The sequence below is a fragment of the Moraxella sp. TY6 genome (genome assembly GCF_048551375.1).
GTDB lineage: Bacteria > Pseudomonadota > Gammaproteobacteria > Pseudomonadales > Moraxellaceae > Faucicola.
Window position 1 is genome coordinate 1 of record NZ_JBLYZJ010000011.1, and the last position, 57,671, is coordinate 57,671.

Annotated in this window: 46 protein-coding genes (1 of these 46 running past the window's edge); 31 read left to right on the plus strand and 15 right to left on the minus strand. The window is 44.0% G+C overall.

The window, feature by feature from the left end; all coding sequences use genetic code 11:
• Positions 1 to 94 precede the first annotated feature (94 nt).
• Positions 95 to 1,036, minus strand: a complete 942-nt coding sequence (locus tag ACK1U4_RS08940; protein ID WP_419401292.1) for a hypothetical protein — start codon at positions 1,034 to 1,036, stop codon at positions 95 to 97.
• Positions 1,037 to 1,221: 185 nt separating this feature from the next.
• Here ACK1U4_RS08940 and ACK1U4_RS08945 point away from each other — a divergent pair, with 185 nt between their 5' ends.
• A complete protein-coding gene (locus ACK1U4_RS08945) occupies positions 1,222 to 2,457 on the plus strand; it encodes a lipoprotein-releasing ABC transporter permease subunit (protein ID WP_419401291.1) in 1,236 nt (411 codons plus the stop codon).
• A 26-nt stretch (positions 2,458 to 2,483) separates the two neighbouring features.
• Complete coding sequence (lolD, locus tag ACK1U4_RS08950) at positions 2,484 to 3,164, plus strand: lipoprotein-releasing ABC transporter ATP-binding protein LolD (protein ID WP_419401290.1); 681 nt, start codon at positions 2,484 to 2,486, stop codon at positions 3,162 to 3,164.
• Here the strand turns inward: lolD and ACK1U4_RS08955 are convergent.
• A complete protein-coding gene (locus ACK1U4_RS08955) occupies positions 3,161 to 3,937 on the minus strand; it encodes a YdcF family protein (RefSeq protein WP_419401289.1) in 777 nt (258 codons plus the stop codon). The two genes, lolD and ACK1U4_RS08955, sit on opposite strands and share 4 nt — an antisense overlap.
• Before the next feature lie 71 nt (positions 3,938 to 4,008).
• Here ACK1U4_RS08955 and ACK1U4_RS08960 point away from each other — a divergent pair, with 71 nt between their 5' ends.
• The 4 genes from ACK1U4_RS08960 (at position 4,009) to ACK1U4_RS08975 (ending at position 11,423) form a co-directional block, all read left to right on the plus strand.
• Positions 4,009 to 6,960: a ComEC/Rec2 family competence protein gene (locus tag ACK1U4_RS08960; protein WP_419401288.1), complete on the plus strand. Its 2,952-nt coding sequence runs from the start codon at positions 4,009 to 4,011 to the stop codon at positions 6,958 to 6,960.
• A 151-nt stretch (positions 6,961 to 7,111) separates the two neighbouring features.
• Entirely contained in the window at positions 7,112 to 8,218 is a 1,107-nt protein-coding gene (sppA, locus tag ACK1U4_RS08965; protein ID WP_419401287.1) for a signal peptide peptidase SppA, read from the plus strand.
• A 214-nt stretch (positions 8,219 to 8,432) separates the two neighbouring features.
• Positions 8,433 to 9,728 carry a histidinol dehydrogenase gene (gene hisD, locus ACK1U4_RS08970; RefSeq protein WP_419401286.1) on the plus strand — a complete coding sequence of 432 codons (1,296 nt, stop codon included), beginning with the start codon at positions 8,433 to 8,435 and terminating at the stop codon, positions 9,726 to 9,728.
• 114 nt (positions 9,729 to 9,842) lie between these two features.
• The gene (locus ACK1U4_RS08975; protein WP_419401285.1) at positions 9,843 to 11,423 is read left to right on the plus strand and encodes a TerC family protein; all 1,581 of its coding nucleotides are present in this window, start codon (positions 9,843 to 9,845) and stop codon (positions 11,421 to 11,423) included.
• A gap of 234 nt (positions 11,424 to 11,657) precedes the next feature.
• Here the strand turns inward: ACK1U4_RS08975 and ACK1U4_RS08980 are convergent, their stop codons facing one another.
• Positions 11,658 to 12,380 (minus strand): pantothenate kinase, encoded by a 723-nt coding sequence (locus ACK1U4_RS08980; RefSeq protein ID WP_419401284.1) that lies wholly within the window; start codon positions 12,378 to 12,380, stop codon positions 11,658 to 11,660.
• A gap of 17 nt (positions 12,381 to 12,397) precedes the next feature.
• Positions 12,398 to 13,363 carry a biotin--[acetyl-CoA-carboxylase] ligase gene (locus ACK1U4_RS08985; protein ID WP_419401283.1) on the minus strand — a complete coding sequence of 322 codons (966 nt, stop codon included), beginning with the start codon at positions 13,361 to 13,363 and terminating at the stop codon, positions 12,398 to 12,400.
• A 206-nt stretch (positions 13,364 to 13,569) separates the two neighbouring features.
• Between ACK1U4_RS08985 and ACK1U4_RS08990 the strand changes: the two genes are divergently transcribed.
• The 3 genes from ACK1U4_RS08990 (at position 13,570) to ACK1U4_RS09000 (ending at position 15,052) form a co-directional block, all read left to right on the plus strand.
• Positions 13,570 to 14,385, plus strand: a complete 816-nt coding sequence (locus ACK1U4_RS08990; protein ID WP_419401282.1) for a sulfite exporter TauE/SafE family protein — start codon at positions 13,570 to 13,572, stop codon at positions 14,383 to 14,385.
• Positions 14,386 to 14,457: 72 nt separating this feature from the next.
• Positions 14,458 to 14,676 (plus strand): hypothetical protein, encoded by a 219-nt coding sequence (locus ACK1U4_RS08995; protein WP_419401281.1) that lies wholly within the window; start codon positions 14,458 to 14,460, stop codon positions 14,674 to 14,676.
• Entirely contained in the window at positions 14,666 to 15,052 is a 387-nt protein-coding gene (locus ACK1U4_RS09000) for a hypothetical protein (RefSeq protein WP_419401280.1), read from the plus strand. The genes ACK1U4_RS08995 and ACK1U4_RS09000 overlap by 11 nt, the downstream gene beginning before the upstream one ends.
• A 69-nt stretch (positions 15,053 to 15,121) precedes the next feature.
• Here ACK1U4_RS09000 and ribA read toward each other — a convergent pair whose 3' ends face one another.
• Positions 15,122 to 15,742, minus strand: coding sequence for a GTP cyclohydrolase II (gene ribA, locus ACK1U4_RS09005; RefSeq protein WP_419401279.1), 621 nt, complete (start codon positions 15,740 to 15,742; stop codon positions 15,122 to 15,124).
• A gap of 259 nt (positions 15,743 to 16,001) precedes the next feature.
• Here ribA and ACK1U4_RS09010 point away from each other — a divergent pair, with 259 nt between their 5' ends.
• From ACK1U4_RS09010 to ACK1U4_RS09020, 3 genes are all read left to right on the plus strand, one after another.
• Positions 16,002 to 18,164: a 1-deoxy-D-xylulose-5-phosphate synthase gene (locus tag ACK1U4_RS09010; RefSeq protein WP_419401278.1), complete on the plus strand. Its 2,163-nt coding sequence runs from the start codon at positions 16,002 to 16,004 to the stop codon at positions 18,162 to 18,164.
• Between the two features lie 245 nt (positions 18,165 to 18,409).
• Entirely contained in the window at positions 18,410 to 19,243 is an 834-nt protein-coding gene (locus tag ACK1U4_RS09015) for an inositol monophosphatase family protein (protein ID WP_419401277.1), read from the plus strand.
• A gap of 85 nt (positions 19,244 to 19,328) precedes the next feature.
• Positions 19,329 to 20,798 (plus strand): KAP family P-loop NTPase fold protein, encoded by a 1,470-nt coding sequence (locus tag ACK1U4_RS09020; protein ID WP_419401276.1) that lies wholly within the window; start codon positions 19,329 to 19,331, stop codon positions 20,796 to 20,798.
• 39 nt (positions 20,799 to 20,837) lie between these two features.
• Here the strand turns inward: ACK1U4_RS09020 and fdxA are convergent, their stop codons facing one another.
• The 3 genes from fdxA to ACK1U4_RS09035 form a co-directional block, all read right to left on the minus strand.
• A complete protein-coding gene (fdxA, locus tag ACK1U4_RS09025) occupies positions 20,838 to 21,161 on the minus strand; it encodes a ferredoxin FdxA (RefSeq protein ID WP_419401275.1) in 324 nt (107 codons plus the stop codon).
• 150 nt (positions 21,162 to 21,311) lie between these two features.
• Complete coding sequence (mutS, locus tag ACK1U4_RS09030) at positions 21,312 to 24,188, minus strand: DNA mismatch repair protein MutS (RefSeq protein ID WP_419401274.1); 2,877 nt, start codon at positions 24,186 to 24,188, stop codon at positions 21,312 to 21,314.
• A gap of 166 nt (positions 24,189 to 24,354) precedes the next feature.
• Positions 24,355 to 25,359: an adenosine deaminase gene (locus ACK1U4_RS09035; protein ID WP_419401273.1), complete on the minus strand. Its 1,005-nt coding sequence runs from the start codon at positions 25,357 to 25,359 to the stop codon at positions 24,355 to 24,357.
• A 161-nt stretch (positions 25,360 to 25,520) separates the two neighbouring features.
• Here ACK1U4_RS09035 and secA point away from each other — a divergent pair, with 161 nt between their 5' ends.
• From secA to ACK1U4_RS09070, 7 genes are all read left to right on the plus strand, one after another.
• Positions 25,521 to 28,337 carry a preprotein translocase subunit SecA gene (secA, locus tag ACK1U4_RS09040; protein WP_419401272.1) on the plus strand — a complete coding sequence of 939 codons (2,817 nt, stop codon included), beginning with the start codon at positions 25,521 to 25,523 and terminating at the stop codon, positions 28,335 to 28,337.
• A gap of 16 nt (positions 28,338 to 28,353) precedes the next feature.
• Positions 28,354 to 28,818: a hypothetical protein gene (locus tag ACK1U4_RS09045; RefSeq protein ID WP_419401271.1), complete on the plus strand. Its 465-nt coding sequence runs from the start codon at positions 28,354 to 28,356 to the stop codon at positions 28,816 to 28,818.
• Positions 28,819 to 28,848: 30 nt separating this feature from the next.
• Positions 28,849 to 30,381, plus strand: coding sequence for a sensor histidine kinase (locus ACK1U4_RS09050; protein ID WP_419401270.1), 1,533 nt, complete (start codon positions 28,849 to 28,851; stop codon positions 30,379 to 30,381).
• 6 nt (positions 30,382 to 30,387) lie between these two features.
• Positions 30,388 to 30,921, plus strand: coding sequence for a response regulator transcription factor (locus tag ACK1U4_RS09055; RefSeq protein ID WP_419401269.1), 534 nt, complete (start codon positions 30,388 to 30,390; stop codon positions 30,919 to 30,921).
• A gap of 328 nt (positions 30,922 to 31,249) precedes the next feature.
• Entirely contained in the window at positions 31,250 to 32,236 is a 987-nt protein-coding gene (locus tag ACK1U4_RS09060) for an MbnP family copper-binding protein (RefSeq protein WP_419401268.1), read from the plus strand.
• Positions 32,237 to 32,258: 22 nt separating this feature from the next.
• Positions 32,259 to 33,539, plus strand: a complete 1,281-nt coding sequence (locus ACK1U4_RS09065) for an MbnH family di-heme enzyme (protein ID WP_419401267.1) — start codon at positions 32,259 to 32,261, stop codon at positions 33,537 to 33,539.
• A 133-nt stretch (positions 33,540 to 33,672) separates the two neighbouring features.
• Positions 33,673 to 33,816, plus strand: a complete 144-nt coding sequence (locus ACK1U4_RS09070) for a hypothetical protein (protein ID WP_419401266.1) — start codon at positions 33,673 to 33,675, stop codon at positions 33,814 to 33,816.
• Between the two features lie 83 nt (positions 33,817 to 33,899).
• On the opposite strand, the gene ACK1U4_RS09075 is transcribed toward ACK1U4_RS09070, so the two are convergent.
• From ACK1U4_RS09075 to ACK1U4_RS09090, 4 genes are all read right to left on the minus strand, one after another.
• Positions 33,900 to 37,691, minus strand: a complete 3,792-nt coding sequence (locus ACK1U4_RS09075; protein WP_419401265.1) for an AAA family ATPase — start codon at positions 37,689 to 37,691, stop codon at positions 33,900 to 33,902.
• Positions 37,692 to 38,492, minus strand: coding sequence for a DKNYY domain-containing protein (locus ACK1U4_RS09080; RefSeq protein ID WP_419401264.1), 801 nt, complete (start codon positions 38,490 to 38,492; stop codon positions 37,692 to 37,694).
• Between the two features lie 3 nt (positions 38,493 to 38,495).
• The gene (locus ACK1U4_RS09085; protein ID WP_419401263.1) at positions 38,496 to 40,034 is read right to left on the minus strand and encodes an exonuclease SbcCD subunit D C-terminal domain-containing protein; all 1,539 of its coding nucleotides are present in this window, start codon (positions 40,032 to 40,034) and stop codon (positions 38,496 to 38,498) included.
• A gap of 63 nt (positions 40,035 to 40,097) precedes the next feature.
• Entirely contained in the window at positions 40,098 to 40,997 is a 900-nt protein-coding gene (locus ACK1U4_RS09090) for a hydrogen peroxide-inducible genes activator (RefSeq protein WP_419401262.1), read from the minus strand.
• Positions 40,998 to 41,407: 410 nt separating this feature from the next.
• Here ACK1U4_RS09090 and ahpC point away from each other — a divergent pair, with 410 nt between their 5' ends.
• Positions 41,408 to 41,974, plus strand: coding sequence for an alkyl hydroperoxide reductase subunit C (ahpC, locus tag ACK1U4_RS09095; RefSeq protein ID WP_419401261.1), 567 nt, complete (start codon positions 41,408 to 41,410; stop codon positions 41,972 to 41,974).
• Between the two features lie 304 nt (positions 41,975 to 42,278).
• Here the strand turns inward: ahpC and ACK1U4_RS09100 are convergent, their stop codons facing one another.
• Positions 42,279 to 42,503: a YdcH family protein gene (locus ACK1U4_RS09100; protein ID WP_419401260.1), complete on the minus strand. Its 225-nt coding sequence runs from the start codon at positions 42,501 to 42,503 to the stop codon at positions 42,279 to 42,281.
• A 516-nt stretch (positions 42,504 to 43,019) separates the two neighbouring features.
• Between ACK1U4_RS09100 and ahpF the strand changes: the two genes are divergently transcribed.
• The 3 genes from ahpF (at position 43,020) to ACK1U4_RS09115 (ending at position 49,090) form a co-directional block, all read left to right on the plus strand.
• The gene (gene ahpF / locus ACK1U4_RS09105; RefSeq protein WP_419401834.1) at positions 43,020 to 44,582 is read left to right on the plus strand and encodes an alkyl hydroperoxide reductase subunit F; all 1,563 of its coding nucleotides are present in this window, start codon (positions 43,020 to 43,022) and stop codon (positions 44,580 to 44,582) included.
• A gap of 222 nt (positions 44,583 to 44,804) precedes the next feature.
• Entirely contained in the window at positions 44,805 to 45,746 is a 942-nt protein-coding gene (locus ACK1U4_RS09110; protein WP_419401835.1) for a 3-hydroxyacyl-CoA dehydrogenase, read from the plus strand.
• Positions 45,747 to 45,958: 212 nt separating this feature from the next.
• Entirely contained in the window at positions 45,959 to 49,090 is a 3,132-nt protein-coding gene (locus ACK1U4_RS09115) for a hypothetical protein (protein ID WP_419401836.1), read from the plus strand.
• Between the two features lie 97 nt (positions 49,091 to 49,187).
• Here ACK1U4_RS09115 and ACK1U4_RS09120 read toward each other — a convergent pair whose 3' ends face one another.
• Positions 49,188 to 50,468 (minus strand): sodium/glutamate symporter, encoded by a 1,281-nt coding sequence (locus ACK1U4_RS09120; RefSeq protein ID WP_419401837.1) that lies wholly within the window; start codon positions 50,466 to 50,468, stop codon positions 49,188 to 49,190.
• 234 nt (positions 50,469 to 50,702) lie between these two features.
• Between ACK1U4_RS09120 and ACK1U4_RS09125 the strand changes: the two genes are divergently transcribed.
• The 7 genes from ACK1U4_RS09125 to ACK1U4_RS09155 all read left to right on the plus strand — a co-directional run bounded on the left by ACK1U4_RS09125 (position 50,703) and on the right by ACK1U4_RS09155 (position 56,418).
• A complete protein-coding gene (locus ACK1U4_RS09125; RefSeq protein ID WP_419401838.1) occupies positions 50,703 to 51,806 on the plus strand; it encodes a 4-phosphoerythronate dehydrogenase in 1,104 nt (367 codons plus the stop codon).
• Positions 51,807 to 51,982: 176 nt separating this feature from the next.
• Entirely contained in the window at positions 51,983 to 52,195 is a 213-nt protein-coding gene (locus tag ACK1U4_RS09130) for a hypothetical protein (RefSeq protein WP_419401839.1), read from the plus strand.
• Positions 52,196 to 52,341: 146 nt separating this feature from the next.
• The gene (locus ACK1U4_RS09135) at positions 52,342 to 52,491 is read left to right on the plus strand and encodes a hypothetical protein (protein ID WP_419401840.1); all 150 of its coding nucleotides are present in this window, start codon (positions 52,342 to 52,344) and stop codon (positions 52,489 to 52,491) included.
• Between the two features lie 98 nt (positions 52,492 to 52,589).
• Positions 52,590 to 52,901, plus strand: coding sequence for a hypothetical protein (locus tag ACK1U4_RS09140; RefSeq protein WP_419401841.1), 312 nt, complete (start codon positions 52,590 to 52,592; stop codon positions 52,899 to 52,901).
• A complete protein-coding gene (locus ACK1U4_RS09145) occupies positions 52,901 to 53,776 on the plus strand; it encodes a TatD family hydrolase (RefSeq protein ID WP_419401842.1) in 876 nt (291 codons plus the stop codon). The genes ACK1U4_RS09140 and ACK1U4_RS09145 overlap by 1 nt, the downstream gene beginning before the upstream one ends.
• Position 53,777: 1 nt before the next feature.
• Entirely contained in the window at positions 53,778 to 54,548 is a 771-nt protein-coding gene (locus ACK1U4_RS09150) for a tRNA threonylcarbamoyladenosine dehydratase (RefSeq protein ID WP_419401843.1), read from the plus strand.
• Between the two features lie 94 nt (positions 54,549 to 54,642).
• Positions 54,643 to 56,418: an ATP-binding protein gene (locus ACK1U4_RS09155; protein ID WP_419401844.1), complete on the plus strand. Its 1,776-nt coding sequence runs from the start codon at positions 54,643 to 54,645 to the stop codon at positions 56,416 to 56,418.
• Here ACK1U4_RS09155 and ACK1U4_RS09160 read toward each other — a convergent pair.
• Positions 56,415 to 57,326, minus strand: coding sequence for a lysine exporter LysO family protein (locus ACK1U4_RS09160; protein WP_419401845.1), 912 nt, complete (start codon positions 57,324 to 57,326; stop codon positions 56,415 to 56,417). The two genes, ACK1U4_RS09155 and ACK1U4_RS09160, sit on opposite strands and share 4 nt — an antisense overlap.
• 298 nt (positions 57,327 to 57,624) lie before the next feature.
• Between ACK1U4_RS09160 and ACK1U4_RS09165 the strand changes: the two genes are divergently transcribed.
• Positions 57,625 to 57,671: the 5' portion of a DUF475 domain-containing protein gene (locus tag ACK1U4_RS09165; protein ID WP_419401846.1), read on the plus strand. Its footprint extends 1,030 nt past the window's final position; the window shows 47 of its 1,077 coding nt (coding positions 1–47); it begins with the start codon at positions 57,625 to 57,627; its stop codon lies off the right edge, out of view.

The following is a 57,671-nucleotide window of genomic DNA, read 5'->3' on the forward strand; positions in this document are numbered from 1 at the left end:
GAAGAATGACACCCAACATAAACCATTCAAATTGTTGGGTATCGCAAGCTCTACCCAACCTACGATTTGGTTAAATGGGTAAGTCCTAAACAAGTCAAACGTTTTGATTTTCTTGAAAAATCGTTCCTTGTAGCCAAATATTGGCTTGAATATAGTCACCGACAACAATGTCTTCTGGAATGGCGGTACTGTTGACAGCCATCCGTACGACCACAGGATTATCAAGGCTTTCACGTAAAATCACCACGTCCAATAGCACAAATTCTATCCCATTAAAGGTGGTGGTTTGTTTACCCAATACTTCGCCTTGACACCACGCTTCGTCTTGCTGACCGATGGTGTCGCCAAATAAATAGGCACACATATGCCCCACATTGATTTCGATGGGTTCAAGTGGTAGGTCTTCAGCGTTGGGTTGCCATTGGGCGATTTGGGCTTGCAGGTCGGCTGGGGCGACATTGTTGTTTTTCATCAAGATGTCATTAAAGGCTCGGTGATAGCGGATGGCTTCTGGCTCGGTGACGACAATGACTTCTGAGGTATTGCTAAGGTTGACGCTGTAGGCAAAGGCACTTAGATTGATGCGATAGCGTTTATTTTTTTCGTAGTGAGGGGCATTGACGGCATAATATTGGTCAAAGGCGTACAAAATCGTACCATCGTCATTTTTGAGGCGTAAAATGGCTTCAACTTGGTCATGGCATTGGTAGATGCCTTCAATGGTTGCCCATTGTCCGTAGGGACTATTGACGCAAGGAAAGGCGTTGATAAAGCGTTCTGGTTTACCATTGTCACCCAATTTGACAATTTGGTTGAGGTGAATGGGTTGGTTGCCAGACAATAATAGGTGTTCGCTTGGGCTGTCAGCTAGCGGTTTGGGTAGGGTCGCTGTGTCAATGTGACTTTGTAGCCAGTTGGGGACATCGTTGGCAATGTCTTGGGTAAAGCATGACCAGTGGTCAGCGTGTCCAACAGCTTGTTCGCAGTTGAGCGAAATGCAGTCAGGGGCATTGCTTGCTTGGGTGGTTAAGGTCATGGTTACCTCCTGTTTAAATGTTGCTTTATTTATGGGGGCGGTGTTTTATTTTTCACCTGTTTTTTGCTGAATTATGTGTATTTAAAGTTATTTTTAGCAAAAATGCAAAGAAACTGGGGTGGTTTTTTGGCAAAAATGTGTCAGACTATTAGTTTATCGTTTTTATTAACAAAGTGGAATGTGCGATGTTTCGACCATTAGCCTTGTTCGTGGGGTTGCGTTATACCCGTGCCGAACGTAGTAACCGTTTTATTTCTTTTATTTCCTTGATTTCGATGATTGGGCTAACCCTTGGTGTGGCGGTGCTGATTACCGTGTTATCAGTGATGAATGGGTTTGATAGAGAGCTGAAAAACCGCATTTTGGGCATGGTGCCTCAAGCGACTGTCACCGCCAATGAAATTATTCCCAATTGGCAAACGCTGTCCCAAGATATTAGCAAAAATCCCAAAGTCGAGGCGGTTGCCCCTTTTATCCAATTACAAGGGATGTTGACGGCAAATGGGCAAGTGGCTGGCATTATGGTGACAGGCATTGAGCCGAATTATGAGAAAAAAGTGTCGATTATTCATCAACATATGGATGCAGGTAGTGTTGATAGTCTGACCGCAGGGACTTTTAATATTGTTATTGGGAAAAATTTATCGGATTCTTTGGGCGTGACGGTGGGTGATAAAGTCACTTTGGTGCTACCAGAGGCTTCGCCTTCGCCTGCTGGGGTAATTCCACGCTTTAAGCGGTTTACCGTGTCTGGGGTGTACGATATCAGCCCAGAGGTCAATAATGTGATGGCATTTATTCCGATGAGTGATGCAGGTAAATTGCTACGTTTGCCAGATGGGGCTCAAGGGATTCGCATGAAACTCAAAGACTTGTTTTCTGCCCCACAAGTGGCTCAGGAGTCGGCACGGCTTCAGCCAAAATTATTGATACCAAATGATTGGACGAGTACGCATGGTAATCTATTTGGGGCGATTCAGATGGAAAAAGCCATGGTTGGGTTATTGCTATTTTTGATTATTTTAGTGGCTGCCTTTAATATCGTGTCGTCATTGGTGATGCTGGTAACGGATAAAAAAGCAGATATCGCTATCCTCAAGACCTTTGGGGCATCGCCTAAGCTGATTACCCAAATCTTTATGGTGCAAGGTCTGTTTATTGGGGTAATTGGCACGTTGGCAGGCACGGTGCTAGGTGTGGTGATGGCGTTGTCCGTCAGTCAAGTGGTCGGCTGGGTGAATAAAGCCTTTGGCTTACATTTGTTTGATGCGTATTTTGTCAATTATTTGCCGTCACAGCTTGAGTGGCAAGACGTGGTGATTATCGTGGGAGCGTCATTGGTGATTAGCTTTTTGGCAACGATTTATCCTGCGAAACGAGCCGCCAATATCCAACCTGCTCAAACATTACGTTATGAATAACCGTTAATTTTTAATAAGAAGCAATGATGAAAGAAATTTTAAAAGCCAAAAATATTACCAAAGTCTATCAAGATGGCAAAACCACCACCACGGTGCTAAATGGGCTGGATATCAGTGTCAATCAAGGCGAGCGTATTGCCATCGTGGGAACGAGTGGCTCTGGCAAAAGTACCTTATTGCATATTTTGGGCGGGCTGGATGTGCCGACCTTAGGTGAAGTGTGGCTTCATGGGCAACTGCTAAATAGTTTAAACGAAACCCAACGAGGCAATCTGCGAAATCAACATTTGGGGTTTATTTATCAATTTCACCATTTGTTGGCAGAATTTACCGCTATCGAAAACGTGGCAATGCCATTGCTAATGCGAAACGAAGTCCCCATCAGTGAGGCACATGACCAAGCGGTTGATTTGCTGAAAAAAGTCGGTTTGTCACACCGTTTGACTCATCGCCCCGGAGAATTATCGGGTGGTGAGCGTCAGCGTGTGGCGATTGCACGAGCGTTGGTGACTAAGCCGTCATTGATTCTGGCAGATGAGCCGACAGGTAATTTGGATTTTGCCAATGCCAATGCGGTGTTTGAAATTTTATCTGAGCTTCAATCAGATTTTAATACTGCTTTATTGATGGTGACACATGACCGCCAATTGGCTCAAATGGCGGATAAGCAGATGGCATTACAAAATGGCAATTGGGTGACGGTTTAATATTCCCCCAATACCCACCCACTGACAAAGGCAAAATATTCTCGTAACCAAGCGTTATAGCGAGTGGATAAAGGCGTTTCACTGCCAATCGCATAAACCTGCTGATAGCCCTGTTTTTTGGCAATTGCATTGGCTCGCAAGGTGTGAAAATCACTGGTGACAATCGCAATGGGTGCGGATAGGGCGATGCCGTGCTGTGCCAATAGTGGTTGGCTATTTTTTAGATTCAATTCCGTACTGGTGCTTTTATCTTCCAAAACCAGTTGTGATGGTGATAAATAATGGATTTTTATCAAATAATTTTGCATTGCTTGGGCTTCGCTATCAGTTTCCCCCACATCCACGCCACCGCTTAAAATCACAGGGGCGGTGGGGTTTGCTTTGGCGATAGGGACGCTTGCGTCCAAGCGTTTGGCTAGGGTGGGTGTGGGCTGTCCATCTCTTGAGCCTGACCCCAACACAATAATGGCGTTTACTGCAGGGATATGTTCAGTGTTTAACAAATGCGTTCGCAGATACCCCACAAACACCACCAAACTAATCAGCCATCCGACAAAACCAAGCATGCCGAATCGCCATAGCTGTTTTAGTTTGGGATGGCGTTGCAAAAATTGTTGTAGCGACTGCCATTGTAAGGTATGCCAAAGCATTGCCAAACCAATCAATAACGGTAAAATTGTCCCCACATTGACTTTTCTCATTGCCAATAACACCACGCTATCAATCAGCAAAATCCCTGCAATCAGCAACAGCATACCCTTAAAAATCCGCATAAACTCATGTTCCTAATAATTAATGATTGCCTAATGATAAGCGATTGGCTAAAATTTTGTGTGAAAAAATAATGGATTTATCACAAGGAAGTCAGATGGCATTGTGGCTATGGGTTTTGGCAAGTTTGTTGGGATTTTTAGCCGTTATGCCATTGGTAAGCCATGCCCCAACATTCGCCCAATTACCTACCGACCCTATGCTATGGCAAACGTTGAGTGGGGGCAGTGGTGGTATTGCAATAATTGTCACCTTACTTACCTATATTTATCGTCATAAGTTTGTTAAAAACACCTCGCTTATCAATTATCATAGTTTAGCCATATCCCTATTGTATGGCGTGATGACGCTTGCGGTATTGGTCAGCAGTAGTAGCTATGGCTTGGCGGATTATTTTGCCTATCAACAACGTTTGTTAATATCGCCCATCACCGCCACTGCAACAGTGCGTGTGGGGCAAATCAGTGATAGTATTAGTGATAGTATCGTGTTGCCTCAACGCCATGATAACGCACCGCTAACCATTGGCACATTGACCCCTCGCCATGTTTGGCAAGTTCAAGCCTTACACTTTGATAATCCAGATAGCGTTAACCTTGCCGAAGCTGATGGTAATGACGATGAGGAAATGCTTGATTCGGCTGATATGGCAACTACCAAACCCAATACCATACCTTTACCATTAACCGTGTTGGTAACTGCTAATTTAGAAAAGCACCCAGATTGGCAAGCTTTGCTGAATCAGCTTTCCCCTAACCAAACTATAAAAGTCAAACTCGCCCTACGACTGATTACCCAACCACAAAACGCCCCATTACCCAATCATGCCAAACGAGTGAATCTCGGCTTTGATGAGGCGATGTGGCTACGTCAACGAGGGGTGCAAGCCACCGCTGAATTATTGAGCGTTGATAAAAACAGCTTCAAAAATAGCCTAAGCAATTCCACGCAAAATACTGATTTAACACGCACTAGCCAATCTAATTCTACCCTTGCCAACCCATTGACCACTATCAAAACAACAGCAGAGCAGTGGCGGTGGCAATTTCGGCAAAAGTTATTGGCTCATTTAAAGCAAGCGATTGCGAAACAAACCATTGCGGAAAGTTCGAGTCAGTCCGCTCAATTGGTTGCTACCTTGACAGATAGCCATGCGATTTTATTGGGATTATTGACAGGTGATAGGGGGCTGATGACCGCTTCCCTCAAAAATCAATATCAACTAACAGGGATTAGTCATTTGCTAGCAATTTCTGGGCCTCATGTGCTGATGCTTGCCAGTGTGCTGTCGGTGTGGGTGCTGTGGTTGGTGAAACTGGTTTGCCCTCGGCGGTTGCGAGTGATGCCAAGTAGTCTGCTGATGCTGTGGGTCAGTGTGGTGGTGGCGGGTTTTTATGCGATGTTGGTGGGCTTTGAAATCCCTGCCCAACGCACGTTTTGGCTATTATTGGCGGTGACATTGGCGACTCAATGGCTGATGGGGCAACGTCCGTTTCGAGTGTTGGCAGGCGTGGGGCTTGGTATGATGTGGTTTGACCCCACGGCTGTGCTACAGGCAGGGTTTTGGTTGTCATTTGTGGCGGTGGGGTTGTTGATGAAATTTAGCGAAACGTTTAATCAACAGTATCGCACCCTAGTATGGCGGGATAACGACCAAGTTTTTGCTGAAAATTGTCGATTGTTTGTCAGTGCGTTTAGCCATCAACTATGGGCATTGCTAAGTTTGCAGTTATGGCTGTTTGTGTTGATGATGCCGATTGTGCTGTGGTTTTTTGGCAAAGTATCTTTGCTCAGTGTATTGGTCAATTTGGTGGCTGTGCCGTTGTTGGGGCTGATAGTCGTGCCGTTGGATATGTTGGCAGGCGTGTTGTCATGTGTGCCAGTGGTGGGCGGTTGGCTGAGTTCACCGATTTGGACAGCTTTATCCATGCTATTGCAGGCGTTTCATCATGGGCTAGAAGCCTTTATACAAGCAGGATGGGCAAAGCAATGGTATGTGAGTTTGACCCAAGGGCAATTGGTGCTGTGTGGGTTGGCGATTTTGCTGTTAGGGCTAAAAAATGCTGTGCCGAAGCTGTTGGCTGTGCCTTTATTGATGGCGGTGGTGGTGATGCGTGTGGAAATTGTCAAACACACCGCACCGCAACTCATCGTGCTAAACGATAAACAACTGACCATCAGTCTGTTGGTATCACCACAGCAAACATGGCTCATTTTGGCGGATAATTCAACCCATCATGGCGTGGGTAATGATAAACAAAAATTTTATTATAACAAACTTTCTCAAAATCCTTTGGCGAGCCAATCCTCAAATAAGGATTCGACCAATTATTTATTAACCAATCGCATTTATCCGTTATTGGCAAAATATCAAGTCAGTAAACTCACTGGCGTGATTAGCCAAACGCCAAGTGAATCGGTCAATCAGCTAATACAGCAATTGGCATTAGGCGTGCCGATTCAGCAGTATTGGCTGGCAGGGATGAATCCCCTTAAGCCCTTGAAGGATGATAAAGGTAAAGCATGGGCATTTGAACAAATTACCCCCAAAGCCTGTCAACACGGCATGACGTGGCAAAAGGATGGCGTCAGTGTGCAAGCGGTGACAGGGTGGCAATTAGATTTAACTAACGCTGACATTAGCGAAGCGGATAGGCAAGCCACGCAAAGTTGCTTTATCAAAATTACTGCTTCTCATGCTTCAATCGCACAAGATACGCAAATACCTTCTAATTCTGCCCCATTTTCTGCACTTCTAACCGCAGGGCGTAGCCCACTGCCTATGCAAATGCAAATCGCCATGTGTCAGACTTCGCCCAGTGCTTTACTGATTCATGCCAGTGCTACGCCACTTGATACAGCGTGGATTGGGGAAATTCAGCCGAAACAGGCATATTTTCTCACCTCGCCATTTGCTCGTGATCGCTTGAGTGAGTCACAGTTATTCGCATTGGCAAGTCGAGATAAAACCTTGAGTTTTTACCAATCTCATCAAATTGGCGTGGTAGCGTTTGAAATGCGGTGATAAATTGGGGATTGGTGAGCAAGAATAGCGTAACAGCTTGTTAACAGGCGAGTTATTGTAATTTTTTTTGAAAGCCCCTATCATGGCAAATTGATGGTGATTTTTCACATAATTATCAAAATACAATGATTAAGTAAATTAAGGAAACCTCATGTCAGACAACTGGCCACCAGACCCAAACCGTGATAATTCACAAACTCAGCCACAGCCCAACTCTCAGTCACCCAATCCACCTTACATGGGCGAGCAGTATGTAGGGCAACCATATTCAGGGCAAGAGTGGCGATTGCTCGAAAAAACCTTGATGGCAAGCATTGTCGAACAACGCCGTGCCAGACGTTGGAGCATCTTTTTTAAGCTACTGACTTTTGGTTATATCATTTTGGTCGGTGTGTTGATGGCAAAAGGCTGTAGCCCCACCGCCACCAAAAAAGGCATGGCGGATATTGACATGGCAAGCCCTCACCTTGCGGTGATTGATGTCAATGGCGTGATTAGTGCCAAAGACGAAGCCAATAGTGAATCTATCAATGAGGCATTGACCGAAGCCTTTGACAATGAGCAAGCCAAAGCCGTGGCATTACGCATTAATTCTCCGGGTGGCTCGCCTGTACAGTCCGATGAAGTATGGCAAACCATGACCGAACTGCGAAAAGCCCACCCCAATAAAAAACTGTATGCCGTTATTGAGGATATGGGGGCATCTGGGGCGTATTATATCGCTTCAGGGGCGGACGAAATTTGGGTCAATCCATCGAGTTTGGTCGGTTCAATCGGTGTCATCATGCCAAGCTACAACATCGAAGGCTTGATGAATAAATACGGTGTCAAAGACGGCACGATGACCGCAGGTGAGCATAAAGACATCTTGAGCATGAGCCGTGATTTGACCGAGTTTGAACGCACCCACGTGCAAGGCGTGTTGGATAATACGCATAGCCACTTTATCAATGCTGTCAAACAAGGGCGTGGCAACAAACTCAAAGACCCAGAAGGTAATCAGCTATTTTCTGGGTTGTTTTGGAGTGGTGAGCAAGCGATTAACTTGGGATTGGCTGATAAAAAGGGCAGTATTGCCAGTCTTGAAAAACAGCTAAAACTGGATAATGCAGTGGTGTATAACGAAGAAGACCCAATGAAAAAAGTGTTTGGTAAATTTGCTAGCCAAATCGGTCATGGGATGGGTGAAACTTTTTCTAAAAGCTTTGCCAATCAAATGACCAGTGGTGCAAATGCCAATGATAAAGGCATGCAATAAATTGGACTTCTTTGGCGTATTTGAATAAAGCCCAGCCGAAGTTAGAAGCTTTTTTGCGTAACTTCAGTTATTCATAGGATTTACGTAAATGTTGAAGGTATGTTGTGTTTTGCGTAATTCCTAATGAATGTGAGATAAAACCCCTTTATGGTGCAAAATCTTGGTAAAATACCTTATACTTAGGTATATTTTATCAAGAATTAAGGGCAACACCATGCGTATTTTATCCACCCAAGACAGCGGTTTTCAGCAACAACTTAGCGAACTTCTCGCCTTTGAAACCGTCAACGACCCCCAATTACTCGCCACAGTCGATGACATCATCGCCCAAGTCCGCCAAGGCGGTGATGAAGTCGTGCTAAAACTCACCCAACAATTTGACCGCCACCCAGCGACCAGTTTTAGCGAACTCATCATCACTCAAGAGCAACTCAAAACCGCCTTTGACAACCTCACAAGCGAGGTCAAAACCGCCCTAGAGCTATCTGCCGAGCGTGTCCGCACTTTTCACGAGCGACAAGTGCAGACCAGTTGGACATTTACCGACACCCTTGGTAACATGCTTGGGCAACAAGTCACGCCCCTTGATAAAGTCGGTATTTATGTACCGGGGGGATTGGCAAGCTACCCCTCAAGCGTGCTGATGAACGCCATTCCTGCCAAAGTCGCAGGGGTGGGTGAGATTATCATGGTCGTGCCTGCTCCTAATGGCGAACTCAATCCGTTGGTGTTGGCGGCGGCATATTTGGCAGGCGTAGATAGAGTCTTTACCATTGGTGGGGCTCAAGCGGTGGCAGGGCTGGCTTATGGTACGGCAAGCATTCCACAGGTCGATAAAATCACAGGGCCAGGTAACAAATATGTGGCGGCTGCCAAACGTGCAGTATTCGGGCAAGTCGGTATTGATATGATTGCAGGGCCGTCCGAAGTGTTGGTATATGCCGAAGGTTCACCCAATGACAGAGCAGACTGGTTGGCGATGGATTTGCTGTCGCAAGCCGAGCATGACACGGTGGCTCAGGCGATTTTTGTGACGACTAGCGAAACCCAACTTCAAGCGGTGCAAGCCGAGATTGACAAAGCCTTAGCGATTTTGCCAAAAGCCGAGATTGCCAAAACTGCGATTGCTAATCGTGGGGCGTTGATTTTGGTCAAAAACCGTGCCGAGGGCATGGCGGTGATTAACCAAATTGCCCCAGAGCATTTGGAATTATCGGTGGATAATCCTAATGAGCTACTAGGCGACATTCGTCATGCAGGGGCGATTTTTATGGGGCGTTATACCCCAGAGGCGATTGGTGATTATTGTGCGGGTCCAAACCACGTATTGCCAACGTCTGGCACGGCTCGGTTTAGCTCACCGCTTGGGGTTTATGATTTCCAAAAGAAATCGTCATTGATTTATTGTACCCAAGAAGGTAGTCAACAGTTGGCAAAAACGGCGGATATTTTGGCAATGGAAGAAAACCTTGAGGCTCATGCAAGGTCAGCACGCTATCGTTTGCAATAGCACTCACAAAATAACATTGATTTTTTGCATGGATTTGTTAAAGTAGTGCTTTAATTTTGTTTTGAGCGAAAAATCCTTTTCCATTATTGTAAAATCACAGAATAATTCACCTATATGATAGAACTTCTTACCGACCCATCCGCTTGGTTGGGTCTAGCCACCTTAGTGGTACTCGAAATTGTCCTCGGCATTGACAACCTTGTGTTTATTGCCATTTTAGCCAACAAACTTCCCCCTCACCAACGTGCCAAAGCTCGCAATATGGGACTGGGGCTTGCACTGCTCATGCGTCTGATTTTGCTGTCAATGATGTCGTGGCTGATTACCTTGACTGACCCGATTGTGACGATTGGCAGTTTTGGGCTGTCCGTGCGAGATTTGATTTTGATAGTCGGTGGGGTGTTTTTGCTGTTTAAAGCCACCCACGAGCTACATGGACGGCTTGAGGGTAAGCCTGAGCATACTGGCGAAAGCAAGGTACACGCAGGGTTTGTCGCTGTCGTTGCTCAAATTGTTATCCTCGATGCGGTGTTCTCGTTTGATGCCGTGATAACTGCTGTCGGTATGGCAAAACACCTTGAAATTATGATGGCGGCGGTGGTCATTGCGATGGCGGTGATGATTTTGGCGGCCAAATCGTTGACCGAATTTGTTGGTCGTCATCCCACCGTGGTGATTTTATGTCTTAGCTTTTTATTGATGATTGGCTTTAGCTTGATTGTTGAGGGCTTGGGCTTTCATATTCCAAAAGGTTATCTGTATGCAGCGATTGGTTTCTCGATTCTTATTGAGGCGTTTAACCAGTTTGCCATTCGCAATCGCACCAAATACGAAAGTCAAATCCCAATTCGTGACCGTACTGCCGATGCGATTTTGAAATTAATGGGCGGTAAAACCCAGTCACAATCGCAAGAGAGCGGTATCACCCCAGAGAATAATGCCGAAGCTTTTGATTTTGACAGTATGCCATTCGCCCAAGAAGAACGCTATATGATTAGCGGTGTGTTGGCGTTAAATGAACGAGATGTGCAGACCATTATGACCCCTCGTAGCGAGATTTCATGGGTCAATCTGAATAGTAGCCGTGACGAAATGCGTCAACAATTATTGGACACACCGCACAGCTTATTCCCTGTGTGCCGTGATACCATTGATAAAGTGCTGGGCGTGGTGCGTGCCAAAGATTTGCTCGATTTGCTTGATAGCGAAGTCGTGGATATTAACAGTGCCATCAAACCACTGCTTGCCAAACAACAGCCTGTGTTTGTGTCCGAAACCATTGATAACTTAAAGTTATTAAATATGCTAAAAACTGCCAAAGGTAACTTGGCATTGGTGATTGATGAATATGGGCAAGTGGCAGGCTTGGTGACACCACTGGACGTGCTAGAGGCGATTGCAGGTGAGTTCCCAGATGAAGACGAAACGCTTGAGATTGTCAAACATGAGGATTATTGGCTGGTTGAGGGAACGGCAAGTTTGCACCAATTGCGTCTTGAACTTAACGACCCAGATTTCTTGATTGATGCTGACCAGTTTACCATTGGGGGCTATTTGATTTCGCAGTTGTCGGACTTACCACAAGTCAATGATACCTTGAGTATGGAAGGCTATGTGTTTACTATTTTGGAAACGGCAAACTCTCGGATTTTATCGGTTAAAGTCGAACAAGAAACCAATCATACGCCGTTATAATATCAAATGTTATCATTATTGATAAATCTATGATTTTTAAAATAATTTACCTTCGTAAGGTGCGTTCCACGCACCCTTCAAAATCAATATACTCAATAGGTGCGTTAGTTTAATTTATGGCGGTATAGCCCCCTCTTTCGTAAAGAGGGGGTTGGGGGAGATTCAAAATCTTAAACAGAGGGCGTATTCAATACGCCCCTACAAACATTCATTTTAAAGCTGACATTGAATTGCTTATCTGTCAAAAAAACGTTGTAATCCAACTAGCAATAAATCCTGTTTTATCATGGGTTTAGTAATTAAATATGGCTCAAAAATCGGCGCATCACCGCCTGTCATCACGAGGGTAAAGTTGGGGTGTTGTTTGAGCACTTCATTAATCGCCCCAACAATCGACAGTAAAATCCCTCGATGTACGGCATCTTGCGTGGTCGTGCCTGCCTGTATGCTGTCAAACGTGCCTTCGATAATGCTAATTTGCCGAGTGCCTGAAAATAACGCTTCACGTTGCAGATAAATACTGGGAAAAATATAACCACCTAAATGTTTGCCTTTATCAATCAAATCAATGGTCAATGCCGTGCCACAGCCGACCACGCAGAGTTGTTGGTCTTTATCTACCGCCCCTAACATCTGAAGCCAACGGTCGACCCCCAACTGACTGGGGTTGTAATCACTGCTCATCACTGGATGTCTAGCACTGACTTGGGCAAACTCAAAGGGTGTGTTGAGCCGTGTCAAACTTTCCGCCACTTGATGATTGACCGCTTGCCCCAATACCGAGGACACGCCGATAAAGTCAGGGTTTAGCCGTTCAAAGCGAAAGGTCAAGCCTTTAAGCAGTTCGGCAGGGGCTTGTAGGTGTTGTTCTGCGGACTGGTCGAGTACCGTGCCTGTGTTATCGGTGAGCCAATATTTTAAGCGAGTATTTCCCAAATCTAGCCATAATTTTGTCATGTGTTTTCCTAAACAATCTAAAGCACCTGTATCGTGCCTGTCCAGATAGGCATTATTGTGCCGTCATCTTGTAAAATTTGCAAACTACCATTGCTATCAATGCCGTGAGCCGTACCGATAATGGGGGCTTTGTCGGTCATGGGTAAGTTGATTTGGAGTTTTTTACCTGTTAAAACATCGGCTTTAGCAAAATCTTGGATAAACTGAGTGACGTTACTCGGCTCGCTAAAACCATTGAATTGGGTGATGGCATGGCAAATCGCTTGTTCAATTGGGGTATAAAAATCATGGATTGCTAAGGGTTCTGCCACAAAGTCCTGTACGCCAATCGCTTGATAATTCAGTCCTTCTTGGGTGGTAGCGGTCAAAGTCGGTGGATGGCTAATATTCACCCCAATGCCTACCACCACGCCCAGCATTTTGCCTTGTACGCTGACTGGCTCAATCAAAATCCCTGCGAGTTTTTGAAATTGCGGTTGTGAGTTATTTTGTTGGTAAAACCCCACATCATTGACCCATTTTACCCCAATTTTTGGTAGGTTTTGTTGTTCTTGGGTTTGGTTAAGTTGCTCAATCACTGGCATTTTAGCAAGTTGATAGCCCACACATAGCGATAACCTACCATCTAGGCTTTTATCTAAAAAAACAGCGTTTGAATCATCGTAGGGTGTGTTATCCGTACCATTTAACATGGTCGCAGATTGGTCGGTAGAACTCACCCTACGATTCGGTATATATAGCGAAAGATATACATTTCCCAAAGGCGATTGCCAACTACGACCGTGTTGACCTCGTCCACCAGTTTGGGTGTCTGCGGTGAGGCGATGGGGGCGAGTGTAGTGGGGGCGTTGGTGGGAGAGCGGAGATTGCTCTTGATAGCTTAGGGCTATCCAGTCTATCAGTTGGCTGTTGGTCGAGTGGGTGCTAGCGAGGTGGGTATGGGGAAGTTGAGGTAAAGTTAACTCGGTTTTACAAACTTTCATGGTGCGATTTGCCTAAATCCTTGGGTAACTTGCTATAATAGCCAACGGTTTTATCCAGTTCAACGGTGTTTTGGCAAATTGTTATCGTCATTCCTGCGGATGCAGGAATCCAGTGTCTTTTGTGTTAATCCGAATGTTGAAAGCATGGCATAAAATAAGGGTCTAATCTCAATGTACCATCATGGTACAAAAATAGTGAGCAAATCATGTTAATGTACGTTTGGTTTTTATTGGCAGGGGCATTTGCAGGCACGTGTGCTGGCTTGTTTGGCGTGGGCGGTGGCTTGATTATCGTGCCTGTGTTGATGGCGATTTTCTCGGCGTATGGCTATTCGCCAGAGGTCATCACCCATCTTGCGGTTGGGACATCACTTGCCACCATCATTATCACCTCCATCAGCTCGATACAATCGCACCACAAGCGTGGTGGCGTGCGTTGGGATGTATGGAAAAATATGTCGATTGGCTTGGTTATCGGTAGTCTGTTCGGGGCGTATGTGGCAGATATGCTTAAAGGACAAGTGTTGGCGTTTTTGATTGCAGGCATGGCGTTGTTTATGGGTGTGCAAATGCTGAGGGCAAAAAAATCCGATGCTCCCACGCAAGGTCAGTTACCATCTGCTTATGTGCAAGGCGGTGTCGGTGGCTTGATTGGTTTGGCTTCGGCAGTGTTTGGCATTGGTGGGGGTAGCTTTACTGTGCCGTTTTTAAGCCGTTTTGGGCTAGAGATGAAGCAAGCAGTCGGCACGTCATCAGCCTGTGGCTTGCCAATTGCGGCAGCTGGGGCGTTGGGTTTTATGTTTTTTGGGCGTGATGTACAGGGCTTGCCGTCTGAGGCGGTGGGATTTGTGCATGTATCAGCGTTTATTTGTATTTCGGTGATGAGTTATATTTTTGCTAAGTTTGGGGCAAAGTTAGCTCATCAGTTGCCAGCCAGTACGCTAAAAAGGGCGTTTGGGGGATTGTTGCTGATTGTTGGTACAAAAATGATGTTAGGGGCGTTGGGCGTGAGTTTATTTTAGAAATCTATTATTTTTATGAACCGTCAATCAATATCTGTTAAAATAATTAGCAAAACTTGTATGGAGTAACAAATGGCTTTAACAACATTTTCTACACCAGTATCTGAGAGCAGTAATCAAGATTTTGCAACAAAAGCAGTTAAAGTTGATGATTATGTATTATTAGTTGATAAAGAACGCCTAAAAAAAGCATTGGACTCAGGTTTCGTTGATTTACCAAAAGAAGTAAGCGGTTCACAGCAAATTCACGAATTTTTATTGGCTAAAGGTAAGCAACTCAATGTCATTTGATGTGTCTTTTTCGGTAAAATTTCTCAAAGAATATCCTAATTTTCCAAATGAGCAACAACAAGCCATTAGCAATTTTGTAGATACTTTTTTGCAGTTTGGTTTAGATTTTAGCAAGTATAAAGGGAAGATTGCCCCATCTTATCGAATGCAAGACAAATTAAGTGATAACTATGATTTTGTTTTTAAAAACAAATTATGGCATTATCATTTAGGCTTGCCACGTTATGTTGCCAGTAATTACGGTACTTATCATACTTCAGATATGATTTTACACTTTCAAAACCTATCAGCTACAACCATTAAAATTGTTGATGTCACTAGCCATTATAAAGTGACAGGTGAGTTTTGGTTACCAACTGACGATTATCTAGATTAAACACTTGCATCAGGTATTCAAAAAAATTCGGGATATTTTATGCAATTTTTTCTTTTTTATGTAAAACACTCATTCAATTAGATGCCCCATTTTATCTTTTTTGGTTTGTAAATAATCTTGATTGTGTTCATTTACCCCAACTAGCAGTGGCACACGCTCCACCACCTCAATGCCTAAATCGGTCAAATAATTGATTTTATTTGGGTTGTTAGTCAAGACTTTTACCTTATCTACCCCAACGTGCTGTAACATCGGCAAACACATCTCATACGTCCGCCCATCTGCAGGTAAGCCGAGCAACAAATTCGCCTCAAGCGTATCATGCCCTTGGTCTTGCAAGGCATACGCACGGATTTTATTGGTCAAGCCAATCCCTCGACCTTCTTGACGGAGGTACAAAATCGCCCCACAGCCATAGTCTTGAATCATCTGCATGGTGGCATTGAGCTGAGGACCACAGTCGCATTTGAGTGAGCTAAACGCATCACCTGTTAAGCATTCGCTATGAATACGAATCAGTGGGATTTTATCTTTATCATTATTGGGTAAGCCCACGGTCAGCATGACGTGTTCGGGTTTTGGTTTGCCTTGCAAATCGACAGCGGTAGCGTCATCGTCTTCAAACACATGAATGTCAAACAGTCCATGAGCAGTCGGTAGTTTAGCTTGACTAATAAATTGATAGGACACACACAGCTCCAATGACAAGGAATTTATACAAAAACAATAATACTAAGACTTACGCAAACATGTCATTTTATTGGTTGGGTCGACATATAAGACCCAACATAAATGATTGACAATATGGCTAAAATGGGGTGAGTTTTGGCAAATACCATCATTTTTTCACCAATTTTGCACATATCGACCACGTGACAAAGGTGTTTCAACCCCAAAAAAATGCTATTATGCCACATAATTTATCACATTTACCATTTTAGCCGATATCATGCCAACATCTTTGACCTCTATTATTCATAGCCAAATCAATACCAACACTCATCCATGTCGTCAGTTTGAGCAGTTGCCGATGTTACGCCCATCAACGCCCTTACTTGATACGGTGGATAGTCCTGCCGATATTCGAGGCTTTAACACGGCACAGCTTGCCCAATTAGCGGACGAGCTTCGAGAGTTTTTGCTATATTCCACAGGTGTGAGCGGTGGGCATTTTGGCTCAAATTTGGGCGTGGTCGAGCTTACCATCGCCTTGCACCATGTTTTTAATACCCCCCAAGACCAGTTGGTGTGGGATGTCGGTCATCAAGCCTATCCGCACAAGATTTTGACAGGCAGACGAGATCGCCTCACCAGTATCCGTAGCAAAGATGGTTTGACCGCCTTTCCAGAGCGTCACGAGTCCGAGTTTGATACCTTTGGCGTGGGGCATTCATCGACAGCGATTTCGGCAGGGCTAGGGATGTCGCTTGCCATGCGTCATCGAGGCTTGAACCATAAAGTCATCAGCGTGGTCGGTGATGGGGCGATGACTGGCGGTATGGCGTTTGAGGCGATGAACGATGCAGTGCAACAAAACGCTGATTTGATTGTGGTGCTAAATGACAATGATATGTCGATTTCGCAAGCCACAGGCGGTTTTTCAAAGCATTTGGCGACCCTTTGGCAACGAGAATTGGCGGTTGATATTGATAAAAACGGCAATGCGATTCTCACCAAACGCATGATTTCAAGCGAAGATAGACGTATTCGCCATTATTTGCACATGGCAAATGAGGCAATTAGCGACTGGACGATGCGGATTCCCAATAAAATCAGCGAGAAACTTGCTGAAAAAGGCATTCCCACCCCATCCCAACTGGAAACCTTGCCTGAAAAACTTGCCAATAAGTTTCTTGAGGAAGTGTCACCACAAAATCTATTTAAAGCCATTGGCTTTCAATATTTTGGGCCATTTGATGGGCATGATGTGGCAAAATTGGTCAAGGTATTTGAGCGTGTCAAACAGCTTAAAGGGGCAGTGCTAGTCCATGTGCATACCGTAAAAGGTAAAGGCTTTTTACCTGCTGAGGGCGACCCCATTACTTACCATGCGATTGGTAAATTGCCTAAGCCATCTGCTGATAATACTCAACAAAATACTGATAATACAGCCAAAGTTTCACCCAAAAAATATTCCGATGTTTTTGGTGAATTTATCACTGATAAGGCCGAAACCGACCACAATCTTATGGCAATCACCCCTGCGATGGCAGAAGGCTCTGGTATGGTGGGGTTTGCCAAAAAATTTCCCAAACAATTTTTTGATGTGGCGATTGCCGAACAGCACGCTGTCACCCTAGCAGGCGGTATGGCGACCCAAGGCGTTAAGCCGATTGTGGCGATTTATTCGACCTTTTTGCAACGTGGCTATGACCAACTTATCCATGATGTGGCTCTGCAAAACCTTGATGTGACCTTTGCCATTGACCGTGCAGGGCTTGTGGGTGAGGATGGAGCGACTCATGCAGGGGTGTTTGACATTGCCTTTATGCGGACTGTGCCGAACATGGTCATCGCCACGCCAAAGGATGAAAACGAATGTTATAACTTGCTAAATACTTGTTATGAATATCAAGGCTCAACGGCGGTGCGTTATCCTCGTGGCACAGGGGTGGGCGTGGCGATTGATAAAACGGCTAAACCGTATCCGATTGGCAAAGCCGTGCTAGAAAAAGCCTTTAACCAAACGGATAAAGCCCAAGCCGATAAAAATGCAACGACAAATCCCAAAATTGCATTACTGGTGTTTGGTACGATGACCCATACTGCCATCCAAGCGTGTGAAATTTTATCCAAGCCGTATGCAAACGTGGGCTTTTCGGTTTATAATATGCGGTTCGTTAAACCATTAGATACCGAACTGCTTGATAGTTTGCTCACCGAGGGTTATCAGTTTGTCACTCTTGAGGAACACCAAATCATGGGCGGTGCAGGCAGTGCGGTGAATGAGTATTTACTTGCCAAAGCGGTGCAAAGCGGTGTCAACTCACCCAACATTGTCAATATTGGCATTAGCGATGCCTTTATTCCGCATGGTAGCCATGCACAACAGTTGGCATATTGCGGACTGGATGTGGATGGGGTGGTGGAAAAAATTAAACAACTATTATAGGAATTACGCAAATATCTTCTGTAGGTTGGGTGGAAATATGACACCCAACACAAATGATTGATAATGTTGGGTTTCGCAGGCTCAACCCAACCTACTATAAATTGATTCTGACTGGTGCGTGTGACGCACCTTACATTTCGGTTGTAGGGGCGTATCACACGCCCATCGCAACAATGATATAGGGCGTATGCAATACGCCCCTACGCAACCAAATTTTATTTTATCTAAATTATGAAAGGTCAATTATGGAACCAATGGTCGTCATGGCAGCCAAAGCTGCTCAAAGAGTAGGTCAAGAAATCTTAAAAGCCCACCAAAACCGCCACACCCTAGAACTCAAAATCGAGAGCAAAGGGTTGGATGGTCTAGTCACCCAAATCGACCGCTATAGCGAAGAGTTGCTGATTGCGTTGCTCAAAGAAAGCTACCCCAATCATTCGTTTTTGGGTGAAGAATTTGGATTACAAGAGGGCAAAGGCAACGACAAAGATTGGTGTTGGGTGATTGACCCATTGGACGGTACACATAACTTTATTCATGGCTTACCGCATTTTTGTGTATCCATCGGTATTCAGCATAAAGGCGTGACCCAACATGGCGTGATTTATGACCCAGTGCGTGATGAGATGTTTTCTGCCAGTCGTGGCAAAGGGGCAAGACTCAACCAACGCCGTATCAGCGTCAGCGAACAAAAAACCATTGATGGTGGATTTTTTACCACAGGGCATCCGATTGAGCGTTTGCGTGGTGAGAGTAAGCATTCGTATGCCAAAGAGCATTTTGCCACGTTACAAGCTATCTGCGAGCAGGGTGGTCAAGTACGCCGTCTAGGCTCGGCAGCGTTGGACTTGGCGTATGTGGCAAGTGGGCGTTTTGATGGTTATTTTGAGATGTCGATTAAGCCTTGGGATATCTGTGCAGGTGAGTTGATTGTGAGTGAGGCTCGTGGCGTGGTTGTTGATGCCAATGGCTCGCACAATGCGATGGATACAGGGTCGGTGTTTGCGTGTAATGTGAAATTGTTAAAACCGCTGATGCAAACCGTTGTGCCATTGTGGGGTGAGGCGGTTAAAAGTTAATTTAAAGAACATTATTTAATAATACCCTGTTATAATTCATAGCAGGGTTTTTTGCATTTTAGCGTTACATAAAGGAAAAATAATAATGCAGATAAAAATTGAAGATGAGATTCTAATTGATAAAAGCGATAAATATAAATATGACTTGTTAAATCGGAAAGAAGAAGTAGAGAATATTACTAAGTTAATTCAAACAATTACAGACCCTTTTACACTTGTGATTGATGGTTCTTGGGGGACTGGTAAAACTAGCTTTGTAAAGCTCCTCGAAGCTGAGTTAAATGAGAAAAATATTCGTACTAGTTATTTTAATGCTTGGGAGAGAGATTATGAAAGAGAGCCTTTCATTTTAATACTTCAGAAGATGATTATTGCGTTGCAAGGAGATGATAAGTTAAAAAATGAAATTAAAGACACAGCCATTAAGATTTTGAAATCTCTGACTATAAATGGTTCAAAAGCATTAGTTAGTTTGGTAATACCACAGGGGACTACAAAAGCTTTAGAAGATTTTGCTACTGATGTGACATCTGATACAACACAAAGTATTTTTGAAAGTTTAGATAAAGAACAAGAAAATATTGAAAAACTAAGCAATTTACTAAAAGAGTTAATTGAGGAAAATCGAGGAAAATATGTCTTCATTATTGATGAGTTAGATAGATGTCGTCCAAACTTTAGTATTGCTTTACTAGAGCGATTGAAGCATATTTTCAATACACCAAACTTAATCTTTGTTATAGCAACTGATTTAAAGCAATTAGCAAATGCTGTCTCAGGTACTTACGGAGAAAAATTTGAGGGGGATAAATATTTAGATAAATTTATTGATTTTGAATATACCTTAATAGAACCAAATTTTGATGATTACTGGCGTAAACTTGTCTCACTAGTGAAGGGTAAGCCCGATATAGAAAATATGAATTTGCAAAGTATTTTGGAGAAATATTCAATTTGGCTTATAAAGAATTTACAATTAAATGCAAGAGATATTAAAAGAATTTTTATTCATTTATATGCCTCTTTAATTTCACAATCAAAAGAAGATAATTCACTTTTGATAATAAGTTTAGTATTTATCAAATATGTAGATAAAGACTTATTTAGAGCTTTGAATCAAAATTTGAGCGATGGGAAATATTTGTTTAGCTTATTTAAGCTAGATTATTATCTTTCAAATAGAGCAAAGTTCCTAAGTGAATTAGACTATGAATTTATTGCATTTGCTATTTATCTACTCGCATTTGTCATAGATAGATATAATAACTCAAAAATCATTGAAAGTTTTGGTGTTAGCCAAAGAGAAGCCATTAAAGATTTTATCAAAAGTGTGAGTGATGATGTAAAAGATATCGATGTTTTTTCAAGTCGAATTTATTTTGAGTTGTATGAGAAAAAGAATTTTTCGGCTAAATTAATATTCACTTCTGAACAATTTGAGAATGCCTTAAAAATAGTGAATATGCAAAGAGCAATAGATTTTAAAAATTACATTTCCTTATCAAGTGGTATTACATCGAGCTTTGGAAATGCTACATTCATAAGCTCTTCATAAAAAATACCGCTTAATGGCGGTATTTTTCTATCAGAGAAATTACTTTTGCAAATATTGCAATTTATTGGGTTTGCCGTCCCACTCTTTGTGGTCTGGCAAGGCATCTTTCATTTCAGTGATGTTCGGCCATACTTCCGCCAACTCCGCATTCAACTGAATAAAATTCTCTTGCCCTTTTGGCACTTCGTCCTCGCTAAAAATCGCATTGGCAGGACACTCAGGCTCACACAACGCACAGTCGATACACTCGTCTGGGTGAATCACCAAAAAGTTCGGGCCTTCATAAAAGCAGTCCACAGGACAGACTTCCACACAGTCAGTATATTTACATTGGATACAGTTATCAGTAACAACAAAAGTCATGGCGATGGCTACCTTTTTGATGTGAATATTCGTAGAGAGTTTTGCTAAAACCGTTCGCCCTGAGCTTGTCGAAGGGTGACGGTTTTCCTATGGTTCGATAGTTCGACAAGCTCACTACTCACCATGAATGGAAAGCTATATTTTACCCCCTTAGTCATCATTTAACAATTCTTTTAGTGAATAAATAAATTCTAACGCCTGTTTTGGGGTTAATTCATCGGGGTTTAACCTAACCACTTCTCGATATAGCGAAGAATCCTTCAAGGATGGCTGATGAATGGTAGGCTGTTCAAGCAGTTGCTGGGTCATCGGTAGCTTGGGCATTTGTTGTCGCAAATATTGTTGGGCTTGGTCGAGTAAGGTTTGCGGTACGCCTGCCATTTTGGCAACGTGTAGCCCAAAACTGCGGTGGGTCGAGCCTTTGGCGATTTTATGCAGTAGCAACAGCTGTCCGTCAATCTCTTGGGTGACAAGGTGCTGATTAAACATTTTGGGATGGGTATCGGCAAGTTCTGTCAGTTCAAAATAGTGCGTGGCAAATAGGGTCAAACAGCCAATCGTATCCGCCAAATAATTGACACAGGCATGAGCAATCGCCAAGCCGTCTTGGGTGCTTGTGCCTCGTCCGACTTCGTCCATCAGTACCAATGAGTTGGCATTGGCTTGGTTCATGATATTGGCGGTTTCTATCATCTCGACCATAAAGGTGGATTTGCCACTGGCGAGGTCGTCTGCCGAGCCAATCCGAGTAAAAATCCGCTCAATCCGCCCCAGTTCAGCCGACTTGGCAGGGACGAACGCCCCACAGCACGCCAACAGTACAATCAGGGCGGTTTGTCGCATATAGGTGGATTTGCCACCCATGTTGGGCCCTGTGATGAGCATGAGGCGTTCGGGTTGTTCTGCCGTACCGATTTGGCAGTCATTGGCGACAAAGGGTTCGGTGGCTTTGCTTTGATTGGTTTGGCTCATTGAAAGGTTAGGTGAGTGGTTTAGGGAATGACCGAAACCGTTGCGTTGCTGTCCTGCCTCGACCACGATATGCCGTCCGCCAATGATGTTTAGACTGGCGGTTTGATGGTTGGTAAACACAGGGCGACACCAGTCACCGCCATGCGTGGCGACCAGTCGCACCCAGTTGGCAAGTACGTCCAAATAGCCGACCGCTTTGGCAAGACGTTGTAGGCTCGCCAGTTGTGATTTGAGTTGGGTCAACAAGTTGTCATACAGGCGTTTTTCAAGGCTCACCGCTTGCCCTTGTGCCGACAGGTAGGATTCCTCAAGGGTTTTGAGGGCTGGCGTGATATAGCGTTCGGCATTTTTGAGGGTTTGGCGACGGCTAAAATAGTCTGGGGCATTTTTGGCTTGCAGGCTACTGAGTTCAAAATAAAAACCGCTGACTTTGTTAAAACCGACCTTTAACTGGGGTAAGTTATTTTTTTCACGTTCCTCAGTTGCCAAGTCTTCAAGGGTTTGCTCAATGTTGCTATGTAAGTGTTGCAATTCGTCAAGCTGTGGGTCGTAGCCCCGTTTTATCATGCCACCGTCACGGATATGGGCGGGCGGTTCATCAATAATGGCTTGCTCAAGTAGGGCATGAATGTCGGCAAAGCTATCGTTTTCTGCCACCGTTGGCAACTGACTGGCAAGCATGGCAAGTAGCGGTGTGTCAGCGTTGAGCGTGGTAATTTGGCTAAAGTCAAAGTGCTGTTGGAGTTGTTTTGACAATAGTAACGTATTTTCAAGGCTAAATTTTAGTTTGATTAAATCGGTGGGTTTTGCCGACCCCAAGCCAATCCGTCCGCCAATGCGTTCGATATCGGCAATTTCGCTTAGGGTTTGATTGATATTGGCAAATACTTCGGTTGGCAATGCCTGTAACTGCTCAACTGCATCTAGCCTGCGATTTATCATGTTGATATTGAGCAATGGGCGGTGCAAATGATGGACTAACGCTCGCTTACCCATTGGGGTTTGGCAACGGTCAATCACCGACAACAACGAAATACCGCTGGCTAAAACAGGCTTAAAAATTTCTAAATTATGTTGGCTAATGCTGTCAAGTTGTAAAAAGTCGCCATGATTTTCGACATGGATTTGGCGGATATGATTGAGCGAAGTTTGTTGGGTTTGTTTGCCATAATGTAGCACCACCGAGGCACTGATGGTGGCGTAGGGCTTGTCGTCTAGCCCAAACCCTGCCAAGGTGCTGACGGCAAAATGCTGGGTCAAATGCTGGTGGGCGTTGGCGGTCAAAAAGTAGCTGTTCGCCTGTGGCATGATGGGCGTGGGGCGGTCGCTTGTGAGGCTGTCTTGCAAAAAATGTTGCCATGCCTCGCTTAAGTTTTCATCAATCAAAATTTCACTCGGCTCAAAACGTGCCAAGGTGTTGATAAGCTCACTTTGTAGGCTAGCGTGGCTGTCGCAGTTGAGTTCGGTGACACGGATTTGCCCTTGTGCAAGGTCAAGCTGTGCCAAGCCGACTGCCATTTGGTTTTTGGCAAAACTTAACGCCACCACGGTAGGGGTTTGCCCTTGGGTGATGAGGTTATCATCAGTCAGTGTCCCTGCGGTGAGGGTGCGGACGACTTTTCGTTGCATGAGTGTTGGTTTTGACGTGGTTTTTGGAATGGGCTTTGAAGCGGTTTTGGTTTTGACGGTTGATGATTTTTTTGTTAAATCGGCTTCGGTTGGTTGCGTTTCATCTACCGATTTTTCGTCTTCGACTTGTTCGCAAATCACCACGGTTTGCCCTGCATTAATTAGCCGTGCAATGTAGCTATCTGCCGAATGAAACGGCACACCTGCCATGGGGATGTTATTGCCCTGTTTGTCATTGCCACGGCGTGTTAGGGTAATGCCCAAAATATCGCTGGCAAGTTTGGCATCGTCAAAAAATAATTCGTAAAAATCGCCCATGCGGTACAGTAGCAAGGCGTGCGGATAGTTCGCCTTGAGTTGTAGGTACTGTTGCATCATGGGGGTGTGGTTGTCGAGATTGGGTAAAGTGGGGATGGTTTGGGGCATAGTTTTTTAAATGAATAGTCGTGTAGTTTAGGTCGTATTTGTAGGGTGGGTTAGCGAAGGCGTAACCCACCATTGATAATAAGACTTATCAATTATGTTTGTTGGGTCTCATGCTTCGACCCAACCTACCATTGGTATTTTTGCGTAAGTCCTAAATGTGTCATTTTTAAAGCGATTGAATGTTATCAATCCATTGCTGTTTTTTGGCATCATCCATAAAAGAAGCCTCAAACCCATTGATGGCGAGTTGCTTTAAGTCTTGCTCATTTAATGCTAATGCCTCGCTAATCGCCACAAAGTTGGCATTCATATAACCGCCAAAATACGCAGGGTCATCGGAATTGACCGTCACGCACACGCCTTTATCCAATAGGCGTTTGATATTATGTTCGCTCATGTCTTGCACGACTTTAAGCTTCAAATTACTGAGCGGACAGACGGTCAAAGGCATTTTTTCGGCAATCAAACGAGCCATTAACTGTGGGTCTTCCTCAGAGCGGACACCGTGGTCGATACGGTTGACTTTTAACAAATCCAACGCTTGCCACACATAGTCTGGGTCACCTTCTTCACCTGCATGAGCTACGGTCAAAAAGCCCAATTCACGGGCTTTGGCAAATACTCGCTCGAATTTTTCGGGTGGATTGCCGACTTCGCTCGAGTCTAGCCCCACGCCGATAATTTTATCTTGGAATGGCAAGGCTTGCTCAAGCGTGGTGAACGCAATGTCTTCGCTTAAATGACGTAAAAAACACAATATCCAATGTGAGGTGATGCCGAGTTTTTCTTTGGCATCAACACTGGCTTGGTATAAACCATTAAAACACGTGGCAAAGCTTACGCCACGCTCGGTATGGGTCTGTGGGTCAAAGAAAATCTCGGTATGCACCACGTTGTCTTGGTGGCATTTTTCAAAATACGCCCATGCCAAATCATAAAAATCCTGCTCATAAATCAGCACATTCGCCCCTGCATAATAAATATCCAAAAACGATTGTAAGTTATGGAAATTATAGGCGTTTTTTACCGCTTCCACCGAATCATAAGGGATGTCAATGGCATTGCGTTTGGCAATCGCAAACATCAATTCTGGCTCGAATGTTCCCTCGATATGGACGTGGAGTTCGGTTTTTGGTAGTTGTTGGATTAGGTCAAGATGGGGAGTGGTCATCAGTGTTTCCTGTTTTATTATCAAATCTATTATCCTCGCTATTATACGCTTTATCGCACAGGTAATGTGATTTGCTTGTATTAAAAAAAGCTGAACCCATATATAATAGCAAAATTTAATCTTTCAATTATTTTAGCAAAGCTATTTTTAGGATTGTTACCATGTTAGGCAAAATGTTAGGCAAAGTCATTGGCACAAAAAATGACCGTGAACTGAAGCGTATGCAAAAGTTGGTCGAGAAAATTAATGCCCTTGAGCCAAAAATCCAACCCCTTAGCGATGACGAATTAAAACAAAAAACTGCCGAATTTAAAGAGCGTCTTAACAGTGGTAAAACACTCGATGACATCCTGCCAGAAGCCTTTGCCGTGTGTCGTGAAGCCTCTAGCCGTGTGCTAGGCATGCGTCATTATGACGTACAGCTGATTGGTGGTATCACCCTGCATGAGGGCAAAATTGCCGAGATGCGGACAGGTGAGGGTAAAACTCTAATGGGAACATTGGCGATTTATCTCAATGCGTTAAGTGGCAAAGGCGTGCATGTCGTCACCGTCAATGATTATTTGGCGAGTCGTGATGCCGAATTAAACCGTCCGTTATTTGAGTTTTTGGGTTTGACCGTGGGGGTAATTTATGCCCAACAAGACCCAATGGAAAAATTCGGTGCGTATGGGGCGGACATCACCTACGGTACGAATAACGAATATGGCTTTGACTACTTACGTGACAACATGGTGTTTCGCCTCGATGAGAAAAAACAACGAGGCTTAAACTACTGTATCATTGACGAAATTGACTCGATTTTGATTGACGAAGCTCGTACACCGCTGATTATTTCTGGGCAAGCCGAAGATTCATCCGAAACCTATACCATTGTTAATAATATCATTCCATTGCTCAAAGCCTCAAAAACCGAAGAGGGCAACCGAGAAAACCGTGAAAAAGATTTTTGGATTGATGAAAAAAATCGCCAGCTTGAAATTAGCGAAAAAGGCTACGAAAAAATCGAAAAATTCTTGACCGAAAACGGCTTATTGGGCGAAAAAGAAAGCCTGTATAGCCCAGCCCGTTTGCCATTGCTTGCCCACGTGCAGGCCGCCATGCGAGCCCATCATTTATTTGTCAAAAATATCCATTATATTATCCAAGACGGCGAAATCATCATTGTTGACGAAAACACAGGGCGTACCATGCCAGGTAGACGTTGGTCAGAGGGCTTACACCAAGCGGTCGAAGCCAAAGAAGGCGTAGAAATTCAAGCCGAAAACCAAACGCTAGCGACCACCACGTTCCAAAATTATTTCCGTCTATACAATAAGTTATCTGGTATGACAGGGACAGCGGATACCGAGGCATCAGAATTTAAACAAACCTATGACCTTGACGTGGTGATTATTCCGACCCATAAGCCGATTCAGCGTGTGGACTTAGATGACCAAATTTTCTTGTCAAAATTAGGCAAATACCACGGCATTATCCGTGAAATCAAACGTATTCAACAAAAACATGCCCCTATTTTGGTCGGTACTGCCACCATCGAAGCCAGTGAAGTGCTATCCGAGCTATTGACCGCTGAAGGCATCGCCCATAACGTGCTAAATGCCAAACAGCACGAACGTGAAGCCGATATCATCGCCCAAGCAGGTAGCCCGAATGCCGTCACCATCGCCACCAACATGGCAGGTCGTGGTACGGATATTATCTTGGGTGGTAACTGGCAGGCCGAACTCGCCAAATATGACGAAGTCACGCCAGAAATGCGAGAGCAAGCCCGTGCCGAATGGCAAATTCGCAATAAACAAGTGCTAGAAGCAGGCGGTTTGCATATCATTGGCTCAGAACGTCACGAATCACGCCGTATTGACAATCAGCTACGTGGTCGTGCAGGGCGACAAGGTGACCCTGGGGAATCACGCTTTTTCTTGTCACTCGAAGATGACTTGATGCGAATTTTTGCAGGCGACCGAGTGGTCAATATGATGAAAGCGATGGGCTTAAAAGAAGACGAAGCCATCGAGCATAAAATGGTATCACGCTCCATCGAAAATGCCCAAAGCAAAGTTGAAAACCGTGACTTTGATGCCCGTAAAAACTTGCTCAAATACGATGACGTTGCCAACGAACAGCGTAAAGTTATCTACAAACAACGGGATGAACTGCTTGCCGAAAGCAACCTGCAAGCCCCCATCGAAGCCATGCACCATGATGTGTATAACGCCTTGATTGACCAATTTATCCCAGCAGGGTCGATTGATGACCAATGGGACGTGGATGGGCTAGAGGACGAACTCGAAGACGAATTCCGTATCAGTATGCCAATCAATGACTGGCTGGATGCTGACCGCCGTCTTGATGAAGAAGGCTTGCGTGACAAAATTATTCAAGCAGCGATTCTTAATTATCGAGCAAGACGTGAGCAAATGGGTGATGAGCAAGCGGCCGCCCTTGAACGTCACTTTATGCTTCAAAGCCTTGATAAACACTGGAAAGAACACCTTAACCAAATGGATCAACTGCGTAAAGGTATCCATTTGCGTGGCTATGCCCAAAAAAATCCAGAGCAAGAATATAAATCCGAATCATTTAGCCTATTCCAAAGTATGTTAGGGGCAATCAAATCCGAAACGGTGCAAGATTTGACACGTATGCACATACCGACCGCAGAGGAAATGGCAGAGCTAGAACGTCAACAACGTGAACAAGCCGAAATGATGCAGTTGCACTTTGAACATCAAGAAATGAACGGCATCACAGGTGAGATGAGTGAAGACCCTGATATGCAGGCTCGCAACCAACGCCGAGGCGGACAAATGCATTATCAATTTACCGCACCGACTATCATCAATAATGCCACCGATGAAACGGCAAGTGTTGATAATTCGACCGAAAACCCTTATGCTAATCTCAATATTAGCCGTAATGCCCTTTGCCCTTGTGGTTCTGGACTTAAATACAAACAATGCCACGGTAAAATTTAAAACTTGAGGAAATATCATGTCTAATCCCCTGCAAAAGGTCACTCACCGTGCGGTCAAGACGACCGTGGTTACATTCGTCAGTTTACTGATGATGGGTATGGTCGGTTGTGGCAACAAAGAAACGGCAACCGAAAACACCGCCAATCCTGCGTCAGTCGCTGAAGCCCAAGCCGTACCGATGTCGGCCGCCCCTGCAGATGACAAAGGTACGCCTGTACTGGTCAATGAAACTAATGCCACAGTCGATGCAGGGCCTGATGCCAGTCTGCCTGCTTCGACTGCCGTTGCGATGGATATGCCCCCTGCCAGTGGTGCAGAAGTTATGGAAGGTGGTGCGGACAACTCTGCCATGGATAAAATCAGCGAACATGACCAAGTTATCGACAATGAACCTGCCTCTCCCAATGCCCCCAAAGCCCCAGAAGCAGGGGAAGCCACCCAAGGGGTAGGCAATGGTAAAGTAGGACAAAAAGCCCAATAACCCCTTTTTTAGCTGATGGGGCATTCACAAATGCTGTCTAATTTTGGACAACATTCCTTATCTAATGCTGGGCAAGATACTTTGATACTGTGGCTCGCTCGCTATGTGTGGCTCGGTATCATGCTGATGGTGGTATTATTCACCGCCCAATTTCCGCTCACGACCCCTGACTCACCCCCCAACATCGCATGGCTGACCGCTGTGGTGGGGGGCTATGCGTTGTTTATCACCTTGGGGCATTTATTGCCAAAGCATTGGTTAGAGCGATATTTGCTGTGGCAGTTGATAGCGGATTTGTTGATTTGGACAGGGTTTTTATATGGGTTGGGTGGGGCAAGTCACCCTTTGATTACCCTATTACTGACCGTGGTCGCTGTGGGGGCGGTACTGTTACCCCCTCGACAGATTGTGGTGTTATCGGTCGTGGCGATTGGTTTGTATGGGCTGTTGTGGTGGTGCGGATTGTCCAGTGATTTATTGGCATCGTCACAGCCATCACCGCCATTGTCACCCAATTCATCGAGCAATATCGCCAGTCCTTCGAACGATAGCCTACATTTGCTGGGTATGTTTGCGGTGTTTGTGCTATCGCTCACCATGTTAACGGCATTGACGGTATATTTTAAGTATGCCATGAGCCAAAGCTATCATCAGCTAGACCATGCCCAACAAGCCTTGCACCAACAGGGGCGGTTATTGGCGGTGAGTTCATTGGCCGCCAATATTGCCCACGAACTTAGCACACCGATTGCTTCGATTCAGATGCTAGCTGATAGCATGGCAGAAAGCCTTGCCGAGGCCGATGGCAAAATATCCTCAACAATATTCCAAGACATGATATCCCAAGACACGGCTTCAGAGCTTGCGTCAGATATTGTGTTATTGCAATCACAAATTGCCTTATGCCGAGCCAGTTTGACACGCCTTAAAACCCAAATTCATACCCTGACCCCCACGGCTGATAAGCATACCTCGATACTACCAACACAAGTGCAGGCGATAGCACCCAATCATTATGATGACCCTAACAATGAGCCTCAAACCTCAGCGATGACTGACATTCAGGGCTGTGAGTTGTCGCAAGCTTTACCCCAATGGGTGCAAGATTGGCGGTTTTTATACCCCCATATTCAAGTGAGTATTGAGCCAATCGCCCATGCCATGACCGTGAGTTTGGCAAGTGAGCATTTGCAACAACTGGTGGTGAGTTTGCTTAACAACGCCATGCAAGCCCACGCCAGTCATATTAATATACTGCTGACCGATGATAGGCAACAAATCACCCCATTGATACAGCGTCATCAAAGTCTAAATCACCACTCAAGGGCGACAACCTTGGTATTATTGACGCTGAGGGATAATGGGCAGGGCGTAACGGCGACCACACTTGAGCAAATTAACCAGTATCAGCCGATTGACTCGCCAAAAGGTTGGGGGGTTGGGTTGTTATTGACCAAAACCTTATTGGATTATGCAGGGGGTGGTTTGGTACTTGAGGCTGTTAATGCCAAAGATTTGGGGGCAGGCACACAAGTGCAAGTGTTATTGCCATTGATGGAATAAATTCGTATGATTAAGCTATTGTTAATTGATGATGATGTGGTATTTTGCCAATTACTTGCCAAATCACTCGGCAAAAAGGGCTTTGAATGCCAAGTCGCCCATGAGCCAATGACCGCCTTGAGCATTTGCCAAACCTTTGCTCCACAGGTGATTTTATTGGATTTAAACCTTGGTGACACCAACGGTATGCAGTTAATTGAGCCGTTATTGGGCATTGTCCCCACTGCCAAAATCGTGATATTGACAGGCTATGCCAGTATTGCCACTGCTGTTTCGGCAGTCAAACTGGGGGCGTATCATTATTTACCCAAGCCGTGCCGAGTGGAAGAAATTCTACAACTATTAAACGATGCCCCACCCACGATTGAGCCTGTGCCCACCCCAGAACGGCTATCGCTTGACCATTTGGAATGGGAATATATTCATCAAGTGCTGGCTGATTGTGAAGGCAATATCAGCGAGGCAGCGAGGGTGCTGAAAATGCACCGCCGTACCCTACAACGTAAACTACAAAAAAAACGTAAAGTGAATTTGGAATAATTTAATATGACTTATGCAAAAGACACTGGATTCCTGCATTCGCAGGAATGACGACCAAATTTAAATTACTCGTCACCCCTGCGTAGGCAGGGGTCTAGCGTCTTTGTAAAGAAATGACATTTTAAAATTGCGTAAGTCCTATTTAAGAAATATGTAGGGGCTTATTGCATATGCCCAGCAGATTATGCCCCTGTTTTTGATTTAACTCACAATAATACCCTTATATCCACTGCGACAATATGCCACAGCATCATTTCCCTAGTGAGTTGTTATAATTTTGGTATTCACCAAGATGACTAACTGACTTTGAACTGACTAGGAAACCGCCATGCCATATTTCAATTCGCTAAATGCCTTAGCTTTTGCTGTGATGACTGCCACCTTACTAACGGCTTGCGGTGGTTCAAGTGATAACACGCCAATGCCATCGACCCCATCAAAGAATCCCACCCCAGTCCCCACCCCCAATTCACAAACCATGACGTTAAACTTTAAAGCCTTGGCAGGAGCAACGCCGATTGCTTGTGATGGGGACATTGCCAATTTGGGAACGAAAGCCACTACCGCAAAATTGGCAGATTTACATTTTTATGTGTCAAATATTCAACTGCTAAAATCCGATGGCTCAAGCGTACCTTTGACATTGACCAGTGATGGCAAATATTTTTATCATCAAGATGGGGTAGTGCCTGTCAATGTGGCGATGATTGATTTGGAAAATAATTACGGCAGTTGCAATAATTCCGCCAACGACAAAGACATGAATAGCAAAATCACAGGCACTGTGCCAACAGGCAACTATGTGGGACTTAGCTATGACATTGGCGTGCCAGAAAGCGTCAATCATATCGACACCAGTAAAGCCCCTGCACCGCTCGACCATGCAGGGCTGTCATGGAACTGGCAAGCAGGTAAAAAATTCCTTAAAGTCGAACTCAAACCTGCCACAGGGGTCAACCGCCCTGCCACCGCTACCAGCCCTGCGACCACCGCTACCACTTATATGTTACACCTTGGCTCGACAGGCTGTGTCGGCAACCCAGTCACAGGCGAAGCCACCATTTGTAGCAACCCTAACCGAATGCCTGTCAAATTCGCCAATTTTAACCCCAACACCCAAAGTATTGGCGTGGACATCCTTGGTTTATTCAAAAATAGTGATATTAGCCTTGATAATGGCGGTGCGATGGGCTGTATGTCAGGCATGAACGACCCAGAATGTGGTGGATTATTTGACGCAATGGGCTTGCAACTTAGCACAGGATTACCTGCGACCAATGCGAATCAAAGTGTGTTTAGTCCAGTTAATAATTGATTATTATGATTAAGGGAAACTAATGCACCCTATTACCCACACCACCAACCGCCATCTACTCAGCATGGTGGTGGGCGTGACTTTGTTAAGTTTGGGGTTATTTGCTTGTGGTGGCAGTCAGCATGACGTTGATAATGGTAAAAATGCCCATGACAGCCATCACCCCAGTTCGCCAGTGATACCTGCGTCTAGCCCATCCACCAATTTACCAAATACAGGCTTACCAAATGCGAGCGATTGGCAATGGCAATTACCTGCCAACTTCCCCCTGCCTGTCGTGCCTAACGACAATCCGATGAGCGTAGCAAAAGTCGAATTGGGTCGGCATTTATTTTATGATAAACGCCTATCTGGCAATGCAACTCAGTCATGTGTCAGTTGCCACCAGCAGGATAAAGCCTTTACCGATGGCTTGCCCACGGCGATAGGCAGTACAGGCGAAAAGCACCCACGCAATAGCCAAACCTTGGTCAATGTGGCGTATTCGCCGACTTTGACATGGGCAAATCCTGCCTTGACCAGTTTAGAAAAGCAAATGCAAAGCCCTATTTTTGGTGAACACCCCATCGAATTGGGTATCAATGACAATAACAAAGCCGATATTGTGCAACGTTTTGCCCAAGACAGTCGCTATCAACGCTTATTTGCCAATGCGTTTCCAGACCTAGCCAATCAGCCTGACAAGCTGTTTAATTTTGAGCATATCGTGCAAGCGATTGCCAGTTTTGAGCGTTCGATTGTATCGGCAGATAGCCGTTATGACCGCTATTTACAAGGCAAAGCCGAGTTGACCGCTCAAGAGGTGCGAGGGATGAATTTGTTTAATGGGGACAAAGCCGAGTGTTCGCATTGTCACACCAGTTTTAATTTTACCGACCAAGTCCGCTATGCAGGGCAACGCCAAGTGGATACCCCATTTCACAATACAGGGCTATATAATTTAGACCAAAAGGGCAGTTATCCCAATGGCAATGGTGGGGTGTTTGAATTGTCTGGTAACTACAGTGATATGGGGAAGTTTCGTACGCCAAGCCTACGAAACATTGCGGTCACTGCCCCTTATAATCACGATGGCAGTACCCCAACGCTCGAAGCGGTGCTACAAAATTATGCCAATGGCGGACGCAACCTCACCACAGGGCAGTTTGTCGGTGATGGACGTACTAACCCAAACAAAGATGATTTAATCGTCAGTATTAATTTAAGTCCCAGTGAACAGGCGGATATTGTGGCGTTTTTACGCACCTTGACTGATGAAACCTTGCTCACAAACCCTCGGTTTGCTGACCCTTTTGTGCATTAATTTAATCGAGAAATGTGTGGGTTACGCCTTGTTGAATGTTTTAGATATTGGGCGTATGCAATACGTCCCTACAATGATATTTTATTGGCAATGACTCTAATAAGCCATTGCCAAAATCTGATAAGGAGTTATGATGAAAATTTTATTAACCACGTTCGTTGCGACTAGTCTATTATTATCGGTGAATGCGGTTGCCTGTAGTGGGCATAAACATCGCCAAAATGCTACCCCCACTAAGCCAGTGGTAAAAACGGTGGTGAAGAGTAAGGTAGGTTAGCAATGGCTATTTAAATTTGAAATAAGACCCGTTTTATAGGGGCGTATTGCATACGCCCAAAATTTTGCAGGATTGTTTGTGATTTAACGCACTATATTACCCTGCTTCACCCCCATCCCCACAATTTGACTAACCCCACCATTCATCGGTACGACTTGAATTTGGCTACTAATCCTGTCTTTGAGTGCTTGAATGTGTGAAATCACCCCAATCAACTTGCCAGACTGTTGAAGCCCTGTCAGCGTATCCAACGCCACATCAAGAGCTTCTTCGTCTAGCGTGCCAAAGCCCTCATCCAAAAACAACGAATCCACCTGCATACGGTGGCTTGCCATATTCGACAGCCCCAATGCCAATGCGAGGCTAATAATAAAACTTTCACCGCCAGACAGATTTTTACTGGTACGCACTTGCCCACCTTGATAATTGTCCATCACATCGAGCATGAGCGGTTCTTTATCATTGGCAAGTAGCAGATAGCGGTCGCTCATCTTGCGTAACTGCTCATTGGCATGGGCAATCATAATGTTAAAAGTCAGCCCTTGGGCGAAGTTACGGAATTTTTTACCATCGTTTGAGCCGATTAACTCATGCAAATCTTTCCATTGTTTCACCTCTAGCCGTTGTTGCTCGATTTGTTGTAGCAGTTCAATTTGGCTGTGTTTAAGCTGTTGATTTGACGCTAATAATTGCTCGACACCGCCCAGTTCTTGTTGGGTTTGGCTTAAATCAAATTGAGCTTTATCCAGTAATTCAGTGATTTGCTCAAAATCCAACTCGGTGCGTGGCGTGGCGAGTAGGGCGTGTTGTTGGGTTTGGGCTTGGGTGAGTAGGCTATCAATGCGTTGTTGCTGTTCGAGCAGTTCATTGGCAAGGCGTTGCAAGGTGTCACGTTCACTATCAGCTAGCATTGCCGATTGATAATCCGCTTCATCAATAAAGCCTAACGCTTGCAATCGCTCATTGACATGACGCTGTTGCTCCCCATGACTGGCTTGCAGTTGGGTAATGCTTGCATTTAATGTTTCAATGTGTTGTTGTACAAGAGTTTGTTGTTGGGTCAGCTCATTCAAGGCTTGTTCGCTGTTTCGCCATGCTTGGAACGCTTGATTTTTGGCTTGGGTCAAACGCAGTTGTTCGGCTTCTACGGATTTATCGCCAAATTCTCGTTCACGTTGTTGATTTAAGTCCTGCAAAATAGTGCCAATGGTTTGGTGTTTTTGTTGCCATTGGGCAAGGTTATTGCTTAGATTTTGTTTTTCACTGTCAAGGCTAATCAAGGTCTGTTTGGCTTGAATGATATGGTCATTCAGCTGTTGTAAAGTTTGGTTAAGCTGTTGAAATTGTTGCCAAATATTTTCTAAATTAGCAAGGCGTTGCTCAAAGGTGACTTGTGATTGATTGTCACTCGCCAAAGCATTTGGCGTGATAAAAGGGGCAAATAAACCGTCAATCCGCTGTTGCAGTTGCTGTTGATTGTCGCTATTGCTCGCCAGTAATTGCCCAATTTCCCCCAGTCGTTGCTCACAGTGTTGTTGTTCGCTGTGTATGCGTGTTTGTTGTTGTAACTGCTGATTGTGCTGTTCGCTGAGTTTAGCAAGTTGCCGTTGGGCGGTTTGGTAGGCGGTTTGCTGTTGCTCAATGTGAGTTAGGCGTTGTTGTAATGCTTTAGATTGCTCATCAATGGTTTGTTGATAGTGTGCTAATTTTATTAAAAATTCATCAAATGGGTTTTTCAAAGATGGGTGATTAGAATTCACCTTACCAACGCTCATCACCAAATCTTGCAACGTGTTTACCAAATCTTTCGCATTGGGCAAATTAGCAATATCCGCTTGCAGTTGATTGGTAAGTTGTTGATTACACTCGTTTAATTGGCTAATTTGTTGTTGCAAAAATTGCTCACGTTGTTGCAGGGTATTCTGCTCAATCCGCAACTGTTGAATACGTTGGTTAAGCTGTTCGAGTTGGGTTTTTGCCTGTTGCCATTGTTGTTGCGTGCTGTCGTTGGTGTCGGTCGGTTGGTAATGGGCGAATGGGTGTGCAGTCGCCCCACACAGCGGACAGGGTTCGCCATGAATCAGACGCTCACGCTCTTGGGTCAAATCTTGGATTTTGGCAAGTAAAATCAAATTGCGGTTGAGCAAATCAACTCGTTGTTCGGCATGGTGGCGTTCGTTGTTGGTGGCGGTTAATTGTTGTGTGAGGTCGCTCAACTGGGTGGCAATGTCGCCTAGTTCATGCTGTTGCTGTTGGCTTTGGGTATGGTTGGTTTGCCATTCGCTCACCGCTTGCTTTATGGCATTGGCTTGATTTTGAGCGTGCCACAGTTGCTCACCTTGTTGGCGTAATTCGCCAATACTTTGACCATTGGTCAGCGTTGCCAAAGTTTGCTCAAGGCTGTGCTGTTGGGCATTGGCAGTGTTTAATTCGCTATCCAACTGGCTAATGGTTTGCGATAATTGTTGAGCAATCTGCTGGTTATTGGCGTGTTGTTGTTTTAGCCGAGTTTGCTCGTTTGACAGATTAGTTTTCTCATCGTTTAGCGTCTGGGCGTGTTTTTGCAATTCTTTTAATGTGGCTAAATGTTGTGGCAATTCATCAGCATTCGGTATCTGTTGCTGTTTGGCAAGGCATTGCTGTTGCTCGTTTTCTAGCTGAGTCAAGCGTTGTTGTTGCTCGCCAAATGCCTGTTGTTGCTTGGCAATCCGCCCTTGTAATTGCCCCAGTTGCTCGTTGGCTTCGTGATATTGCTGTTGCTGTTGCCCACGTTGGCTGTCAAGCTCTCGAATGTGGTTAAACAGCGGTTCGGCTTCGCTAATTGCCTGTTCGGCAGTGGTGAGTAGGGCGTGGTGCTGTTGCCATGCCAGTTTTGCAGTTTGGCATTGTTCGGTGAGGGTCGGTAATTGCTGTTGAAAGCCTGTCAAATCAGCGGTTTGGCTGGTCAACTGCTTGCTAATATAGCCCAGTTGGTTGACATCACCTGCGATTTGCAACGCCTTAAACGCTCGTTGTAAGCGGATTTGTTGCGGGGCAAATTCGGTGGTTTTTTGTTGTAATTTAGATTTTTGTTGGGTTAAATTAACCAGTTGGGCGGTAATGGTGTTGAGGTTATTTCGCCAAAGTTTGTCTTGTTCCAGTGTGGCAATCTCGGTTTTGCGTTGAGTGACTTGTGCCAGTAATTGGGATTTTTTACCGATTAAAATCTGCTCTTCTTCGTCTGATAAAACCGTGGTATTGTCGAGTTTATCGGTCAAACGACTCAATGCCAAATCCGCATTGCGGTTAAATTCATGGACTTTTTTTGAAATATCGCTATAAATTTCTGTGCCTGTGATTTGCTCCAAAATCGGTGAACGCTCATCACTGGAGGCTTGCAAAAATGCCGAAAAACTGCCTTGAGCGAGCAACATCGCACGAGTAAAACGAGCAAAATCCATGCCTGTGATGGCTTCGACTTGTTTTTTGGTAAGGTTGGCTTTTTCTTCGAGGATTTTGCCTTGGGTGTGGTCATCAATAAATTCGGCAATTTCATGTTTGGGCGATTGTAGCTTGCCGTCTGGGCTTTTTCTGGCACGTTTTTGCCCCCAATGACAGCGGTAACTACCTGTGTGGGTGGCAAAAACCACTTCGCTAAAGCATTCGCCTGTGTAGCGTGACATGAGGTCGTTTTTGTTTTGGGTGATGTCGCCGAGGCGTGGCGTTGCCCCATACAGTGCGAGGCAGATAGCGTCCAAGATGGTGCTTTTGCCTGCCCCTGTCGCCCCTGTGATGGCAAAAATGCCTTCGTTGGCGTAGGCAGGGTGGCGAAAGTCGATGTGCCATTCGCCTTTGAGGGAATTGAGATTTTGGAAAGTGAGGGTAAGGATTCGCATTTATAAATACCCCAGTTTTTTCATCATTGCTTGGTGGGATTCGTCAGATAAACGCTGTTTTTCTTTGGCATATTCAATGGCTTTGTTTTCATCCCAGTCTTGTGGATTTTCACCTTTAATTACCCAAGCCAAATGATAAACGGCTTTTTTGGTTTTAGAATAACCATCAACCAAATATTCCCAATCATCAAATTTAGCAAATCCAAGCTTATTATCACACCAATATATGCCTTCACCATCGGTGCTATAGCTTGCATCATTATCTTTAAATTTGAGTTGTCGCCATGACTGTGGTTTTGCCCCTTTAAGTAGCTTACCACCCCAATACACGTGGTCTTCATCTGTTGCATAGTATGATAGCGGTGTTAGCATCCTAAGTTTTTGCGGATTTTTGCAAGATTTAATGATGGTGTTGTAGCTGTAGGCATGGTTTTTATCAATGGCATAACTATCGCCAATATGTTGAAACGTTGCACTATCTGCCCCTTTTATTGGGTATAAATTATTTTCACCTTCGGTATAAACACCCTGTTTATCAAGCCACCAACAATGATAAGAACGAAAAGTATGTGGGTCAATTTTGGTTTTTTTCCAAGCAAAATAGACATGGTTTTTGTCTTTGGCAATTAGGCTCACAAAATCAGGGTCATTGTCTAGCCATACCATTAAGCTATCACTATCTGCTTGTCGAATTAAACGATTTTGATGGTAAACTTGACCATTACGAATCACCCAATATTCGGTCTTGAATCTGCTGACAATGCGTTGGTTGGGTAAGTTAAGTAGTAGTTGCCAAGTCATAGGTTACTCTTGTTCTTTTAAATCCGCCAATACTTCAAAGTAACGTTGGCGTAGCATTTCTTGTTGTTCAATTGGCACTTGATGGGCAGTCAAACATCGCTCAAATACCTCGATTTCATTCAACTCTTCAAGCGTTTCATTGATGGCTTGGGCTTGCAAGGTTTGTTGGCGTAAGGCTTGATTTTTTATGCGTAACACCTTGATATCGCTATCTTTTATCAAGGCTTGCACCTCATTTTGCAAGTCGCCTTTTACCGCCTCGCCCTCATATACCACTTCCACCCACACCGATTGCCCCAATTTTCGCCATTGTTTAAAGGCGGTTTCGATGGTCGCCCAATCGCCTTTGACACTGGCAAGCGGTTGAAACACAGGCACAGCAAGCGATTGTAACAAAGTCGTGGGCGACAACATGGCAATATTATAAGGTTGCTCAAGGTTGAGCGGAATGTCGCTGTTTAGCGTATTTGATGAATTTTGTGCTAATTCATCTTTGGAAAGGTCAGCTTTGGAAAGGTCAACATTGGCAAAATCATCGTTGGAAAGGTCATCGCCAAATAAATCCATTGAAGTTGATAGGGCAGGCGAGGGGGTAGAAACCGATTTTTTGCTTGTTTTGGTTGCGGTTAAAGATGGTTTTGGGTTAGCCAAAGGCGATTCGTTGAGGGTTTTGATTAACGGAAAAATCGGCTGTGTAAGCAGTTTTTCATCGGCAAAAAATCGCACCAAATGCACCTGTTTTTGTTGGCGACTTTCGCCAAAGCCCATCGCTATCGGTGAGCCACTGTAGCGAATATGAGCAAGTCCGCCCACCGCTTGCGGAACGTGCAAATGTCCCAATGCCACATAGTCAAAACAAGGGTCAAACATCTCACCACGCACATGAGCCAACGAGCCGACATACAGCTCACGCACGCCATCGCCCTCGACCGTTTCACCGCCCACCGCAAACAAATGCCCTGTGGCGACCATCGGTATCGGTTTGCCAATCTGTTGTTGTAGCTCAGTTTGTTTGGCGATGGCGAGGCTCGTGACCGCTTCATAATGGGCTTGAATCCCTGCGGTGAGTTTGCGTTCTTTGGTGTCCAAATTTTCGGCATTGCCTACGGTTCGCACGTCACGGTCACGCAAGTACGGCACAGCCACCACAATCAGCTCAGGTATGCCGTTTGCGTCATTAAGCACTAAGATTTCTTCGGATAAATCCTCACCAATCGCCCCAATCACATGAATGTCAAAGCCCTTGAGCAAGGTCTTGGGTGCGTCCAAAAAACTGGGTGAATCGTGATTACCTGCGACAATCACCACATGGCGACAGGCAGTGTGATTGACGGCATTCAAAAATTGATAATACAGGGTTTGGGCTTGGTTACTGGGGGTGCTGGTGTCAAAAATATCCCCTGCAATCAGCAAGACATCGACTTGATGCGTGTCGATGACGTGGGTTTGCCATGATAAAAATTGGGCAAATTCGTCATAGCGTGGCTGATTGTACAGCCTACGACCCAAATGCCAATCGGAAGTGTGCAGTAAAGTCAGCATGGCGGAAAATTATCCAATGATAGAATAAACAAAGGTATTCTAGCACACTTCGACCGCTATTTTTTACTGACTTTTTTCCAACGCCTCGGCAAATAATTTACCCAATAAATTGACATCATCCACCCTCGCATAGTTAAGGCGTGTAATAAACGCCAAACGCCGATGAGGGCCTTTCTCGCTTAGTGGACGCATGATAGCATTTGGATTTTGTTGGTGGATTTGATGGACTGCGATTTCGGGAACAAGGGTCGTTCCCATACCATTTAACGCCATTTGGATTAAGGTATTAAGGCTGGCATCGCTAAAGTAATTTTTAACCTTACTTTTTTCTAAATTACACACGGATAACGCATGGTCAGTCAAGCAATGCCCCTCACCCAACAGCATCAAATCACTATTCATCAACTCATCAGTATCAATCTGTTCAACCGTTGGCTGTTTATCACCTTTGGCAAATACTGCCAAAAAATCTTCCGACCAGAATTCAAAACACAATAGTCCATCAGTAGGATACGGCAGGGCAATAATGGCAGTATCAATCACCCCATAGCGGACTTTATCAATCAAGCGTTCTGTTTGCTCTTCGACAATATTAGGACGAAAGTGGGTAAATTTTTCATTTAAAAAAGGTAATACTTTGGGCAATAAAAATGGAGCAATGGTGGGAATCATACCAATCGACATAGGATAAGCCAGTGGCGTTTGATGGGTCTGCACCCTTGTCACCAAATCATTCACCTCCGAAAAAATCCGTTTGGCACGCTCAAGAATTTCACTACCGATGGGAGTAATTAATACTTGTTTGTTATTGCGTTCAAAGATTTGTGTACCTAATTGCCTTTCAAGTTCAGCAATACCAAGGCTTAATGCAGATTGGGAAATATTGCACTCTTCAGAGGCACGTTTGAAGTGTTTAAGTTTGGCAACCGCAAGGGCAAACTCAAGTTGGCGTAGAGTAATCATAGATGTCGGCTTATTGATTGTTGTTATGTGTTTATTTTAACAGCTATTTTAAAGTTTTGGCTATTTTTAGAGTAATTTTTGTACAATAAATATTCAATTTTATTCTATAATTGATAAATCAAATCAAAAGAATCAAAAATCTAAACTGGATAAATAATCAAAATACATTAATATAGTCATTGTTAGTACAAAGCAGTTTTGGACGATAAACTGGTTATTTATTAGTCATATAATCTCATATTGTTAAGATTTGGTGAAGCAACAAATCGCAACATTTGGTATAGAAATGGTAAGTAAGGTTGCGATTGTCCTATGATTTGTGCTATCAATATAGCCTTATATGATAAGATTTCATATAGTTGGTATTTGACAATGTTTTAAATAAGTTTTTCATACAACAGGAGCTAAAAATGGCCGCTATTATTAATCAAATGATTCCAGAATTTACCACCCAAGCCTTTGTTAACGGTGAATTCAAAACCATCTCATCAGAAGACGTAAAAGGTAAATGGGCAGTATTTTTCTTCTACCCACATGACTTCACTTTTGTTTGCCCAACTGAACTGGAAGACATGGCAGACCATTACGAAGAAATCAAAGCCTTGGGTGCAGAAGTGTATGCCGTATCAACTGATACTCACTTCGTACACAAAGCATGGGCAGATGCCTCACCTGCAATCGGTAAAGTAAAATATCCAATGCTTGGCGATGGTACTGGTAAAATCACTCGTGGATTCAACGTGATGATTGAAGAAGACAACGCTGCATTACGTGGTACTTTCTTGGTTGACCCAGATGGTAAAATCAAAGTAGCAGAAATCCATGACCTAGGCATTGGTCGCTCTGCGAAAGACCTTATCCGCAAAATTCAAGCTGCCCAATACGTGCGTGACAACGATGGTGAAGTATGTCCAGCTGCATGGGAAAAAGGTAAAGAAACTTTAAAACCAAGCCTTGACTTAGTTGGTAAAATCTAATTAGGACTTACGTAAAAGACACTGGATTCCTGCATTCGCAGGAATGACGACCAAGATTTTGGTTACTCGTCACCCCTGCGTAGGCAGGGGTCTAGTGCCTTTGTAAGAAAATGGTGCTTGAAATTGCGTAAGTCCTACTAATTTTAAGCCCAAAAATAAAGCCGTAGGGGCGTATTGAATACGCCCAATATTTGAAATCTTAAAAAGGACGTAAGCATTACGTCCCTACGATTTAAATTTCAGATAAAATAAAACCCCAAATGGTAACATTTGGGGTTTTATGATGAATAATTAATAAAAATAATTATTTATCTTTATTTTCTTCTAAGATTTTGAACAACTCATCTTTGAGTGCCAATTTTTCTTTTTTAAGCTCTTCGATTTCAGCTTCACGGCTTACGCTGGCAACTGGGTCGTTTTCAAGGTTGGTAATTTGTTGGTCAAGGTCGTTGTGCTTATCAAACAACTTGGCAAAATGGTTGTCAGAGGTTTTTAATTTGCTAATCAAATCACGGTATTCTGGAAACATAGTAGCGTCCTTTTTTGTTGGTTAAAAATTTTAGTGGTAAAAAAATTCAGTATTAAAAAATACATACAGCCGTTAAATAACGCAAGTTGATAATCACTTATCTATATCACAAATCAAACATGGTCACTGTGATATTTGGGTTATGCCCCCATTTTAACCAAAAAAACCCTTTTTGACTACTGTCATTTGCAAATCCTCACACATCGGTTAGGCTTAGGGCATTGTGGATTGGATGGTTTATTATTTTAATAGGACTTACGCAAAAATGCCATTTGTAGGTTGGGTGGAAGAATGACACCCAACATAAACCCTTCAAATTGTTGGGTATCGCAAGCTCTACCCAACCTACGATTTGGTTAAATGCGTAAGTCTTATTTAAAAAACTTTACATAATAAAAAAGTAGTTTTATTTTTTTAATGATTATAATTGAGGATATCACATTGCCAAAATTGGCAAAACAGCCAATAATAGCCTTATCAAACTCATCCTATACCCATAAAAAATCGGAGCATACCATGTCAAATCAATTAGACCAAAGTTTATTAGATGCCGTCAAAAGTTACAGCGAACGCATGACTCGTCCCATTACCTTTGTATTGGGGGCAGGGGAACACCCAGAGCGAGCAGCGTTGGTGGATTTTTTGAGCCAAGTGGCAAGCACCACTGATAAGATTATGTTAAGCCAAGACGTTGATGCTACCTTGTCACCCATGAGCTTTAAGATTGTCAGCCAAGACAAAGATACAGGTATTGTGTTCAGTGGGATTCCCAGTGGGCATGAGTTTACCTCGTTGATTTTGGCGATTTTGCAGTCAGGTGGTAGCGAGCTAAAATTGGATGAAGGTATCCAAGCGATTATCAAAAACATTAAACAACCGTTAGTTTTCCAAACTTTTGTATCGCTATCTTGCCATAACTGCCCAGATGTGGTGCAGTCGCTTAACCAATTTGCGTTACTCAATGACGGCATTAGCAATGAAATGATTGATGGTGGCGTATTCCAAGACCTCATTAAAGAAAAGAACATTCAAGGCGTACCAGCGGTATTTTTGAATGGTCAACCGTTTGCCAGTGGCAAAATTGACACCGCCAAAATCATCGAAAAATTGCAACAGCAATACCCAGATTTGACCCAAGGTGTTGCCACCGAGCAACTGCTACAGCAAGACGTGACCGTGATTGGGGGTGGGCCTGCAGGTACGGCGGCGGCGATTTATGTTGCTCGTAAAGGCTTAAAAGTCACCTTGGTCGCTGACCGTATTGGCGGACAGGTCAAAGACACCCAAGCGATTGAAAATTTGATTTCTGTGCCATTGACCAACGGCAACGAACTTGCCAATAACTGTGTGACTCATATCAAGGCGTATGACATCACGGTCAAAGAAATGGTGACAGTGAAAGCCATTGAGCAGAAGGGTGAAAAACTATTTGGTATTACCCTTAGCACAGGCGAAACTTTTGACACTCGTAGCATCGTGGTAGCGACTGGGGCAAAATGGCGTAAACTGGGTGTCAAAGGCGAAGACGAAAATATCGGCAGTGGCGTAGCGTTTTGTCCACACTGTGATGGCCCTTTCTTTAAAGGCAAAGATATTGCCGTGGTTGGTGGCGGTAACTCTGGTATTGAGGCGGCGATTGACTTGGCAGGGATTGTCAATCATGTGACCGTGCTTGAATTTGGTGATAGCTTACGAGCGGATAAGGTGTTGATTGATAAAGCCAATGCCACCGCCAATATCGACATTTTGACCAGTGTCGCCACCCAAGAAATCAAAGCCGAGGGCGGTAAAGTCAATGCTTTGGTATATCAAGACCGTACCACAGGCGACAACAAACAGTTGGATTTATCAGCGGTGTTTGTGCAGATTGGGTTAGTGCCAAATTCAGAAGTCGTCAAAGGCTTGGTTGATATCAACCAACGTGGCGAAATCGAGATTAACGAGCGTTGTCAAACCAGCCAACAAGGGATTTTTGCTTGTGGCGATGTCACCACCGTGCCATTTAAACAAATCAATATTGCGATGGGTGAAGGGGCAAAAGCAGGCTTGGCGGTGTTTGAATATTTAAGTTTTAGCTAAAAGTAAACAGCCCAAAAAAAGCCAAATTTCCGAGATGAAATTTGGCTTTTTTTGTGAAACGTATTAATGGTATTCATGCCGAATAAAATAAGTTACAATAATTTTTTGAATGTATTATGAATAAATCAGAAGCAATGCTTGAAGCTTTTGGGCGTATGCAATACGCCCCTATGATAGGGTGTTGTTTGTAATTTAAGCAACGATAACGCTAAAGGATGACCGATGACCGCTAATGTGACCACTGATTTGACTGCCCCCATTCACCATGTAACCGTTGCAGGCGGTGGCGTACTTGGCTCGCAGATTGCCATGCAAATTGCGTTTTTTGGCTTTCAAGTGACGCTATTTGAGCGTGATATCGATGGGGCAAAAAAACGCATTGATAAACTTGTGCCAGTGTATGCCCAACATTTTAACAAAGACCTTGCTGACACCCAACGCATTGCTGATGCCATTGTGTATCAAACGGATTTGGCAATGGCAGTCAAAGACGCACAGATTTTGGTTGAAGCCTTGCCAGAAGTATTGGATTTAAAAAGAGAATTTTATCAAGATTTGGATAAAGTCGCCCCCAGTGAGTTGATTTTGGCAAGTAATAGCTCGACCTTGATTCCTAGCCAAATAGTCGATGCTACAGGTCGCCCTGAGAAGTTTTTGGCGTTGCATTTTGCCAATCGTATTTGGATGCACAACACTGCCGAAATCATGGGAACGCCTGCCACTGACCCTGCGGTGTTTGATACTGTGGTGGAATTTGCCAAAAATATCGGTATGGTGGCCTTGCCTTTATATAAAGAGCAATCGGGCTATATTTTAAACTCAATGCTTGTGCCATTTTTGACCTCTGGGCTGGCGTTGTATGCCAAAGACATTGCCGAGCCACATACCATCGACAAAACGTGGATGATAGCCACAGGCTCACCGATGGGGCCTTTTGGTTTTATGGATATTATCGGCATTAATACCTTGCTCAATGTCAATCAGCAACAAGCCAAGGCAGGTTCACAAACTGCCCAACTGATTGCTGACCGCTTGCGTCAAGATTTCGTTGACCAAGGGCGTATGGGCGTACAATCTGGCAAAGGCTTTTATGATTACCCCAATCCTGCGTACCAATCAGCAGAATTTTTGACCAATGAACCTGTTGAGCCATTTACCAAATAATTATTTACCAAAGTATCAGACAGCGGTTGTAGGGGCGTATTGCATACGCCCAAAATTTTATAGTTGTTTAAACTAGAAATAACACAGTTTTGTAGGGGCGTATTGCATACGCCCAAAATTTTAAGACCTACTAGCCTTCCCTTAAAAAAGGGGAGGCGTTAGCGTGGGTATTGATAACTAAAAAAATAATAAAATTTAACAAGGAAATGCCCATGCCAACCACCACCCAACAAGTCAATACATTGGTTCATTATCTCACAACCCAACAAACACCGCCGTTTGCTTGGCTTTTTGGGGCGGTATTGCAAAAAATTCGCTTTGATTTTAGCCCAACCAGTCTTGAACAGCTTCGCCAACTATTTGCCCAGTTGTCACAAAAAAACATCACCCTTGACAAACTACTTGCCCAACAAGGGGGCAATCATTTTGTGTTGGCAATCGCCAGTTATTTGGGTGAATATTTGGCAAAAAGTACAGGCAAGCCGATTGTGTGGCTGGATTATCACGAAGCAAAAGCAGAGATTGAGCAAAAAGCCCTTGCCAATGCCACACCCTTGCAATTACCTGCGAGTTTTGAAAATTCATTGACCGCCAAAATTGGTGAGGTGTATTGCCAACCGCTCAAGTTAATGCCGAGTTTGCTTAAGGGTGAGCCTGTGCTACAGGCGTTTATCAGCCAGACTGAACAGGCGATTTTTGACACCGAGCAAGTCAATTTATTGGATGACCCCAATCAAGTGGCGAGTGATTATCTGGCAAAAATCCAAACAGGCAAATTGTTGGATAAAAGCATTGGCTTTTTTGAGCAACTGCAAGCCATTGAGTTTGATTTTAGTCATAACAGCTTGGTGCAAGTGGATAAGGCGTTGGCAGAGATTGCCCAGCAACAGGGCTTGACCACAAGCCATTATGGGGCGTTTATCAGTGACCCCAGTCAACAAGCGATGTTGTATTTATTGGGGTTTTATATTGGGGCGACCAGTAGCCAACTTGCCAATGTGCCTATTAGTTGGGCGAATCATGCCCAAATGCGTGCCATGCTTGAAGATGACAGTTTTATCCATTGTATTGAGCATAGTTTTGTGTTGTTGATGGAAAATCATTACCGCACGCCAATTTTGGTGCTGACCAATCGGTTGTTTGGCATTGCTCCCAATTTTCCCAATAGCAGTGTGGCGTTTGCCAAATTGGTGGATGAGCAGAACCGAGGGGAAATGGCAATATTTCCCATTTCAAGGATAAATCTGCCCATTGATTTGCCCAATAGCTTGTCAAAAGTTTGGCAAAAATCCCTCAAAACCGCCAGTAAATTGGTGGTGCATCAACTTAATCAAGCCTTACAACAACAAGCCATCGTACCGACCTTGTTAAGCCTCACCAAAGACTTTAGCACAGGGCAGTATAAAGTCGATAATCAGCCATTTATCAGTGCCGATACGGATAAGGCGATGGATAGCCTATACCGTCAGTTGCATGAAAATCCGAGTTTATCGCCATTTGCGATTGCTACGTTTCCGATGTTTGCCAATTTGCCGTTGGGGCGTAGTGAGGCGTTGGGGCTGGAAATTAAAATTTATTCAATTGCCCCCAATGATGCTAATGACAATCAACTGAATGCGGTGCAATTTATTTTGCCCTATAAAATTGATAATTTTAAAGATGGTTTGGCGGATAACACGGATGTGGTGATTTATCCCATTGTTAATAATCAACAGCTAAACAATCAAAAGCTAAATAACCAAAAATTAGGTGATTTATCAGCGAATCCACAGACGCTTGCTGAGATTGTGGCGGTGTTAATACAGGCATTGCAAGCCCAATCGCTAAAAACTGCTGACGGACAAGACCTTACATGGGCGGATATCGCCGTTGATAGCCTGAATCCGTGGCAACACTCACCCCGTTTTATACAAGAGCAACAACAGCAACTGGTGAACCAACAACAACGAGTGAATAGCATTAACTTGCCGATTTTACCGATGTTATCCACTGACCTAACTAGTAATAGCGCCGCAATTTTGGGTGAAACGGTCACTACCAATTTAGATGCAACAGGGCTTGCCACAGGTTTATCAGTGGCGGTTGCACCGTTTGAATATGCGGATTTGTCTTGGCAAGGTTATGATTTGCCAAAGTTTATTTTGGATACGCCCAATGAGCAGAAAGAATATTTGCAAGTAGTTGCCTCTGATAGCTTAATCAATGATGAGCTATTTAGCCAAGCCGAGGCGATGACCCAACTTTACCGCAGAGGCAAAGTGGTGTGGGGAGCGGTGGTAAAAGTGGATAATGCCTTATCGCTACAGGTGTATGATAATTTACCAACCGCCCAACAGTTGTTACAGCAACCCCTTGTCACTGCCGACATCATCTATGACCCAACAGGGCAGGCGAGTGTCGGTGAATTGCGTGGGGCAAGTGAACAGCTACAAAAGTTGATGACGGCAAGCGAGCCACTTTCACCTAGCCAAGATTTTATCGCCATGCACCTTAACGACCCACGGTCACGGCTATTTGGTGTGGCGTTGTCAAATGGGGTGTTACCCAATACGCCAAGCCATGCTGAGGGACAAGCCAATTTATGCCTGTCGAGTGTGTGGGTGTGGCGTGAGCATTTGCCCAATGCGTTGCTGTCCGATACCATCGTGCCAATTATTATCTTACCTGACGGCATGGGCGAGGGTGCAACGGCAAATATCCAAGCCAATGCACAGGCAAGCACAGGGCGAGTGATGATATTGCCGAGTCGGTTATGGCGGACGGATTTTTATCAATATTGGCTAGCCAAAAGTTATCAGCAATTTGGCAAAGCGTTGGACATCATGCCAAAAATCGAGTGGCAGGAGCAACAAGGCTTTCGTTATGTGAACAAAGGCATTGACGCACGGTTATTTCCCAAGTTTAAACTGAATGCAACGACCGCTTCGCCAGCGGTGGTGAATAATATGCCGTCAAATACGAGTGCAAATTTGACAACGGCTAGTTTGCCCCAGTCGATAAAATCGCCACCCACTACGCCAAACAGCGTTCAGCAGACAGCTAGACAACAACCAGCCATTCAACAGATAGACATTCCCCCAGTCGCTCAACCAACTGCCATTCCGCAAGCGATGGTTAGTCAAAACATGATAAATCAACCTAACGTGGAAATGACCACAGGGCAAGATAAATTGGCAGGGTTACCGTTTGAGTTGCAACAGCAACTTCGCCAAGAGCAAGCACGCTTACAGTCGCAACTATCGACCACAGATAATGATAAAATGAAAAAGCTGTATATCATCGCAGGTGTGTTGGTAGCCTTGATGGTGATTGGGGTGGTAATAGTCAAAATAATGGGGAAATAACGAATTTTGGCAATGTAAATATACTGCAAAATAAGTCTATGTCAGAGAAATAGCCCCCTCTTTCGTAAAGAGGGGGTTGGGGGAGATTTTGAATGCGTTATCCTGTAATAAACGGAATTTGGGTAAAAATCTGCAAAATTGTGGCATTGACAATATCCACAAAAAATGCCCCCACCATCGGCACGACCAAGAACGCTTTGGTAGAAGCACCATAACGGTCAGTGATGGCTTGCATATTGGCAATTGCTGTCGGTGTAGCCCCCATGCCAAAGCCACAATGCCCTGCCGCCAATACCGCAGAATCATAATCACTGCCCATCACACGGAAGGTCACAAAGTAGGCATACAGCACCATCACCAAAGTTTGTACTGCCAACACAATCAATACAGGGCCTGCCAAACCTGTCAATTCCCAAAGCTTGAGCGACAATAACGCCATTGCCAAAAACAGCGATAAAGCAGCATTACCAAACACATCAATGGCACGGTCAAACATATCAAAATTAAAAAATGTGGTCAGCACATTACGAATAATAACCCCACCGCCCAAAGCCCATACAAAGGTTGGTAATTCAAACCAAGTGCCTTTTGATACCTCCGTCATTATCCCTGCAAATGCCAACGCCCCTGCAAATAGCGACAAGGTTTCGATGGTCGAAGAAGCAGTAATCAAGCGAATATTATCTGGGCGTTCAAACATTTCTTTATGGGCGGTGTCATCGTCCATATCATGTTGTGTGCTGTATAACGACTGCTCATTGGCGACTTGCTCGATGGGGTTAAGGTCAGTTTTTTCGGCTAAAGGCTGACGATTGAGTTTTTTGACCAAACGATTTGCCACAGGCCCACCGACCAATCCGCCTGCCACCAACCCATAAGTCGCACATGCAATGCCCAGTGTGGTCGCACCCACCACCCCATACTTACTTTCAAGCACAGGCCCCCACGCACCAGCCGTACCATGTCCCCCTGTCAATGTAATCGAACCTGCCACCAAGCCAAGTAATGGGTCTAAGCCGACAATTTTTGCCATCACCACGCCGACTGTATCTTGCAACATGATAAATCCTGATACCACCACCAAGAAAACTACCAATGGCTTACCCCCTGCTTTTAGACGGCTAAAATCAGCACTTAGCCCAATCGAGGCAAAAAACATTAGCATACAAGCGGTTTGTAATTCTTTTTGAAAGTTAAAACTCCAGCCCAATAGCAAGTTTAACGCATACACAATCCCTGCTGCCACCAGTCCCCCTGCCACTGGTTCGGGGATGTTAAAATCGGATAAAAACTTGACACGTTTGACCAAAAATCGCCCCAATAACAGCACCAATGTTGCCAAAATCAAGGTATAATAACCGTTTAAATCAAATTGCATACTCGTCACCTATTATTTGTTTGCTATTATCACAAAGTCACTACAACAAAATAAAAATCTTTAAAAGCAAAAAGTTATATGCGATAATTGTTGCATATTTGTTACTATTGTTTATGTTTATTTGATGTAATTTTTGTTTGTGTATTGCACGATTAGGCAAAATCACAAAAAAGTCATAAATTTTCAGTATGATAATAGGACAAATAACATTAAAAATATGAAAAAGGAAAGTCTATGAAAATTATCGCCGATGGCAATATCGCCCATTTAAGCGATTTTTTTAACAGTGATACGTTAGGAAAACCTGTTGAAATCATTGCGATGACAGGTCGAGAAATCACAGCCGAAGTTTTGGCACAGCACCAACCCACCGTCTTATTGGTGCGGTCAGTTACGCCCATCAATGAGCAACTATTGGCAAATAATACCAGCGTCAAATTTGTCGGTTCAGCCACCATTGGCATTGACCATGTCGATGTGGACTACCTTGCCAAACGAGGGATTATTTTTGCCAACGCATCTGGCTGTAGTAAACATTCAGTCGCCCAATATGTCGTGGCTTCGATTGCCGAGCTTCGCCCAGATTATATGTTTAAATCCATTAATTTAGGCATTATTGGTGTGGGAAATATCGGCAACACCTTGGCTCAATACGCCATTTCTTATGGCTGGAATGTCCTCGGCTATGACCCACTCAAACCTCGCTCCGTGGTCAATAACTCAAGCCTCGAAACCGTGCTACGAGAAAGCAACGTCATCAGTTTTCACGTGCCATTGACTTGCCCAAAACACAGCTCATTCCCCACCCATCACGACTATTTGATGACCAAAGAACGTTGGCAACAAGTATCGGACACCGCTATCATCGTCAACACCTCTCGTGGGGCAGTGCTAGGGCGAGATGATATCGTGGCAAGTCCCAATGTCACCGTGCTTGACGTATTTGAACATGAGCCGAATATTGACGCAGAATTGCTTAAAGCCTGTAGTATCGTCACGCCTCATATCGCAGGCTACACGCTTGAAGGTAAATTGCGAGGCACACAATTTGTATATAATGCCCTGTGTAAATTTTTGCAGGTCACACCAACGGTGGATTTCCATGATTATTTACCCAAAGAAGTGCCATTATTCCAAGAAGTGCATAATCCGCTAAAAGACCATGAGCGTCATCAGCTTATCAATAAAATCCCCACCATGTATGACATTCGAGCCGATGATAAACGTCTGCGAGCCGTGGCAAATGCTGAAGGCGATATTGAGGGAGATGACTTTGATAATTTGCGTAAAAATTATCCACTCAGACGAGAATGGCAAGCGTATGTGTTTAAAGTGTAAGGGAGCATTAACAAAGCATTAAACCATTAACAAAACCCCCATACAACTTATAAATCGCAATATTCCCTTACCGAACTGATGTGGTAATTAGGTGTCATTGTTTTATAATAATCCTATCCATTCAATAGAATGGAATGATTTTAGCAATGAATACTTTTTATTTTAAGGATAAACACATGAATACTTCAACATTAGTAAAATTGGGTGCATTAGGTGCGGTAGCTTATATGATGAGTTCAAAAGGCAATAGCAAAACTGCCAATGCAAATGCCCCTGTGGTCGTGGACAATGCCCAACCAGCAGAAAAAGAAACCCAAAAATCTGGCAAATCTAGCCCATTTATGTTTGGTAAAGAATTGGCAGGTAAATTGTTAGGTAAAAAAATCTAATTTTTACCAAAGCTAGTTTCTACCAAAACAGCTTTAGCGATACGCCTCAATAGCGATACGCCAACCCATTAGCCATTGGTTAATGGGTTTTTTATTGTTAAAATTAACCATATTTTTTGGCATTCAAGGGCATTAAGGCTATACTTATGACAACCAGTAAATTATTCAAACTAACATTGGTCGCTACGGCGTTATTATTGATTCCCAAACGCAGTAGCCGAAATGCTGACTGTAGCCCAAAACCACCACAACAACCCCAGTCCACACAAAAGGCAAAAAATAAGAACGTAACATGAGCATTAACTATGAAGTTGATAATTTCGTCAATAAATAGCTTCATGGTATTATTAAAGCGGATTATTTGAACTAAACTTTCTACCCAAGCGAGAACATAATGATAAATCAAAGTATTCATTTTAATATCAGTGGGAAAGAGGCGGATGCCCTAATGACCGCCTGTATCGCCCAAGGTATTACACCTGTTCAAGCATTTGAGCAGTTTATTTATAACGTGTTACCTAATAATCGCTCATCTAACTATGACTTAACCAAGCATGATAGCCAGTTTTCGACCAATAATCCTGTTGATACTCAAGCGGAGTACAATCAAGAAACGGTAAATTTTTTGCTAAGTAGTGATAAAAATAAAGATTATCAGAGCTTTAAAACCGTTGACGCATTATTTGCTGATTTGGAAGAGGACTGATGTCAAATATGGCTAATTCAACCGAACTTGAGCCAAGAGAGATACTGCGTACCACTCAATTAATAGATACCCACACCCATTTTGATGTGCCAGAGTTTGACCATGACCGAGCCGAGCAATCCGCCTTAGCATACCAACAAGGCATACGACACCTTGTCTTGATTGGCTATTTGGCAAAATACTTTCCCCAAATGCTCGCCTGTCAAACCCAAATGGCAAGCTTTCCCCTTGCCCCCAAAGCCCACCTTGCATTTGGGCTACACCCATTTTATATTCTTGAGCATAGCGAAGCTGATTTACTACAACTTGAACAGTTTATCCAAGGCTATCCATCGGTTGCTATTGGTGAAATTGGGCTAGATACCTTTACCGATGAAATGAAAATCGCAGAAAATTATGCCAAACAGCAAGACTTTTTTATCAAGCAACTCGATTTAGCCAAAACTTACAATTTACCTGCGTTATTGCACATTCGCAAAGCTCATGGCGATACCCTCAAAATTTTAAAAGCAGAAAAATTTAAAAATGGCGGTATCGCTCATAGCTTTAGCGGTGGGATTCAAGAAGCCAAAGCCTTTGTCAGCTTGGGGTTTAAAATTGGTATCACAGGTCAAGTCACCAATCCAAATGCCAAAAAACTACGTAATACCCTTGTCGAACTGGTCAAAACCGTGGGGTTAGACAGTATCGTGATAGAAACCGACTGCCCAGATTTTACCCCTGCCTGCTGTCATGCCTCGCATGGCAGACGCAATGTCCCTGCTAATTTGGTATATGTGTTGGACGAATTATCGGTATTGTTAGACGTGGAAAAATCGCAACTCATCCCCATATTATGGCAAAATAGCCTATCAGCGTTAAAATTAAATGAATAGTATGACAGATAACCAATACGACCGCCGTTTTGCAGGCACAAAAAAGCTCTACGGTGACACCAATTTTAATAAATTTGAAAATACCCATGCGTATGTTATCGGTGTGGGTGGGGTCGGCTCATGGGTTGCTGAGGGGCTGGCTCGTACAGCCGTGGGCGAAATTACCTTGGTGGATATGGATGTGCTGGTCGCTTCCAATGTCAATCGCCAGCTTCCTGCGATGGATAGCACTTTTGGGCAGTCCAAAATCCAGGCAATGGCGGAACGTATCGGTCAGATTAACCCACTTATCCGATTACACTTGATAGATGACTTCTTAACCAAAGATAATGTGAAGTCTATTTTACCAGACCATCAGCAACTGACCTTATTAAAAAAACAAAAAAAGTCGGTCATTGTTTTGGACTGTGTGGATGACATGGATGCCAAGCTCGCCATTGCTTTGCATTGTCGTTTTAATAAGCTAAAACTGATTATGTCAGGTGGGGCAGGGGGGAAAACTGACCCAACCATGATTCGAGTTAGTGATTTGAAAGATACTTTTCAAGACCCATTACTCGCCAAAGTTCGCCAAAAACTGCGACAAGATTATGGCATTAACCGTGAACTAAAGGACAAATTTAACATCAAATGTGTCTATTCAACCCAACCACCAATTGTCGATAAATCCTGTCAAACAGGCGGATTACATTGTGGGGGTTATGGTTCGGCAGTCACGGTAACTTCCGTGGTTGGTATGGTGATGGTGGCTCAAAGTTTGACTTTTTTATAGTATAGTACATTTTTTTATAGTTTTATTAAGACCCTGTGGTTCAAACGCAAAATGTGCTAATCGGTCTTAGTGGGCTTACAGGATTTAACCTGATATGAACCAACACCCTTCAAGTTTGCCACAATTAGAGGCAAATCTAATCAAATGTGACTTGACATCACGTGATATTGTTTCAGCATCAACCTTCTCTCGCAATGATTATGGTCAGTCAACTCAGCCAATTTATGTTTGGGATGAACTACGCCGAGTTGAAAAACTACGTGAATATGGCGTGATGCACACCCAGACTGAGCCTGCCTTTGATCGGATTGTGGATTTGGTACGGCGGTATTTTGCAGTACCGATTGTCGCCATCAATTTCTTGGATGATAAAGAGATGTTTTCTAAGGCATGCTTTGGGCTTGAGCAAAGAGTCATGCCCAAAGACCTCAGTTTTTGTGCCACCACCATCGCCCAAACCGATATTATCTGTATTCCAGATACCTTTAACGTGCCAACGCTTGCCAATCATCCCTTTGTCTGTGGAGATACGCCGATTCGTTTTTATTCTGGCGTGCCGATTGTGGTTTATAATTCACATAATGAAGCCTTTGTGATTGGGGCATTGTGCATTGCCGATATGCGTCCACAAGTTGAGCTGGGTGACAATGAACGTCAGGTATTGCGTCAATTTTCGGCGATGATTACCGATACCTTAGAGTTACGCTTGCAACAGCATAATACCGCCAAGGCTGCCGAATTAAAATCTGCATTTTTGGCAAATATGAGCCATGAAATTCGCACGCCCATGAGTGGAATTATCGGTATTTTGGATTTGTTAAAACAAACCAAGCTTAGCCATTCGCAAGAAAAATACCTTGAGCATATCCGTTCTGCCAATGAGCATTTACTGAATATTGTCAGTGATATTTTAGATTTATCCAAAGTCGAATCGGGCAAAATGCGATTTGAGCGGATTCCTGTGGATCTCAAAAAACTTTGCGAACAAGTCATTGGTATTTTTGTGGCTTCAGCAAAGGATAAATGTGTTGAATTATCGTTGTATTATGAAGATGATACGGCTCGCTATGTGATGACAGACCCAGTGAGGGTGCGTCAGATTTTGAGTAATCTTATCAATAACGCAATTAAGTTTACACCTAAAGGGGGAGCTGTCACTGTTAGAGCCTTTAAGTGTTGTGGTGATTGCGAAGTAAAATTGCAAGTTAGTGATACTGGAATAGGCATTAAGCCTGAAGCACAAGCAGTCATTTTTGATGCGTATAATCAAGCCGATAAATTCACCCATCGTATTTATGGTGGTACAGGCTTGGGGTTATCCGTGTGTAAAGCTTTGGCAGAAGGGATGCACGGCACGATTAGCGTTGAGAGTGAGCAGGGTAAAGGCTCAACGTTTAGCTTATGTTTGCCATTAGAGCCAGTGGATGAAGCTATCTTAAAAACTTGGCACAATGAACACGACCATAATAGCTGGCAGTTACCTCGAAAGACCGCCCATATTTTGCTTGCCGAAGATAATGAATTGAATGCAATGGTTGCCAAAAAAAGCTTGAAAAAGTTTGGTTATGAAGTGACTCATGCTAAAGATGGACAAGAGGCAGTAAACCTATTTACCCAATCGCCTAATAAATATCAAATTATTTTGATGGATCATCAAATGCCCATCATGGATGGGGTGCAAGCCACCAAAGTTTTGAAAAAACGCTTTAGTAGCTTACCGCCGATTATTGCTGTCACCGCTCACGCCATGCACGGTGATAAAGATGTGTATATTGAGGCAGGCATGCAGGATTATTGTACCAAGCCGTACAAGCCCGAAACCTTGGATTCGATGATTCAGCATTGGCTTCATCAGCCAGTCGTTGCCTAGCCAAAACTTGAAAACACCACCATCAACACAGGTGAGATGATATTGACCAAAAACCCAAAGCTCATGGCAAGCGGTACGACCTCATTGCCCCCAGAGCTTTGGATGACAGGCAAGGTAAAATCCATCGTGGTCACGCCACCCAATCCCACAGCGGTACTGGGATAAGACCGCATTAACAATGGAATAAACAGCAAAGCAGTAAACTCTCGAATCAAATCATTGAGTAACGCCACACTGCCCCACACCGCCCCATACGCATCGGTCATAATAATGCCAGACAGCGAATACCAGCCATAGCCAGATGATAGTGCCAAACCCTGTGTCCATGTGACATTTGGCATAATAAGGGCATACAACAACCCACCCACTGCCACGCTCAGACAAAAAATCACACTCACTTGCACGCCACGTTTATTGAGCAAGACTTGACGCAAAGTCATGCCTGCATGCGATAGCTGAAAGCCAACCAACAACACCAGCACCATTAGCAAGCCTTTAATCATATTATCCAGTGGTAATGCCGATACAGGCAAAAATTTACCCAACACAAAACCTACCACCACACAGCCCAACTGAATGGCACTGCCTGTCATATCAAAGCCTGTTTGGGCATGATGGTGAGGTAAGGTGCGTTGCCAAGGGTGGGTTTTATCAAACGCCCATAACGCCAATAACCCAGACCCCATGCTACATACTGCCAATACCGCCACGTTGAGTGCAATAAACCCAAGCTGTGAGCCGATATTATGAATCTGCGACAATGACAACCCAATACAGGTCAAAATCACAAACACCAATTTGGCAAGAATACTATCGACCCAAGGTTTGAAGCGATTGGGCAATGGTAAGATAAAGCCAATGACTAAAGGGGTTAAGATTAAAATAAGGGTGATAAAATTATCCAACATAGCAACGACAGCCCTTGATATCTATGCAAAATCGCTATTGTACTCGTAAAATAGGGCTTTGCCTAATCAATATATCAAATCAATATATCCAACCTCTTACATAAATGGGCTAGTATTCGAGCAATATTTGTGTAAGATAGGCGGTATTTTTGTGTTGGTTTTAACAATTAGAATTTATGCAAAAGACACTGGATTCCTGCATTCGCAGGAATGACGAAAAGTATATTTACTTGTCACCCCTGCGTAGGCAGGGGTCTAGCGTCTTTATTTGGCAAAATAAAGTAATAATAGGTAGGCTATGAAACATTTTTATTTTGATATCGTCTTTACGCTGGTGGCGTTGGC

Bases quoted from the DNA above. Each gene is read 5' to 3' on its own strand.
- ACK1U4_RS09110 (WP_419401835.1), top strand. From the start codon at position 44,805: ATGACCGCTAATGTGACCACTGATTTGACTGCCCCCATTCACCATGTA.
- ACK1U4_RS09045 (WP_419401271.1), top strand. From the start codon at position 28,354: ATGTCTAATCCCCTGCAAAAGGTCACTCACCGTGCGGTCAAGACGACC.
- ACK1U4_RS09075 (WP_419401265.1), bottom strand. From the start codon at position 37,691: ATGCGAATCCTTACCCTCACTTTCCAAAATCTCAATTCCCTCAAAGGC.
- ACK1U4_RS09145 (WP_419401842.1), top strand. From the start codon at position 52,901: ATGTCAAATATGGCTAATTCAACCGAACTTGAGCCAAGAGAGATACTG.
- ACK1U4_RS09090 (WP_419401262.1), bottom strand. From the start codon at position 40,997: ATGATTACTCTACGCCAACTTGAGTTTGCCCTTGCGGTTGCCAAACTT.
- ACK1U4_RS09150 (WP_419401843.1), top strand. From the start codon at position 53,778: ATGACAGATAACCAATACGACCGCCGTTTTGCAGGCACAAAAAAGCTC.
- ACK1U4_RS09020 (WP_419401276.1), top strand. From the start codon at position 19,329: ATGCAGATAAAAATTGAAGATGAGATTCTAATTGATAAAAGCGATAAA.
- ACK1U4_RS09000 (WP_419401280.1), top strand. From the start codon at position 14,666: ATGTCATTTGATGTGTCTTTTTCGGTAAAATTTCTCAAAGAATATCCT.
- ACK1U4_RS08955 (WP_419401289.1), bottom strand. From the start codon at position 3,937: ATGCGGATTTTTAAGGGTATGCTGTTGCTGATTGCAGGGATTTTGCTG.
- secA (WP_419401272.1), top strand. From the start codon at position 25,521: ATGTTAGGCAAAATGTTAGGCAAAGTCATTGGCACAAAAAATGACCGT.
- ACK1U4_RS08990 (WP_419401282.1), top strand. From the start codon at position 13,570: ATGTTAATGTACGTTTGGTTTTTATTGGCAGGGGCATTTGCAGGCACG.
- ACK1U4_RS09015 (WP_419401277.1), top strand. From the start codon at position 18,410: ATGGAACCAATGGTCGTCATGGCAGCCAAAGCTGCTCAAAGAGTAGGT.
- ACK1U4_RS09060 (WP_419401268.1), top strand. From the start codon at position 31,250: ATGCCATATTTCAATTCGCTAAATGCCTTAGCTTTTGCTGTGATGACT.
- ACK1U4_RS08985 (WP_419401283.1), bottom strand. From the start codon at position 13,363: ATGAAAGTTTGTAAAACCGAGTTAACTTTACCTCAACTTCCCCATACC.
- ahpF (WP_419401834.1), top strand. From the start codon at position 43,020: ATGTCAAATCAATTAGACCAAAGTTTATTAGATGCCGTCAAAAGTTAC.
- ACK1U4_RS09160 (WP_419401845.1), bottom strand. From the start codon at position 57,326: ATGTTGGATAATTTTATCACCCTTATTTTAATCTTAACCCCTTTAGTC.
- ACK1U4_RS08945 (WP_419401291.1), top strand. From the start codon at position 1,222: ATGTTTCGACCATTAGCCTTGTTCGTGGGGTTGCGTTATACCCGTGCC.
- ACK1U4_RS09085 (WP_419401263.1), bottom strand. From the start codon at position 40,034: ATGCTGACTTTACTGCACACTTCCGATTGGCATTTGGGTCGTAGGCTG.
- ACK1U4_RS08940 (WP_419401292.1), bottom strand. From the start codon at position 1,036: ATGACCTTAACCACCCAAGCAAGCAATGCCCCTGACTGCATTTCGCTC.
- ACK1U4_RS09140 (WP_419401841.1), top strand. From the start codon at position 52,590: ATGATAAATCAAAGTATTCATTTTAATATCAGTGGGAAAGAGGCGGAT.
- ACK1U4_RS09100 (WP_419401260.1), bottom strand. From the start codon at position 42,503: ATGTTTCCAGAATACCGTGATTTGATTAGCAAATTAAAAACCTCTGAC.
- ACK1U4_RS09035 (WP_419401273.1), bottom strand. From the start codon at position 25,359: ATGACCACTCCCCATCTTGACCTAATCCAACAACTACCAAAAACCGAA.
- ACK1U4_RS09010 (WP_419401278.1), top strand. From the start codon at position 16,002: ATGCCAACATCTTTGACCTCTATTATTCATAGCCAAATCAATACCAAC.
- ACK1U4_RS09070 (WP_419401266.1), top strand. From the start codon at position 33,673: ATGAAAATTTTATTAACCACGTTCGTTGCGACTAGTCTATTATTATCG.
- ACK1U4_RS09080 (WP_419401264.1), bottom strand. From the start codon at position 38,492: ATGACTTGGCAACTACTACTTAACTTACCCAACCAACGCATTGTCAGC.
- ACK1U4_RS09130 (WP_419401839.1), top strand. From the start codon at position 51,983: ATGAATACTTCAACATTAGTAAAATTGGGTGCATTAGGTGCGGTAGCT.
- ACK1U4_RS09125 (WP_419401838.1), top strand. From the start codon at position 50,703: ATGAAAATTATCGCCGATGGCAATATCGCCCATTTAAGCGATTTTTTT.
- ACK1U4_RS09050 (WP_419401270.1), top strand. From the start codon at position 28,849: ATGCTGTCTAATTTTGGACAACATTCCTTATCTAATGCTGGGCAAGAT.
- ACK1U4_RS09115 (WP_419401836.1), top strand. From the start codon at position 45,959: ATGCCAACCACCACCCAACAAGTCAATACATTGGTTCATTATCTCACA.
- fdxA (WP_419401275.1), bottom strand. From the start codon at position 21,161: ATGACTTTTGTTGTTACTGATAACTGTATCCAATGTAAATATACTGAC.
- mutS (WP_419401274.1), bottom strand. From the start codon at position 24,188: ATGCCCCAAACCATCCCCACTTTACCCAATCTCGACAACCACACCCCC.
- ahpC (WP_419401261.1), top strand. From the start codon at position 41,408: ATGGCCGCTATTATTAATCAAATGATTCCAGAATTTACCACCCAAGCC.
- sppA (WP_419401287.1), top strand. From the start codon at position 7,112: ATGTCAGACAACTGGCCACCAGACCCAAACCGTGATAATTCACAAACT.
- ACK1U4_RS09065 (WP_419401267.1), top strand. From the start codon at position 32,259: ATGCACCCTATTACCCACACCACCAACCGCCATCTACTCAGCATGGTG.
- ACK1U4_RS09120 (WP_419401837.1), bottom strand. From the start codon at position 50,468: ATGCAATTTGATTTAAACGGTTATTATACCTTGATTTTGGCAACATTG.
- ACK1U4_RS09155 (WP_419401844.1), top strand. From the start codon at position 54,643: ATGAACCAACACCCTTCAAGTTTGCCACAATTAGAGGCAAATCTAATC.
- ACK1U4_RS08975 (WP_419401285.1), top strand. From the start codon at position 9,843: ATGATAGAACTTCTTACCGACCCATCCGCTTGGTTGGGTCTAGCCACC.
- lolD (WP_419401290.1), top strand. From the start codon at position 2,484: ATGAAAGAAATTTTAAAAGCCAAAAATATTACCAAAGTCTATCAAGAT.
- hisD (WP_419401286.1), top strand. From the start codon at position 8,433: ATGCGTATTTTATCCACCCAAGACAGCGGTTTTCAGCAACAACTTAGC.
- ACK1U4_RS08960 (WP_419401288.1), top strand. From the start codon at position 4,009: ATGGATTTATCACAAGGAAGTCAGATGGCATTGTGGCTATGGGTTTTG.
- ACK1U4_RS09055 (WP_419401269.1), top strand. From the start codon at position 30,388: ATGATTAAGCTATTGTTAATTGATGATGATGTGGTATTTTGCCAATTA.
- ACK1U4_RS08980 (WP_419401284.1), bottom strand. From the start codon at position 12,380: ATGACAAAATTATGGCTAGATTTGGGAAATACTCGCTTAAAATATTGG.
- ACK1U4_RS08995 (WP_419401281.1), top strand. From the start codon at position 14,458: ATGGCTTTAACAACATTTTCTACACCAGTATCTGAGAGCAGTAATCAA.
- ACK1U4_RS09135 (WP_419401840.1), top strand. From the start codon at position 52,342: ATGACAACCAGTAAATTATTCAAACTAACATTGGTCGCTACGGCGTTA.